The organism is Thermocatellispora tengchongensis, from assembly GCF_014202315.1.
GTDB classification, from domain to species: domain Bacteria; phylum Actinomycetota; class Actinomycetes; order Streptosporangiales; family Streptosporangiaceae; genus Thermocatellispora; species Thermocatellispora tengchongensis.
This window is the reverse complement of the sequence record NZ_JACHGN010000009.1, coordinates 376,255-432,142: the sequence shown is the minus strand read 5'-3', so window position 1 is coordinate 432,142 and position 55,888 is coordinate 376,255. Positions and strand designations below refer to the sequence as shown.

General features: G+C 73.4%; 54 protein-coding genes, 1 tRNA gene and 1 pseudogene (2 of these 56 running past the window's edge). 26 read left to right on the top strand and 30 right to left on the bottom strand.

The window, feature by feature from the left end; all coding sequences use genetic code 11:
• Nucleotides 1-239: the 3' portion of a TRM11 family SAM-dependent methyltransferase gene (locus tag HNP84_RS23190; RefSeq protein WP_221336576.1), read on the top strand. Its footprint begins 895 nt before the window's first position; 239 of the gene's 1,134 nt are visible here — the last part of the coding sequence; the start codon falls outside the window, past its left edge; its stop codon occupies nucleotides 237-239.
• A gap of 43 nt (nucleotides 240-282) precedes the next feature.
• Here the strand turns inward: HNP84_RS23190 and HNP84_RS23185 are convergent, their stop codons facing one another.
• From HNP84_RS23185 to HNP84_RS23175, 3 genes are all read right to left on the bottom strand, one after another.
• The gene (locus tag HNP84_RS23185) at nucleotides 283-834 is read right to left on the bottom strand and encodes a hypothetical protein (protein ID WP_185051868.1); all 552 of its coding nucleotides are present in this window, start codon (nucleotides 832-834) and stop codon (nucleotides 283-285) included.
• A 148-nt stretch (nucleotides 835-982) separates the two neighbouring features.
• Nucleotides 983-2,398, bottom strand: coding sequence for an alpha/beta hydrolase family protein (locus HNP84_RS23180; protein WP_185051867.1), 1,416 nt, complete (start codon nucleotides 2,396-2,398; stop codon nucleotides 983-985).
• A gap of 111 nt (nucleotides 2,399-2,509) precedes the next feature.
• On the bottom strand, nucleotides 2,510-3,145 hold the full coding sequence (locus tag HNP84_RS23175) for a LysE family translocator (RefSeq protein ID WP_185051866.1): 636 nt from the start codon (nucleotides 3,143-3,145) through the stop codon (nucleotides 2,510-2,512).
• 125 nt (nucleotides 3,146-3,270) lie between these two features.
• Between HNP84_RS23175 and HNP84_RS23170 the strand changes: the two genes are divergently transcribed.
• On the top strand, nucleotides 3,271-6,069 hold the full coding sequence (locus HNP84_RS23170) for a helix-turn-helix transcriptional regulator (RefSeq protein ID WP_312925524.1): 2,799 nt from the start codon (nucleotides 3,271-3,273) through the stop codon (nucleotides 6,067-6,069).
• Between the two features lie 157 nt (nucleotides 6,070-6,226).
• Here HNP84_RS23170 and HNP84_RS23165 read toward each other — a convergent pair whose 3' ends face one another.
• Nucleotides 6,227-6,622, bottom strand: a complete 396-nt coding sequence (locus tag HNP84_RS23165; RefSeq protein WP_312925523.1) for a response regulator transcription factor — start codon at nucleotides 6,620-6,622, stop codon at nucleotides 6,227-6,229.
• Between the two features lie 117 nt (nucleotides 6,623-6,739).
• Between HNP84_RS23165 and HNP84_RS23160 the strand changes: the two genes are divergently transcribed.
• Together HNP84_RS23160 and HNP84_RS23155 are read left to right on the top strand one after the other, a co-directional pair.
• Nucleotides 6,740-6,814 (top strand) — tRNA-Arg (locus HNP84_RS23160).
• Between the two features lie 77 nt (nucleotides 6,815-6,891).
• Nucleotides 6,892-7,047, top strand: a pseudogene (locus HNP84_RS23155) (hypothetical protein); the annotation flags it as partial.
• Between the two features lie 93 nt (nucleotides 7,048-7,140).
• Here the strand turns inward: HNP84_RS23155 and HNP84_RS23150 are convergent.
• On the bottom strand, nucleotides 7,141-7,578 hold the full coding sequence (locus HNP84_RS23150) for a bacteriocin fulvocin C-related protein (protein WP_185051864.1): 438 nt from the start codon (nucleotides 7,576-7,578) through the stop codon (nucleotides 7,141-7,143).
• An 84-nt stretch (nucleotides 7,579-7,662) separates the two neighbouring features.
• A complete protein-coding gene (locus HNP84_RS23145; protein ID WP_185051863.1) occupies nucleotides 7,663-8,448 on the bottom strand; it encodes an SDR family NAD(P)-dependent oxidoreductase in 786 nt (261 codons plus the stop codon).
• A 561-nt stretch (nucleotides 8,449-9,009) separates the two neighbouring features.
• On the opposite strand from HNP84_RS23145, the gene HNP84_RS56155 reads away from it, so the two are divergent.
• The 5 genes from HNP84_RS56155 (at nucleotide 9,010) to HNP84_RS23120 (ending at nucleotide 12,425) form a co-directional block, all read left to right on the top strand.
• Nucleotides 9,010-9,447, top strand: a complete 438-nt coding sequence (locus tag HNP84_RS56155; protein WP_312925521.1) for a hypothetical protein — start codon at nucleotides 9,010-9,012, stop codon at nucleotides 9,445-9,447.
• A 25-nt stretch (nucleotides 9,448-9,472) separates the two neighbouring features.
• Entirely contained in the window at nucleotides 9,473-9,850 is a 378-nt protein-coding gene (locus tag HNP84_RS56150; protein ID WP_185051862.1) for a hypothetical protein, read from the top strand.
• Between the two features lie 119 nt (nucleotides 9,851-9,969).
• Nucleotides 9,970-10,725 carry a GntR family transcriptional regulator gene (locus HNP84_RS56145; protein WP_185051861.1) on the top strand — a complete coding sequence of 252 codons (756 nt, stop codon included), beginning with the start codon at nucleotides 9,970-9,972 and terminating at the stop codon, nucleotides 10,723-10,725.
• A 196-nt stretch (nucleotides 10,726-10,921) separates the two neighbouring features.
• The gene (locus HNP84_RS23125; protein WP_185051860.1) at nucleotides 10,922-11,383 is read left to right on the top strand and encodes a hypothetical protein; all 462 of its coding nucleotides are present in this window, start codon (nucleotides 10,922-10,924) and stop codon (nucleotides 11,381-11,383) included.
• Nucleotides 11,384-11,777: 394 nt separating this feature from the next.
• Entirely contained in the window at nucleotides 11,778-12,425 is a 648-nt protein-coding gene (locus HNP84_RS23120) for a 3'-5' exonuclease (RefSeq protein WP_185051859.1), read from the top strand.
• A 161-nt stretch (nucleotides 12,426-12,586) separates the two neighbouring features.
• Here the strand turns inward: HNP84_RS23120 and HNP84_RS23115 are convergent, their stop codons facing one another.
• Genes HNP84_RS23115 through HNP84_RS23105 form a run of 3 tightly spaced genes read right to left on the bottom strand, consistent with a single transcriptional unit; the run spans nucleotide 12,587 to nucleotide 15,286 of the window.
• Nucleotides 12,587-13,069 (bottom strand): GerMN domain-containing protein, encoded by a 483-nt coding sequence (locus HNP84_RS23115; RefSeq protein WP_185051858.1) that lies wholly within the window; start codon nucleotides 13,067-13,069, stop codon nucleotides 12,587-12,589.
• Nucleotides 13,066-14,604: an ATP-binding protein gene (locus HNP84_RS55150; protein WP_185051857.1), complete on the bottom strand. Its 1,539-nt coding sequence runs from the start codon at nucleotides 14,602-14,604 to the stop codon at nucleotides 13,066-13,068. Before HNP84_RS55150 ends, HNP84_RS23115 begins: the two co-directional genes overlap by 4 nt.
• 7 nt (nucleotides 14,605-14,611) lie before the next feature.
• On the bottom strand, nucleotides 14,612-15,286 hold the full coding sequence (locus tag HNP84_RS23105; protein ID WP_185051856.1) for a response regulator: 675 nt from the start codon (nucleotides 15,284-15,286) through the stop codon (nucleotides 14,612-14,614).
• A gap of 192 nt (nucleotides 15,287-15,478) precedes the next feature.
• Between HNP84_RS23105 and vanY-N the strand changes: the two genes are divergently transcribed.
• Nucleotides 15,479-16,051 carry a D,D-peptidase/D,D-carboxypeptidase VanY-N gene (gene vanY-N, locus HNP84_RS23100; protein ID WP_185051855.1) on the top strand — a complete coding sequence of 191 codons (573 nt, stop codon included), beginning with the start codon at nucleotides 15,479-15,481 and terminating at the stop codon, nucleotides 16,049-16,051.
• Between the two features lie 121 nt (nucleotides 16,052-16,172).
• Here vanY-N and HNP84_RS23095 read toward each other — a convergent pair whose 3' ends face one another.
• From HNP84_RS23095 to HNP84_RS23080, 4 genes are all read right to left on the bottom strand, one after another.
• Entirely contained in the window at nucleotides 16,173-16,865 is a 693-nt protein-coding gene (locus HNP84_RS23095) for an aspartate/glutamate racemase family protein (RefSeq protein ID WP_185051854.1), read from the bottom strand.
• Nucleotides 16,866-16,997: 132 nt separating this feature from the next.
• On the bottom strand, nucleotides 16,998-18,377 hold the full coding sequence (locus tag HNP84_RS23090; RefSeq protein ID WP_185051853.1) for a UDP-N-acetylmuramoyl-tripeptide--D-alanyl-D-alanine ligase: 1,380 nt from the start codon (nucleotides 18,375-18,377) through the stop codon (nucleotides 16,998-17,000).
• On the bottom strand, nucleotides 18,374-19,330 hold the full coding sequence (locus tag HNP84_RS23085) for a D-alanine--D-alanine ligase family protein (RefSeq protein ID WP_185051852.1): 957 nt from the start codon (nucleotides 19,328-19,330) through the stop codon (nucleotides 18,374-18,376). Before HNP84_RS23085 ends, HNP84_RS23090 begins: the two co-directional genes overlap by 4 nt.
• A gap of 144 nt (nucleotides 19,331-19,474) precedes the next feature.
• Nucleotides 19,475-20,353, bottom strand: coding sequence for an aldo/keto reductase family oxidoreductase (locus tag HNP84_RS23080; RefSeq protein ID WP_185051851.1), 879 nt, complete (start codon nucleotides 20,351-20,353; stop codon nucleotides 19,475-19,477).
• A 163-nt stretch (nucleotides 20,354-20,516) separates the two neighbouring features.
• On the opposite strand from HNP84_RS23080, the gene HNP84_RS23075 reads away from it, so the two are divergent.
• Nucleotides 20,517-21,419, top strand: a complete 903-nt coding sequence (locus tag HNP84_RS23075) for a LysR family transcriptional regulator (RefSeq protein WP_185051850.1) — start codon at nucleotides 20,517-20,519, stop codon at nucleotides 21,417-21,419.
• A gap of 159 nt (nucleotides 21,420-21,578) precedes the next feature.
• Here the strand turns inward: HNP84_RS23075 and HNP84_RS23070 are convergent, their stop codons facing one another.
• The 3 genes from HNP84_RS23070 to HNP84_RS23060 are packed head-to-tail and all read right to left on the bottom strand — an operon-like array spanning nucleotide 21,579 to nucleotide 24,847.
• The gene (locus HNP84_RS23070; RefSeq protein ID WP_221336573.1) at nucleotides 21,579-22,958 is read right to left on the bottom strand and encodes an ABC transporter substrate-binding protein; all 1,380 of its coding nucleotides are present in this window, start codon (nucleotides 22,956-22,958) and stop codon (nucleotides 21,579-21,581) included.
• Nucleotides 22,959-23,018: 60 nt separating this feature from the next.
• The gene (locus HNP84_RS53340; protein WP_312925516.1) at nucleotides 23,019-23,939 is read right to left on the bottom strand and encodes a carbohydrate ABC transporter permease; all 921 of its coding nucleotides are present in this window, start codon (nucleotides 23,937-23,939) and stop codon (nucleotides 23,019-23,021) included.
• Nucleotides 23,936-24,847: a carbohydrate ABC transporter permease gene (locus HNP84_RS23060; RefSeq protein WP_185051849.1), complete on the bottom strand. Its 912-nt coding sequence runs from the start codon at nucleotides 24,845-24,847 to the stop codon at nucleotides 23,936-23,938. The genes HNP84_RS53340 and HNP84_RS23060 overlap by 4 nt, the downstream gene beginning before the upstream one ends.
• A 408-nt stretch (nucleotides 24,848-25,255) precedes the next feature.
• On the opposite strand from HNP84_RS23060, the gene HNP84_RS23055 reads away from it, so the two are divergent.
• The 4 genes from HNP84_RS23055 to HNP84_RS53330 all read left to right on the top strand — a co-directional run bounded on the left by HNP84_RS23055 (nucleotide 25,256) and on the right by HNP84_RS53330 (nucleotide 30,289).
• A complete protein-coding gene (locus tag HNP84_RS23055; protein ID WP_185051848.1) occupies nucleotides 25,256-26,239 on the top strand; it encodes a LacI family DNA-binding transcriptional regulator in 984 nt (327 codons plus the stop codon).
• Nucleotides 26,240-26,373: 134 nt separating this feature from the next.
• Nucleotides 26,374-28,458, top strand: coding sequence for a beta-galactosidase (locus tag HNP84_RS23050; RefSeq protein ID WP_185051847.1), 2,085 nt, complete (start codon nucleotides 26,374-26,376; stop codon nucleotides 28,456-28,458).
• A gap of 98 nt (nucleotides 28,459-28,556) precedes the next feature.
• Nucleotides 28,557-29,201, top strand: coding sequence for a ThuA domain-containing protein (locus HNP84_RS53335; protein ID WP_312925514.1), 645 nt, complete (start codon nucleotides 28,557-28,559; stop codon nucleotides 29,199-29,201).
• Nucleotides 29,186-30,289, top strand: coding sequence for a Gfo/Idh/MocA family protein (locus HNP84_RS53330; protein WP_185051845.1), 1,104 nt, complete (start codon nucleotides 29,186-29,188; stop codon nucleotides 30,287-30,289). Before HNP84_RS53335 ends, HNP84_RS53330 begins: the two co-directional genes overlap by 16 nt.
• On the opposite strand, the gene HNP84_RS23035 is transcribed toward HNP84_RS53330, so the two are convergent.
• The 6 genes from HNP84_RS23035 to HNP84_RS23010 form a co-directional block, all read right to left on the bottom strand.
• Nucleotides 30,286-30,603 carry an EthD domain-containing protein gene (locus HNP84_RS23035; RefSeq protein ID WP_246518491.1) on the bottom strand — a complete coding sequence of 106 codons (318 nt, stop codon included), beginning with the start codon at nucleotides 30,601-30,603 and terminating at the stop codon, nucleotides 30,286-30,288. The genes HNP84_RS53330 and HNP84_RS23035 overlap by 4 nt on opposite strands.
• Nucleotides 30,604-30,898: 295 nt before the next feature.
• Nucleotides 30,899-31,921 (bottom strand): MerR family transcriptional regulator, encoded by a 1,023-nt coding sequence (locus tag HNP84_RS23030; RefSeq protein WP_185051843.1) that lies wholly within the window; start codon nucleotides 31,919-31,921, stop codon nucleotides 30,899-30,901.
• A 7-nt stretch (nucleotides 31,922-31,928) separates the two neighbouring features.
• Nucleotides 31,929-33,158, bottom strand: a complete 1,230-nt coding sequence (locus HNP84_RS23025; RefSeq protein WP_312925513.1) for an FAD-dependent oxidoreductase — start codon at nucleotides 33,156-33,158, stop codon at nucleotides 31,929-31,931.
• 142 nt (nucleotides 33,159-33,300) lie between these two features.
• The gene (locus HNP84_RS23020; protein WP_312925511.1) at nucleotides 33,301-33,504 is read right to left on the bottom strand and encodes a YciI family protein; all 204 of its coding nucleotides are present in this window, start codon (nucleotides 33,502-33,504) and stop codon (nucleotides 33,301-33,303) included.
• Nucleotides 33,505-33,529: 25 nt separating this feature from the next.
• On the bottom strand, nucleotides 33,530-34,030 hold the full coding sequence (locus tag HNP84_RS23015; RefSeq protein ID WP_185051842.1) for a hypothetical protein: 501 nt from the start codon (nucleotides 34,028-34,030) through the stop codon (nucleotides 33,530-33,532).
• A gap of 45 nt (nucleotides 34,031-34,075) precedes the next feature.
• A complete protein-coding gene (locus HNP84_RS23010; RefSeq protein WP_185051841.1) occupies nucleotides 34,076-34,213 on the bottom strand; it encodes a hypothetical protein in 138 nt (45 codons plus the stop codon).
• 130 nt (nucleotides 34,214-34,343) lie between these two features.
• Here HNP84_RS23010 and HNP84_RS23005 point away from each other — a divergent pair, with 130 nt between their 5' ends.
• Nucleotides 34,344-34,925, top strand: a complete 582-nt coding sequence (locus HNP84_RS23005; RefSeq protein WP_221336570.1) for a TetR/AcrR family transcriptional regulator — start codon at nucleotides 34,344-34,346, stop codon at nucleotides 34,923-34,925.
• 13 nt (nucleotides 34,926-34,938) lie between these two features.
• Nucleotides 34,939-35,904: a threo-3-hydroxy-L-aspartate ammonia-lyase gene (locus tag HNP84_RS23000; RefSeq protein ID WP_185051839.1), complete on the top strand. Its 966-nt coding sequence runs from the start codon at nucleotides 34,939-34,941 to the stop codon at nucleotides 35,902-35,904.
• 14 nt (nucleotides 35,905-35,918) lie between these two features.
• Here HNP84_RS23000 and HNP84_RS22995 read toward each other — a convergent pair whose 3' ends face one another.
• The 8 genes from HNP84_RS22995 to HNP84_RS22960 form a co-directional block, all read right to left on the bottom strand.
• Nucleotides 35,919-37,058, bottom strand: a complete 1,140-nt coding sequence (locus HNP84_RS22995; RefSeq protein WP_185051838.1) for a serine hydrolase domain-containing protein — start codon at nucleotides 37,056-37,058, stop codon at nucleotides 35,919-35,921.
• 104 nt (nucleotides 37,059-37,162) lie between these two features.
• Nucleotides 37,163-38,104: a fumarylacetoacetate hydrolase family protein gene (locus HNP84_RS22990; RefSeq protein WP_185051837.1), complete on the bottom strand. Its 942-nt coding sequence runs from the start codon at nucleotides 38,102-38,104 to the stop codon at nucleotides 37,163-37,165.
• Entirely contained in the window at nucleotides 38,104-39,036 is a 933-nt protein-coding gene (locus tag HNP84_RS22985) for a VOC family protein (protein WP_185051836.1), read from the bottom strand. The genes HNP84_RS22990 and HNP84_RS22985 overlap by 1 nt, the downstream gene beginning before the upstream one ends.
• Nucleotides 39,033-40,040, bottom strand: a complete 1,008-nt coding sequence (locus HNP84_RS22980; RefSeq protein ID WP_185051835.1) for an amidohydrolase family protein — start codon at nucleotides 40,038-40,040, stop codon at nucleotides 39,033-39,035. Before HNP84_RS22980 ends, HNP84_RS22985 begins: the two co-directional genes overlap by 4 nt.
• Nucleotides 40,037-41,164 carry an FAD-dependent monooxygenase gene (locus tag HNP84_RS22975; protein ID WP_185051834.1) on the bottom strand — a complete coding sequence of 376 codons (1,128 nt, stop codon included), beginning with the start codon at nucleotides 41,162-41,164 and terminating at the stop codon, nucleotides 40,037-40,039. Before HNP84_RS22975 ends, HNP84_RS22980 begins: the two co-directional genes overlap by 4 nt.
• 19 nt (nucleotides 41,165-41,183) lie before the next feature.
• The gene (locus HNP84_RS22970) at nucleotides 41,184-42,140 is read right to left on the bottom strand and encodes a cyclase family protein (protein WP_221336569.1); all 957 of its coding nucleotides are present in this window, start codon (nucleotides 42,138-42,140) and stop codon (nucleotides 41,184-41,186) included.
• Nucleotides 42,140-43,135: a fumarylacetoacetate hydrolase family protein gene (locus HNP84_RS22965; protein WP_185051832.1), complete on the bottom strand. Its 996-nt coding sequence runs from the start codon at nucleotides 43,133-43,135 to the stop codon at nucleotides 42,140-42,142. Before HNP84_RS22965 ends, HNP84_RS22970 begins: the two co-directional genes overlap by 1 nt.
• 82 nt (nucleotides 43,136-43,217) lie before the next feature.
• Nucleotides 43,218-44,456, bottom strand: a complete 1,239-nt coding sequence (locus HNP84_RS22960) for an MFS transporter (protein WP_185051831.1) — start codon at nucleotides 44,454-44,456, stop codon at nucleotides 43,218-43,220.
• Between the two features lie 127 nt (nucleotides 44,457-44,583).
• Between HNP84_RS22960 and HNP84_RS22955 the strand changes: the two genes are divergently transcribed.
• From HNP84_RS22955 to HNP84_RS22915, 9 genes are all read left to right on the top strand, one after another.
• Nucleotides 44,584-46,377, top strand: a complete 1,794-nt coding sequence (locus HNP84_RS22955) for an ABC transporter ATP-binding protein/permease (RefSeq protein WP_185051964.1) — start codon at nucleotides 44,584-44,586, stop codon at nucleotides 46,375-46,377.
• Entirely contained in the window at nucleotides 46,374-48,221 is a 1,848-nt protein-coding gene (locus HNP84_RS22950; RefSeq protein WP_185051830.1) for an ABC transporter ATP-binding protein, read from the top strand. Before HNP84_RS22955 ends, HNP84_RS22950 begins: the two co-directional genes overlap by 4 nt.
• Nucleotides 48,222-48,409: 188 nt before the next feature.
• Nucleotides 48,410-49,222: a hypothetical protein gene (locus tag HNP84_RS22945; protein WP_185051829.1), complete on the top strand. Its 813-nt coding sequence runs from the start codon at nucleotides 48,410-48,412 to the stop codon at nucleotides 49,220-49,222.
• Nucleotides 49,219-50,649, top strand: coding sequence for a CocE/NonD family hydrolase (locus HNP84_RS22940; protein ID WP_185051828.1), 1,431 nt, complete (start codon nucleotides 49,219-49,221; stop codon nucleotides 50,647-50,649). The genes HNP84_RS22945 and HNP84_RS22940 overlap by 4 nt, the downstream gene beginning before the upstream one ends.
• Nucleotides 50,646-52,004 carry a SagD/YcaO family ATP-dependent cyclodehydratase gene (locus tag HNP84_RS22935; RefSeq protein WP_221336567.1) on the top strand — a complete coding sequence of 453 codons (1,359 nt, stop codon included), beginning with the start codon at nucleotides 50,646-50,648 and terminating at the stop codon, nucleotides 52,002-52,004. Before HNP84_RS22940 ends, HNP84_RS22935 begins: the two co-directional genes overlap by 4 nt.
• Nucleotides 52,001-53,233: a YcaO-like family protein gene (locus tag HNP84_RS22930; protein ID WP_185051827.1), complete on the top strand. Its 1,233-nt coding sequence runs from the start codon at nucleotides 52,001-52,003 to the stop codon at nucleotides 53,231-53,233. Before HNP84_RS22935 ends, HNP84_RS22930 begins: the two co-directional genes overlap by 4 nt.
• Nucleotides 53,226-54,566, top strand: a complete 1,341-nt coding sequence (locus tag HNP84_RS22925; RefSeq protein WP_185051826.1) for a YcaO-like family protein — start codon at nucleotides 53,226-53,228, stop codon at nucleotides 54,564-54,566. The genes HNP84_RS22930 and HNP84_RS22925 overlap by 8 nt, the downstream gene beginning before the upstream one ends.
• Complete coding sequence (locus tag HNP84_RS22920) at nucleotides 54,559-55,614, top strand: TfuA domain-containing protein (protein ID WP_185051825.1); 1,056 nt, start codon at nucleotides 54,559-54,561, stop codon at nucleotides 55,612-55,614. The genes HNP84_RS22925 and HNP84_RS22920 overlap by 8 nt, the downstream gene beginning before the upstream one ends.
• Nucleotides 55,611-55,888 carry the start of an ABC transporter substrate-binding protein gene (locus HNP84_RS22915; protein ID WP_221336566.1) on the top strand. It continues 703 nt past the right edge of the window, so 278 of the gene's 981 nt are visible here — the first part of the coding sequence; it begins with the start codon at nucleotides 55,611-55,613; its stop codon lies beyond the right edge, outside the window. The genes HNP84_RS22920 and HNP84_RS22915 overlap by 4 nt, the downstream gene beginning before the upstream one ends.

Sequence of the window (55,888 nt, the reverse complement as noted above, 5' to 3'; positions counted from 1 at the left end):
CGCGCGGCCGGGTCGCGGCACGGCCCGGCGCCTGGTGGGCCGAGCTGCGCCGGGTGCTGCGCGGCCGGGCCGTGGTGCTGCTGCCCGACCCGGCCGAGCTGCGTACGGCGATCGGGCACGGGCTAGTGCCGGTCCACCTGCGGCACGTCAGCCTGTCCGGCATCCACCCGCACATCGCGGTCCTCGGCCCCGGCCGCCCCGCCCTGCGCCCCCGCCACCGCGCGGGCCGAGGGGCGTGAAACGGCGGCGCCCACCCCCGGGGCGGGGGTGGGCGCCGGCTGGTCACTTCAGGACCGGGAAGTCCCGGACCAGGGCGGTGTTGCCCCACCACCTGCCGATCCCGAGCGTGTCGCCCGCGCCGGCCAGCGCCAGGCCGATCAGGACGATCGCGTAGACGATGTGGTCGTCCAGGAACGGGTTGGTCTCCAGGGGCAGCTCCGCCGCCCACATGAGCAGCAGCATCGCCGTGCCGGCGCCCGCGGCGACCCGCACGCCCGCGCCCAGAATCAGCGCGGCGCCGACGCCGAGCAGGCCGAGCATGAACAGCCAGTCCACCCAGACCTGCCCGGCCAGGGCGGAGAAGAACCCCCCGAGCGCGTGCTCGGAGGTGCCCTTCAGGAAGCCGGTCGTGGGGCTGCCGCCCGCGAGCCAGGCGCGCTCCGGCGGGGTCGCGAAGCCCCAGCCGAAGGTCTTGTCCAGGAACGCCCACAGGAAGATCCAGCCGATGGCGATCCGGGCCAGGCCCCAGGCGTAGCCGGCCGCGCGGGCGGGAGCCTGGGGGGAAGCGGGGAGGGGGAGGGCGGACGTCTCGTGCCGCCCGTGCGTGGTGGCCATTGCCGGCCCCTTTCGTGGTCCGCGTGCCGTTCTGGCGCACTCCCAGTGCACCGCGACGCCGCCGGGGGCGGCAGGGCCGTACCGCTCCCCTCCGCGGATCACAGGTCCCCGGAGATCGGGGACCTTCGCCCCTGTCCCGGCGCGCCGCCTAGTGGACGGTCAGCTCGCCGTACTGGGACAGGGCCGCGGTCAGGTCGTCCCGCCGGCCGTGGAGCACGGTGTCCAGGAAGGCCACGGTGGCCGCCGCGGTGACCCGGAGCCCGTCGGTGCGGCCGGAGGAGCCGGCGAGCGCCGGCAGCGGCGGCAGGTACAGCGGGGCGTCGGTGAACGTCAGGTGCGCCGACCCGGGCACGGTGAGCAGGTAGTCCGTCGCCGTGCCGAGCCGGAGCACCTCGGTGAGGCGGGGGATGTAGTCCGGGTTCTCCCCCCGCCGGACGTCCTGGGTGAGCGCGAGCACGGGCCGGTGGAACGCCCGGGGGGCGGGGTCGCGCGGGAAGCCGTCGATGTCGATGGCCGCCGCGAACCGGTCGTCCTGCCGGAGCGCCTGCAAGGCGGCGGCCCCGCCGATGGAGTGACCGGTCACGGCGGCCCTGCCGGTGTCGAGCCGGCCGGTCAGGGGGCCCGGGATCTCGCCGCGGTCGAGGCGGGCGAGCTGGGTGAGCACGAAGCCGAGGTCGGCGGCCCGGACCGCGGTCCACCCCGCCGCCAGCCGCTCGTCCCGCTCCGGGTCGCCGGTGGCCGCGACCCGGGTGCGGATCTCGCGGCCGTCGGCGAGGGTGACGACGGCCGAGTCGTACGGATGGTCCAGGCCCGCCACGACGTAGCCGCGGCTGGCCAGCTCCTCCGCCCAGGCGGTGTTCTGGGTGCGCACGCCCCCCAGCCCGGGAGAGAACAGCACCACCGGGAACCGGCCGCCGCCCTCGGCCACCGGGGCGCCGGGCACCGCGTGGGTGCGGACCATCGGCAGGTGGTCCAGCACGAAGCCGGGCACACCGAGGTACGCGGCGGCGCCGCGGGCGACGGCCCGCGCCTCCCCCGGCGTACGGCCGAGGTAGTGCGCCCGTGGGGCGTCCGGGCTCTCACGGGCGGGGTACCAGAGCTGGACCACGACCGTACGCCGGTCATCGCGTGCGGCGGTGGCCGTCTCGGCGCGGCCGGCGTCGGTCCACTGCACGACGGTGGTGCCGACCGCGTACGGGCCCGACGGCTCGGGGAACACGGGCACCGGCAGCGCCCACGCCACCGCCCCGCCCGCCAGGATCAGGGCCAGGCACGCCGCCGATCCCGCCACCGCCGGCCACCGGCCGGCCGGCCACGCACGCCGTCCGAGCAGCGTGGGAACGGCGAGCGCCAGCGCGACGGCCCCGCCCGCCAGGACGGGGGCGAGCTGCCAGCGGACCCCGAGCACGGCCGCCACCACCGCGGACACCGCGAAGACCGCCGCGGCGGCCGACGCGACCGGCCGGCGCGCGCGGGGCGGGAACAGGCGGACCGCCACCAGGGCCACGGCGGCCGGCACGACCGCGAACTCCGCGGGGCTCAGGCCGAGGATCGTCACAGGCATGTGAGCATTCTTGGCGCACATGGAGGCGGGGGCATCGGTCCGGAGGCCGGGGAGCGTGTGCCCCGCGGGTATGACCCGGCGCGGCGGTCTGCGACCGTGGTCCCACGGCGGCTACGCCGAACGCGCACCCGTCAGGGCGGTGGCGACGCCGAGCCCCAGGTAGACGACGCCGCTGAGGGTGCGCAGCGCGCCGGCCCGAGCCCTGGCCCGCAGGCGGGCGCCCAGGGCGCCGGCGCCGACGGCGTACACGATGTCGGAGACCAGGCCGAGCAGCAGCAGCGTCGTGCCCAGCACCACCACCTGGAGCGCGGGCGCGCCCGCCTCCGGGCGTACGAACTGCGGCAGGAAGGCCAGGAAGAACAGGATCACCTTCGGATTGAGCACGTTGACGACCAGGCCCTCCAGGAAGATCCGGCGCAGCGGGCGCTCCTCCCCCGCCCCCGGCGCGTCCTGCTCGCCGCCCCGGCGGCGCAGCGTACGGACGCCGAGATGGATCAGGTACGCCGCGCCCGCCAGCTTCACCACCGTGAACAGCACCTCCGAGCGCGCGATCAGGTACGACAGACCGGCCGAGGCCGCCGCGATGTGCACCATCGTGCCCACCTCCACCCCCAGCGCCGAGGCGATCCCGGCAGCCCGGCCCTGCGCCATGCCCCGCGCGATGATGTAGAGGTGGTTGGGGCCGGGGATGGCCACGAGCGCGAGCGACGCGACGACGAACACCACGAGCGTGGACGAGGACACCATGCCCGCGAGGCTAGATGCCGCATGGCCTCCCCAGACAGGCCAATCCGGCATTCGTTCCGTGGGCCATTCGCGCCCGGCGGTCCTGGCGGCGAACACGGTCGGTGGGGCGTGCGATACTCGGCGGCGTGGCGGCACTGCGTACGACGGCGGAGAACGAGCTGGTCGGGCGTGCCGCCGAGCTGGACCGCCTCCTGGGCGTGGCACGGGCCGCGGCGGCCGGTTCCGCCGGGGTGGCGCTGGTCGGGGGCGACGCCGGGATCGGCAAGACCCGGCTGGTGACCGAGCTGGCCCGGCGCGCCGCCGACGAGGGCTTCACCGTGCTCGTCGGCCAGTGCGCCGAGCTGGGCGACGCCGTGCCCTACCTCCCGCTCGCCGACGCGCTGCGCGGCGCCGACCCCGAGCTGATCGCCCGCTGGCCGATCCTGCGCCGGCTCCTGCCCGGCACCCCGCCCCCGCTCCCCAAGGACGATCACGGCGGCCTGACCCAGCAGCGCCTGTTCGGCTCCACGCTCGCCATGCTGGCCGAGCTGTCGGCGCGGCAGCCGGTGCTGCTGGTGTTCGAGGACCTGCACTGGGCCGACCGGTCCAGCCGCGACCTGCTGGTGTTCCTCACCCGCATGCTGCAGACCGAGCGGGTCTGCCTGGTCGGCACCTACCGCACCGACGACCTGCACCGCCGCCACCCCCTGCGCCCGCTGCTCGCCGAGCTGCGCCGACTGCCCGCGGTGACCCCGGTCGAGCTGCGCCCGCTCACCTCCGACGAGCTGGCGGGCCACCTGGCCGCGCTGGGCACCGACGCCGACGCCATCGGCACCATCGTGCGCCGCGCCGAGGGCAACCCGTTCTACGCCGAGGAGCTGCTGGCCACGTACGGCGAAGGGCTGCCCGAGAGCCTGGCCGAGCTGCTGCTCGCACGCGCCGAGCGGCTGTCGGAGCCCGCCCAGGCCGTGCTGCGCGCCGCCTCGGTGGCGGGCCGGCACGCCGGGCACGAGATCCTGGCCCGGGTCTGCGAGCTGGACGAGCGCGACTTCGACGACGCGATGCGCGAGATCGTCTCCCAGGGCCTGATGCTCCGCGCCGGGCAGGGCTACGCCTTCCGGCACGCCCTGCTCCAGGAGGCCGTCTACACCGACCTGCTGCCGGGCGAGCGCACCCGGCTGCACACCCGCTTCGCCGCCCTGCTCGCCGACGCGGCCGCGGCCGGGCTCCGCGAGGACGACGGCACGTACGCCGAGCTGGCGCACCACGCGCTGGCCAGCCACGACCTGCCCCGGGCGCTCGCGGCCTCGGCCGAGGCCGGGCGCCGGGCGATCCGGCTGGGCGCGCCCGCCGAGGCCCGCCGCCACTTCGAGGCCGCGCTGTCGCTGTGGGACCGGGTGCCCGATCCGGAACGCCTGGCGGGCGACGACCACGCCGGGCTCGCGCTGCGCAGCGCGGTCGCCGCCGCCGACAGCGGCGACAACCACCGGGCCATCGCCCAGCTCCGCCGCCTGCCGCCGACCCCCGAGGTCAACGAGCGCCTCGCGTACTACCTGTACGAGACCGACGCCGTGGCCGACTCCGCGCGGGCGGGCGCCGCCGCCGTCGCGGCCGCGCCGGAGGGGCCGCAGCTCGCCCGCGCCCTCGCCACGTACGCGCGTACGCTGATGTGGACTCCCGAGCAGCGCGAGGCCCGGGGCATCGCGGCGCGCGCCCTGGCCGTGGCCGAGGCGCACGGCGCCCTCGACGCCGAGGTCAGTGCGCTGGTCGTGCTCGCGGCGGCGGCCGAGGCCGAGGGCGACTTCGACGGCGCCGAACGCCTTCTGGAGCGCGCCTGCGCCCGCCGCTCCCCCGACCTGTCGGTGAACCTGCGCGCGATCTTCAGCCTGGCCCGGCTGCGCTACGAGCGCGGCGAGCTGGCCGCCGCCGCCGAGACCACCGACGAGGGCATCCGCCTGTCCCACGAGACCGGCCTGCGCTGGAGCACCTACGGCACCGACCTGCGGTTCCTCCGCTTCCTGATCCACTACGTGGCGGGCGAGTGGGACCTGGCCCAGCAGGTCGCCGCGGGCTTCAACATCCGCGTCGGCACCCCGGCCGAGGCCACACTGTCGTCCTTCGCCCTGTTCGTGGAGGTCGCCCGCGGCCTGCCCGTCGTCGAGGAACGGCTCACCTGGCTGCGCAGGTTCTTCGACACCCCGCTCGTGTCGTACATCGCCCGGGGCCTGGAGGCCGAGCACGCCCTCTGGCAGGGCGACCCCCAGGCCGCCCTGGCCCACGTCCGAGCGGTGGTCGAGATCCTGGAGCCCTTCGACCCCGCCCTCATCCGCATCTGCGCCACCGGCCTGGCCGCCCTGCCCCCGCACGGCGACCCGGCCCTGGCCGACGACCTCCTCGCCCGCGCCCGCTACGCCGCCACCACCGGCCCCGACTCCGGCACACGGCGCCCGCTCCTCCTGGAGGGCATGGCCTGGCTGCGACGCGCCGAGGCCGAGTGGCACCGCGTACACGGCACGGCCACCTCCGCGATGTGGCGCGAGGTCCTGGCCGCCTTCGACTACGGCTTCGCCTACGAGGTCGCCCGCACCCGCTGGCGCCTGGTCGACGCCCTCCTCACCGAAGGCGACCGCAAGTCCGCCGAACGCGAGTGGCGCCAGGCGATGGCCACCGCCGAGGCCCTCCAGGCCGCCCCCCTGCGCCGCGCCCTCACCACCCAGGCCCAGCACTCCCGCCTGACCGCGCCCCCCGCCCAGACGCCCCTGACCCAACGCGAACGCGAGGTCCTGTCCCTGGTGGCCGAGGGCCTGACCAACCGCGAGATCGCCGCCCGCCTGACCATCGCCCAGAAGACGGTCAGCGTCCACGTCAGCAACATCCTGGCCAAACTAGGCGTGAGCACCCGCACCCAGGCAGCCGCCCACGCCCCCCGCCACACCCGGAACTGACCCGCCGAGCCCCAACAGCCCGCGCCAGACCCAACAGCCAGAGCAACAGCCCGCCAGACCCAACAGCCCACCAGACCCAACAGCCAGGCCAATAGCCCGCCAGACCCGATAGCCGCCGGACCCTATAGCCCCGCCGGCCCCAGTAGCCCGCCAGACCCTATAGCCCGCCGGCCCGAGCCGACACCGCCAGATCCCGCACCACCTGGATCAGCTCCGCCGGGTCGAACGGCTTGGTCAGATAGGCGTCCACCCCGATCCCCAGCCCTCGCCGCCGATCGTCCTCCTGCGCCCGAGCCGTGATCAGCACCACCTTGATATGCCGGGTCTCCTCATCGTTCCGCAGCCGCTCCGCGGTCACCCACCCGTCGAGCCTGGGCATCATCACATCGAGCGTCACGACGTCAGGCATGACGCCCACCACCCGATCGAGACAGTCCTGCCCATCGAACGCGGTCTCGACCTCGAACCCCTCCAACGTCAGGTTCACCGCAATGAGCTGCCGGATGACCTCGTCATCATCGACTACGAGTACACGCCCCAGAACCTCACCCACGGCCGCGAGGCTAACCCCTACACCCCCTTCCCCGCGCAGCTTTCCAGCGATGTGTGCCCTCAGAGATATCAAGGTGACGAGCCACGGTCAGATGCTGGTAGCCTTATCACTCGTCGAGCCCCCTTAGCTCAGGGGATAGAGCACCGGCCTCCGGAGCCGGGTGCGCAGGTTCGAATCCTGCAGGGGGCACCACGAACAAGGGAACGCGGCATGTCCGCGTTCCCTTCGTGTGACAAGCCCTCATCCAAGCCGGCCAGGCTCCCCGCCACATGCGGCAACTCACCCGGCAGGCTGTGATCTTCAACCGCACGCGGCGCGGGACCTGGCCGGCACCGGGCGTGCTGCCAGTGGCCGTGCTCCTCGGGGCCCTGCTGGTGAGCCAGGCCGACCCCCTCGGCCGCGCCGTCATCGCTCCCGCCCGGGTGCCGGCCGGGCTGGTGACCGCGCTGCTCGGCGCCCCGTACTTCGCCTGGCTGCTGTGGCGGCTCGCGGGTGCGCGCCCGACCCGGGCGCAGCCGTCAGCGGGGCGGGGGGCCGCCCTCCGGGGGGCCGAGGGTGGCGAACAGGTCTCGGGCCCGGTCGCGGCCGAACGCCGCGATCCCCCGGGCCTCCAGGCGGCGCAGTTCCTCGTGCAGGAGCGGGAGCCCCGCGGCGTCGTGCCGGTGGGCGCGCTCGTCGCGCAGCAGCGCCATGGCATCGGTGAGCACCTGCCGCTGCTCGGCCGGCAGGCCGGGGTTGGCGTCCAGGTAGCGGGTGAGCTGCTCGACCCACAGAGCGGACCTCGCCGATGGCCCGAGCGCGTTGTAGATCGCCCGCCGGTGGGCGATCGGGAAGCGGCTGAACTCCGCGTACGTCCGCGGCAGGCGGTGCCGGTTGGCCTCGACCCAGGCGGCGGGGGTCGCGGCCTCGCCGCCGGACTCCGCCGGCGTGCCGCCGGGCTCGGTGTCCTCGCTCATGAGCCCACCCTCCCCCGGGTCGCGGGAGGACGGCAACCCGATTACGTCAGCGTTGACGCCGAGGTCCTCGGCGACCACCGTACGTCAGGTGTCGTGGCCCGACGCCGCGGTGAACAGGCGGCCGGCGTTGAGCAGGGCGCCGCCGTCCACGGGGAGGGTCACGCCGGTGATCCACTCGGCGTCGTCGGAGGCGAGGAAGGCGACGGCGGCGGCGATGTCACCGGGGCGGCCGACGCGGCCCAGCGGGACCGTGCGGCCGATCGCCTCCAGCCGGCCGGGCTTGTCCTCCCAGACCCGGGTGCCGACCGTGCCCGGCGCGACCAGGTTGAACCGCACCCCGCGATCGGCGTACCGCGCGGCCAGGTTCTGGGTGAGGCTGATCAGGCCCGCCTTGTACGCCGAGTACGGCACACTGCCGAACGGCGCCAGCGCGTTGATCGACCCCACCGTCACCACGCGCCCGCCGTGGCGGGATGCGATCAGATGGGGCAGCGCGGCCCGCACGCAGTGCACGGCCCCGAGCAGGGTGAGGTCGCCCTGCCGGTGCCAGTCCTCGGTGTCGAGGTCCTCGAACTCGGGCAGCGACCTGCCGCCGCCGGCGTTGTTGACCAGCACGTCCAGGCCGCCGAACCGGTCCACCACGGAGCCGACGGCCCGCTCGACGTCCTCGCGCGAGGTCACGTCGCAGGCCACCGCGACGGCCCGCGCGCCCTGCGCGGCGAGCCCCTGCGCGACCCGCTCCCCCGCCTCGCCGTCGATGTCGGCGACGGCCACGGCCGCGCCCTCGGCGGCGAGCCGTTCCGCGATGCCCCGCCCGATCCCGTGCGCGGCGCCCGTGACGACCGCGACCCTCTCCTCCAAACGCCGCATGCGGCCACCTCCCCTGTCGGTGATCACCACCGTAGTCCCCCCGGCGAATACGCCCGCCCAGGGCCGTGACCTGCGAGTTACAGAACGGCCATCCGCCCGTACCCGTCGGCGGCCCCGGTGGCGCCCCCCGAACGGGCACAGCACGCCCCGTATGCCGGGCACGTGGCGCCCCGCGGCCGTGCTGCTGCACCTGGAGCCGGGGCTGGGCAACGGGCCGGCGAACCTGCACAACGCCAGGCGCGCGCACACCCCGGTGCCGGCCGTCGTGGGCGACCACGCGACCTACCACCGCCGCTTCGACGCCCCGCTGGACTCCGACGTCGAGGCACTGGCGGGCTCGGTGTCCGGCTGGGTACGCCGCAGCTCGCGCGCCGCCGACGTGGCGGCCGACGCGCCGAGGCGGTCGCCCGGGGCTGCGCCGGACGGCGACGCCGCCGCGGCAGCGGCGGCCCGCCATGGCCCCGCCCGGGACGCACGGCCACCCTCATCCTGCCCGCCGATGTCTCCTGGTCGGAGGGCGCGAGCCCCGCGCCGCCGGTCGCCGTACGCCGCCCTGCGGTCGTGCCGGAGGCCGCGGTGGAGGAGGCGGCGGGCGCACTCGCCTCGGGCGGGCGATGCGTCCTGCTGCTGGGCGGGGACGCCCTGCGCCGCGGCCCGCATCCGCCATGCCACCCGGCCCGCGTGCACGCCGAGATGTTCCCGGCCCGCCAGGAGCGCGGCTCCGGCGTCCCGGCCGTGGAGCGGCCGGCCTACCGCGCCGACGCGGTCGCCGCCCAGCTCGACGGGGCCGAGTACCTGGTGCCGGCGGGGGCGCGCCCGCCGGTGGCGTTCTTCGCCTACCCCGGCGAGCCGGGCGACCTGCGCCCGCCGGGATGCGCCACGGTCGTGCCGACCGAGGACGGCGACGACGTGGCCGACGCCCTCGAACGGCCGGCCGAGCGGGTGGGCGCGGCGCGGGAACCGGCGCCCGGCCCCAGCGCCATGCTTACTTCTCGTTGACCGGGCCGCGCGCCTTCGTGGTCCGGTGCAGGGCTACGTTGCCGGCGTCTTCGAGCGCATGGCCGAGCGGGAGCGCGACCGGGGCAACCTGACTCACGCGCTCGACTCCCACGAGCTGGACTATCTCACCCGGCCCCGACCTGGTCCTGGGGATACCGATGCGCTGGGGGATCGGCTACGCCCTGCCCGAGCCGCAGGGGTGCCCTTCGTGCCCGCCGGCGAAATCTGCTTCTGGGATGGATGGGGCGGTTCCCTGATCATCATGGATCTCGATCGGCGGATGACCATCTGCTACGTGATGAACCAGATGCAGCCAGGGATGATCGGCTCGGAGGGCTCGGCCGCGTACTGCGAGGTGATCGGCCGATGCGCGTCCGCCGCGCTCGGCACCGCCGCCCGCTGACGACCGTCGTGGACCTCGCCTCCCGCGCCGGCGCACTGATCACTGTGTGCGATACCGGGCTAGATTGGCCGGGCGACACGGGTCACCTGGGCGGGTGACGAGCGGGAAGGGGCGAGAGCGTGCCGGTGTCCTATCGCGACATATGCGATGACCTGCTGGAAGAGATCGAATCCGGTGAACGTGCGCCGGGCGCCCTGCTTCCGTCCGTTGAGGACCTCCAGCGGCGATACGGCGTGGCCCGCGGCACCGTACAGAAGGCCATCGACGCCCTCCAGCGGGAAGGCGTCATCCAGTTCGTCCCCAGCCCCGGCTTCGTCGTCCGCGGCCGGGCGCGGTCAGCTCGCTACGGTGTCGAACGCCACGTACGCGGTCAGGGGCCGGAGCCTGAGGCGCGGGCCACCCTGCTTGCCGGACCCGGCACGCACAGCCACGCCGCCCGGCAGGCCGTTCGCGAGCCGGCCGAGGTCCCCGCTCCCGAACCCGTCGCGGAACGCCTGAATGTGCCGCCTGGCACGCCCGTCTGGCTGCGTAGCGGGACCGGCTACGTCGGCAACCGCCCCACGCGGCTCGCCGACTCCTACCACCCCCTCGACCTGGTCGCCGGTACCGCGATCCAGCAGGAGGACACCGGCCCCGGCGGGAGCTTCGCCGTCCTGGAATCCGCCGGACTGCGTCTCGCCGAGGTCCGTGAGGAGGTGTGCGCCCGCATGCCGTGCCGACGCGAGAGCATCGCGCTGGCCCTGCCGACGGGCACGCCGGTCATGGAACTCGTCAGGACGGTCTTCGACGACACCGGTCGCGCGGTCGAAGTCATGATCGCCGTCCTCGCGGGGGACACGACCGTCTTCGACTACCGTTTTCCGATTCCCGACTGAGACGGTACGGGTGGGCAGGCCGGCGGCGTTTGGTGGGCTCTGAATGCGTATGACTGCACACAAGGGTGGTTGTGTGGATTCGTGCGCAGATGGGCGCGGCCGATCTTCCTAACGTATGCGGTGCCGGGCAAGGGAGGGACCGCCGGGAACAGGCGGCTCGGTCCGGCGAAACCGTAACGATCACCGGGAGAACACCGTGACCAAGATTCGCACCATCGTCGCCGGCGCTGCTGTGGCCGCCGCCCTGTCCATCGGCCTGGCCGCCGCGCCCGCGCAGGCCGCCACGCCGGCCGCCGCGCCGGTGAAGGCCGCCACGTCCGCCAAGGTCACCGCTCAGGACGGGGCCGCTACCACGTTCGGGCGGACGTTCAAGTACTGGGCCGACAGCCACGACGGCTACTTCAAGGGCTACTGGTACAAGAAGCACGGCTTCTACTACTTCGGCGGGGACCTGGTGGACGTGGACCGCGGCGACCGCGAGTACACCTACGTCTGGTTCAAGTGGTACGACAAGTTCGGCCGGTTCCACCAGAACTACTACAAGACCTTCGGCAAGATCCACTTCAAGGACTTCATCTTCAAGAAGGACTTCGACGTCCGAGTGTGCGAGGGCGACCACAAGCTCGACAACTGCGGTGGCTGGCACGACGTCTTCTAGCCCGCCGCCCCGAAGGACCCGCCCGCGCGAGCCGGCGGGTCCTTTCGCCGTCATCGGACGGCCGCTTGGCCGCCGTCGCCGTTCGTGCACGGGCATCCGCAGGCGTGGCCGGGAGGCGCCCGAGCGGAACTTCGGCGAGCTGTTCGACTTCTTATGGCCGGTGTTCGGGGACGTGCGCCTCGCCCCGGCGGCCGGGTCGCCGGCCCAGGCCCCGGGAAGTACAGGCGGCGGTCGATGTAGGCGTGCCCGGCTGGGGAGACGTAGGCGAGTATGGGCGACACTGGCTGCGAGCCCACGAACGCGTCAACCACCACCTCGCCGTGGTGCTCACCGAGCAGGATGGCCCACAACGCATCCGTCACATGGTCACCACCATCGCCGGGGAGGCTCGCGCATGGAGCTGAACGACATCACCTTCGTCGTCATCGACTTCGAAACCGTCACCCCCGCCGGGCGGCGCCCCGAGCCAACCGAGGTGGCGGCGATCGCCGCCAGGCACCGGGATGGCGCACTGACCGAGACGGCGCGATTCACCTCCCTGATCCGCCCGCCCGAGGACGTGACGCTCACCCCGTACGACATCGCCCAGACCGGCATCACACCTGCGATGCTCGCCGACGCGCCCGCGGCGAGTGAGGTGATGTCCGCCCTTGACGGGCGGCTCACCCGCCCGCCGTACCTGCTCGTGGCGCACAACGCCCCCTACGAAGCCGGACTGATCTTCGACCAGCGCGACCACTGCCCGGCACTCGCCCGCATCCCCCTGCTCGACACCGTACGGCTCGCCCGTACCGCCTACCCCGACCTGGCCCGGCACCGCCTGGACGACCTGCTGCGCCACCTGGCCATTCCGGCGCCCCCAGACCGGCATCGTGCCCTGGCCGACGTCGTCGTCACCCTGGCCGTCTTCGGCCGCCTGCTCGACGACGGGCCCTGGAACAGTCTGTCCCACCTGCGCAGGATCGCCGAGATCACCCCCAAGCTCCTGGAGCTGGAGCAGGAGGCTGCCAAGGGACAGCAGGAGTCCTTGTTCGGCCTGTGAGGAGGCATCGATGACCACTCCGCCAGGGGCTTCCCGATGGCTGCAGCCTGTCGCGTGCGAGGTGGCTGCGAGACTGGATCGCGTGAGAGTTGAGCGGCTACGTGGACGCTCGCATTCAGAAAACTCGGCGGTGGTCTGTCCGAAAGGGGAGGGCGCTGCCGTCATCTCGGGCAGTTTCGGGGGCCGATGTTCTGGCCGGCGGCGATGACGGTGACCTGGGCGGGGCTTTCCGGCACCGTGGCGGCGGCCGTGCAGACGATCTGCTGGACGGCCAGGGGGGACAGGTCGTCGGCCGGGGTGGACAGGGTGACCACCATGTGGCCGGTCGGCTTGGCGGTCACCGAGAACGGGCCGGCGTCGGGGGGGACGTCGGTGGTCAGTCCGTGCGCCTGTTCCCTCTCGGTGGGGCCGGCTGCGAGCAGCGTGAGGATGTCCGCTTGGGACAGGCGACGGCCTGGCCGCGTCACCGGGCTGAGCCGGCCGTTCTTCACCAGGTAGATGGTCATCGTCGTGGCCAGTTCGACGGGTCCGCTCGGCGGGTCGCCGGCGGGGACGACGCCGGTGGGGCGCACGCCGCAGCCGGCTACGGCGATGAGCGATACGAGGCCCGCGGCGAGTACGCGGCGGGCGAGCCCGGTCCTCACTCGGGGTCTCCGTCAGGATCGTGTGCCCGGCGGGGCAGGCGCAATGTGAAGACGGCGCCGCCGTCCGGGGCGTTGGCGACGGTGAGGTCGCCTCGGTGCAGGCGCGCGTTCTCGCGGGCGATGGCGAGGCCGAGGCCGCTGCCCTCGGATCTGGCCCTGGCCGCGTTGGCCTTGTAGAAGCGGTCGAACACGTGCGGCAGCACGGTTTCGTCCAGCCCCGGTCCGTGGTCGCGGACATCGATGGTGATCCAGTGCGCGTCGGCGGAGAGGCGTACCGACACCGGTGGCTCACCGTGCCCCAGGGCGTTGCCGACCAGGTTGGCGAGGATGACGTCCACCCGGCGCGGGTCCAGCCGTGCCGTCACCGCGGGTGGCAGCTCGGTGTGCACCAGCTCCGACCAGCCCCGGGCGCGCAGGGTCGCGCCCACCAGCTCGGCCATGTCGACCTCGTTCAGCGCGAGGGCCGCGACGCCGGAGTCGAACCTGCTGATCTCGATGAGGTCGTTCACCAGCCCGGTGAGGTTGAGCGTCTCCTGGCTGACCAGCCTGGCGGCCCTGCCGGCGGGTTCGGGCAGCCGGGCCGCCTCCTCGTCGAGGACGTCGGCGACCGCGGCGAGCGCGGCCAGCGGGGTGCGCAGCTCGTGGGACACGTCGGCCACGAACCGGCGGGCGTCGGCCTCCATCGCGCGGAGCTGCTCGACGTGCCGTTCCAGCTCCGCGGCGGTGTTGTTGAACGTGCGCGCCACGTCTGCCAGCTCATCGGAGCCGCGGACCGCGATCCTGGTGCGCAGCTCGCCCTCGCCCAGCAGGCGTGCCGCCCGGCCGAGCTCGCGCACCGGGCGCAGCACGCCGCGGGTGGCCAGCAACGCCAGGACGACCGCGAACCCCATGGCCGCCGCGCCGGTGCCCCAGGCGGATACGGCGAGCCCGTCGATGCTGCGCTGTTCGGCGAGCAGGCTGCGCGCGGCGTAGACCTCGATGCCGGACAGCCGCGTCGGCCGGTCCCCCTCGACGATCAGCAACGGCATGCCGATGATGAGCCAGGGCCCGCCCTGCCACTCCACACGTTGCCATGCGGTACGGCCGCCGGCCACCACCTGCCGCAACTCCGGTGAGATCACCCCGAGATCCATGGCCCGGGGCCTCCCGCCCGGTTCATGGGCCCTCCCGCCTGGTTCATGGGGCCTCCCGCCTGGTCCACGAGGTGGCTCGCCGGGGCCGGCGGGTGGTCCCGGCGGCGGGGCGACCGGGGAGTGCACATCGCCGTAGAAGGCGACCGCGAAGCTGTTCTGGTCGGTCGCGGCAGCGGCGATCTCACCGAGCTCGTCCGGGCCCGGCGCCGGAGTCCGCAACGGGTAGATCGCCTCCAGGCGGCTGGTCATCGCCCGCACCGCGGCGTCCTGGGTCCGCTGCAGGATGGCGTTGCGTGCCTGGACGTAGAGCCCGCCGGCCACCGCCGCCGCGGTGACCACACACAGCAGTGCGAACGCGAGCAACAGGCGGGCACGCAGCCCCAGGCTCGGCCGAGGTGCCACCGGCGGCTCACACCGGCCCGAACCGGTACCCGAACCCACGCACCGTCTGCACGTAGACGGGCGCCGCCGAATCGTCCTCGATCTTCGCGCGCAACCGCTGCACGCACGCGTCCACCAGCCGCGAGTCGCCGAAGTACCCGTGCTCCCACACCGACTCCAGCAGGTGCTGGCGGCTGTGCACCCGGCCCGGCGTGCCGGAGAGTTCGAGCAACAGGCGCAGCTCGGTCGGGGCGAGGCTGACCGGCACGCCGCGTTTGGCGACCACCAGCCCTGCGCGATCGATGGTCAGGTCGCCGTGCCGCTCCAGCTCGGCCTGGTCCCGGCCGATCCGCCGGAGCACCGCGCGTATGCGTGCTTCCAGCACCCTGGGCTGCACCGGTTTGACCACGTAGTCGTCGGCGCCCGCCTCCAACCCGGCCACCACGTCCATGTCGTCGCCGCGCGCGGTCAGCATGATGATCGGCACGTCGCCGGCGGCCCGGATGCAGCGGCAGACCTCGAACCCGTCCATGCCGGGCAACATCAGATCGAGCACGACGACGTCGGGAAGGTCCGCACGCAGCCGGTCCAGCCCCTGCTCGCCGGACTCCACCGCGCGCACCCGGTGCCCATGCCGGGTCAGGGCCAGCTCAAGGCCCTCCCGCACGGCCGGGTCATCCTCGATCAACAACACTCGCGACACGCCCCCGGGTTTCACCGCACGCTCCGTAATTCGCCCGACGGTTGACTCCATCCACTGTCGGCCGGCCGTGTGCCCTCCTCGTCCGCGCCGTGTCATGGTTGTGTCACGGTCGCGCCGATGGGTGGCCGCCGTCGATGAACGGTGACATACGGCTGACAGCGCGCGCACATTCCGTGCCAATCGTAGTTCGTCATGAACGAGCCACGCACGATCCCACCTCGGCCCAGAGACCGCCTGTACGCCGCGGTCACGCTGGTGCTCGCCGCGCTGCTGCTGCCCGTGGCGTTCGTCCGCCATCCCGGCCGCGCCCGCGAAGTGGCCTGCCGCTGGGCGCTGGGGATGCGATTCCCCGCCGAGGACCTCACCGGGCTCACCGACGGCGCCAGGGCGGCGTTCACCGCGGCGCGCACCGAGGCGCTCTGGCGTCACGGCCAGCTCATCGGCCTCACCTCGGGATACCGCGATCCCGTTGTCCAGCAACGGATGTTCGAGGAGGAGGTGCGCCGCTCCGGCTCCCCGGCCTCGGCGCGGATGCTGGTGCTGCCACCGGCGGAGTCCGGCCACGTCAAGGGCATCGCGCTGGACGTGCGCCCCCACGAGGGCGCGCGCTGGCTGGAGGAACACGGCGCCCGCTACGACCTGTACCGCATGTACGACAACGAGTGGTGGCATTTCGAGTACCGCCCGGAATGCGGCGGCACGCCACCACGGCGGCGCCCCCACCCCGGTGTGGGCTACGTCGTCGGGAACGGGGACCAGATGTAGCTGCTGTCGCAGGCGGAGTCGCCGGCCGGTCCTGCCCGGACCGTCCGGCGATCGGCCTGGTCCCCGCCGGCGGGGAAGCGGACGCAGGACCGGGTGAGCTGTTGCGCCAGGCGATCGTGCGTCAGCCGGCCAGCGCGAAGCCGGCCGCCGCCTCCGCGTGCAGGCGAGCGCTCGGCAGCAGCGGGATGGAGGTGTCCTTCTCGGTGATCAGGAGCTCGATCTCCGTGCAGCCGAGGATGACGCCTTCGGCTCCGTCGGCCGCGAGGTCGGCGATGATCCGGGCGTACGCGTCCCTGGACGATTCCCGGAGCACCCCGCGCACCAGCTCGTCGAAGATCACGCGATGGACCAGTTCCCGCTGCTCGCGCCGTGGGACGACCACGTCGAAGCCGTGGGCGGCCAGCCGGTCCCGGTAGAAGGGCTGCTCCATGGTGAAGCGCGTGCCCAGCAGGCCGACCTTGCGCATCCCCCTGGCCCGGACCTCCGCGCCCACGGCGTCGGCGATGTGCAGCACGGGCACGCTCGCGGCCCGTGCCACGTCGTCGCTGACCCGGCTGAAGGTGTTGCTGCACACGAGCAGGACCTCGGCGCCGATGTCCTGCAGTTTCCTGCCGGCATCGGCCAGCAGCGTGCTCACCTCGTCCCAGCGGTCGGCGAAGATGAGGTCTTCGACGGTGGTGTAGTCGATCGACCAGATGAGACTGTTGGCGGAATGGCTGCCGCCGAGCCGCTCGCGTACCCGCTGGTTGATGATCTGGTAGTAGATCGCCGTCGATTCCCAGCTCAACCCGCCGATGAGACCGATAGCGCGCATGGAACTCCGTTTCGCTGGCTTGTGCCGGCGGGCTGGTCGGCGCCGGCCACGGTGAGGGTGCCGGCACCGGCCTGGCCAGTGCACCGGCATGGACTCGCCGATCCGTTCGGCGACTCCGCGATACGCGAAGGGTCAGGCGCCGGCCAGCGCACGGGCGCAGGCGCCGAGCCCGATCTCGCTGGAGGCCTTGACGAACACCACGTCTCCCGGCCGGACAAGCGCGGTGGCCAGCCTGAGGGCCCCGGGCACGTCCTCGACGACATGGACGGCCACGCCCTGGTCCGCCGACTCCGCCGCCTCCGCCATCGCGAGCGGGTCCCCTGCTCCGACCGCGATCAGCACGTCGAAGCGGAGGTCGGCGACGAGCCGGCCCACCTCGGCGTGCCGGGCGCGGGAGGCGTCCGCCTGCTGCCCCATCGCGCCGAGCACGGCGACGGTACGACGGGTGCCGGCCAGGGCCTTCACCGCCCGCAGCCCGGCCCGCATGGATTCGGGGCTGGCGTTGTACGCGTCGTTGACGACGGTGACGCCGTCAGGTCGTGCCACGATCTCCAGCCGGCCCGACGAACGCCGCCGTGCGGCGGTCAGCCCGTCGGCGATCTCGGCGGCGTCCAGGCCGAGCGCGGTGGCGACGGCGGCCGCGGCCAGGGCGTTGCTCACCTGGTGCTCGCCGATGAGGTCGAGCCGGACCGGGGCGCGGCCGGAGGGCGTCACCAGCTCGAACGCCGTTCGCGCCCGGTCGTCCATCCGCACGTCTTCGGCTCGCACCAGTGCCTCCGGCGACCTGCCGTACAACAGGGTCCGGGCCTTGGTGCGGCCGGCCATGCCCAGGACGTACGGGTCGTCGGCGTTGAGCAGGGCGAACCCGTCCGCCGGAAGCGCCTCGACCAGCTCGCCCTTGGCCTCGGCCACGTCGGCCGGCCCGCTCCCCATGCGCTCCACATGTGCGGTGCCGACATTGAGCACCAGCCCGATCCGGGGCGGTGCGAGCCCGGTCAGATACGTCAGGTCGCCCTTCCGGCCCGCGCCCATCTCCAGCACCAGGTATCGGGTGGTGGCATCGGCGCGCAGCACGGTGAGCGGCAGCCCGAGCTCGTTGTTGAACGACCTGTCGGTGGCGACCGTCGGCGCGTGCCGTTCGAGCACCTGGGCCAGCAGGTCCTTGGTCGTGGTCTTGCCCACGGAGCCGGTCAGGCCGATCACGGTCGGGCCGATGTGTTCGAGCAGGTGCCTGGCCAGCAGGCCGAGCGCGAGCTGGACGTCTTCGACCACGAGGGCGGGCACGCCGACGGGCCGTGAGGCCAGCACGGCGACGGCGCCGCTCGCGACGGCGCCGGCCGCGTAGTCGTGACCGTCAACGCGGGCGCCGGCCGTCGCGGCGAACAGGCCGCCGGGCACCACCTCGCGCGAATCGACCGCCGAGGGCGCCGTCACCAGCGCCTCCGGATCGCGCACGTCATACAGCCTTGCGCCGACGACCTGCGCGATCGTGTTCAGCGTCATGGGGATCACGCGCCGCTCCTGGCGAACGCGAGGTCGATGAGGCGGCGCAGCAGGTCCGGGTACGGGACACCGCTCGCGGCCCAGGCCCTGGCGTAGACGGAACGGGGCGTGAAACCGGGCATGGTGTTGATCTCCAGGAGGTACAGGCGGCCCGTGTCCTCCTCATAGAGGAAGTCGGCACGGGCCAGCCCGTAGCCTCCGATCGCCCGGAAGGCGCGCAGGGTCAGCTCGCGTACGTCCTCGGCCACCCGTTCCGGCAGCACGGCGGGGATGGTGGCGATCTCGGCCGGGCTGAGGTACTTGGCCTCGTAGTCGAGCCAGTCGCCGGGCACGATGAGCTCGCCGGGCACCGAGACCTCCGGCGTGTCATGGCCGCCGAGCACGCCGCAGACGATCTCGCGCGCGGTCACGCCCTGCTCGACGATGACCATCCGGTCGTACGCCAGCGCCAGTTCCACGCCCGCGCGCAGCTCCTCCATCGAGGTGACACGGGAGATGCCGATGGAGGAGCCCATGCCGGCCGGTTTGACGTACATCGGCCAGTCGAGCGACTTCACCAGATCCCAGTGGTCGGTGGTGGTGCGCCATTCGTGCTCGGTGAACCACACATGGGGGGTGACCGGAATGTCCTCCGCCAGGAACGCGCGCCGCATCGCGACCTTGTTCATGCCCACGGCCGATGCCAGGACGCCGCAGCCCACGTACGGGATGCCCAGCGTCTCCAGGTGCCCCTGGACGACGCCGTCCTCGCCGAACGGCCCGTGCATCACGGGGAAGACCACGTCCGCCAGGTCGCGTCGCAGCTCCACCGGCCACCTGCCCTGCCGATCGATGATGACGGCGACGGGCTCGTACAGATCTCTCGGCAGGGCATCGAGCACGGCCTGCGCCGACTGCAGCGACACCTCATGCTCGGCGGACGGCCCACCCGCCAGCACAGCCACGCGTACGCGTTCGGTCACGATCGATCAGCCTTCCTCGGTGGCACGGAGACAGCCGGACCCGCTGAGGAGCAGGCGCCGGTGAACCCCATCCACTGTCGGCCGACCGTATCCCCGCCTTGTCAGCGCCGTGTCATCGTTGTGTCACGGCCGCGCGACCGCCCGCTAGGCTTGGCCGCTGATCTTCTCCAGTTCGGCGACGTCCTCGTCACTGAGCGAGAGACCGGCGCCGGCGACGTTCTCCCGCAGGTGTCTCACGGACGAGGTTCCCGGAATGAGCAGGATGTTCGGCGAGCGCCGCAGCAGCCACGCCAGCGCGACGGAGATCGGCGTGGCGTTCAGTCGTGCCGCCACCGCCGAAAGCGCCTCGGACTGAAGCGGGCTGAAGCCGCCGAGCGGGAAGAAGGGGACGTACGCGATGTTCTCGGCCGCGAGTCGGTCGATGAGCTCGTCGTCGTCGCGGTAGGCGAGGTTGTACATGTTCTGCACGCTCACGATCGGCGCGATCGCGTGGGCTTCCCAGACCTGCTCCGCCGTCGCGTTGCTCACGCCGAGGTGCCGGATCAGGCCCTGCTGCCGCAGCTCGGCGAGCGTTTCGAAGGCCCGGGAAAGCGAGCCCGGCCGGCGCCCCGCGGCGTCGCCGAGGCGCAGGTAGACCAGGTCCAGCGTGTCGAGCCCGAGGCTTTCCAGGTTCTCGTCGATCGCGCGGCGCAGTTGGTCGGGCTCACGAGCCGGCGGCCATCCGCCCTGCTCGTCACGGGTGGCGCCGACCTTCGTGACCACGTGCAGCGAGCCGGGGTACGGGTGCAGCGCCTCGCGGATGAGTTCGTTGGTGATGCGGGGGCCGTAGGCGTACGCGGTGTCGATGTGCGTGATTCCGAGGTCGATGGCCTCGCGGAGGACGGCGAGGGCCGCGTCACGATCCGCGGGCGGACCCATCACCCCGGGCCCGGCGAGCTGCATGGCGCCGTAGCCGAATCGCGTGACCGTCATGTCGCCCAGGGCCCAGGTGCCGCCGGGAAGAGAAGAAGAGGTCGTGCTCACGTTTGTGGCCTTTCATAAGAGCGAGGGAAAGACGTTGACGGCTCCTTGTGCGATTGCCGTCTGGGGCCCCGGTAGGAAATGGTGCGGGTGAGAAGGCGGCACTGTCCAAGACCGGTTCGATCAGCGCCTGATACCCCACGGGTATCAGGGGTATCCTGCAACGGTGGACGGACTGGAGACCCGCGAGCTGAGGTACTTCGTAGCGGTGGCCGAAGAGCTGCACTTCGGCCGTGCCGCCGAACGTCTGAACATGGCCCAGCCGCCGCTGTCCCGCGCCATCCAGCAACTGGAGCGCCGCCTCGGGGTACTACTCCTGAACCGAGATCGCCGGGGAGTCTCGCTCACCACCGCGGGTGAGATCATGCTGGTGGAAGCCCGGCGCGCACTCGACGCCGTTGACGCAGCCGCCCGCCGCACCCGCCGCGCCGCGTCGGCGCCGTCCGGCCTGGTGCTCACCACGAAGGCAGGCGCCTCCCATGAGCTGCTGAAACAACTTCTCGACGCCTATGCCGCACGCCCCGGAGCCGTCGAGATCGACGTGTTGCTGTGTGAGATCGGCGAGCAGGGGCAGATCCTGCGCGACGGCCGCGCCGACGTGGCGATCATGCACACCCCGTTCGACGTGATGACCGGCCTTGACAGCGCCGAGATCCTGACCGAAGGCCAGGTCGCCATCGTGCCGGCGTCGCATCCGCTCGCCCGGCGCTCCAGCCTGACGATGGCCGAGGTGAGCGATGTCCCCGGCTTGCCGATCGCCCGGTGGCCACGCCATGACGGCACCTACCCGCCCGGCCCCGGACCCGAGGTCCACAGTCAGTCCCAGTTGGCGCAACTCGTCGCGCTCGGGCGAACGCTACTGGTCATTCCGGCTTCCAGCCGCGCCTGGCAATGGCCGGAACACGTCGCGGTTCCCGTCCTCGACGCCCCTTTGGTCACCACCCTCCTCGCCTGGCCCGCCGGCGTCCGATCCCCGGCACTGGCCGAACTCGTGGAAACGGCCCGGCAATTGAAAGAGCGCGGCATCGGCGACCTGGTTTCCGTCAAGAATCACAAAATCGCCGGCTAGGCCCCGAACTTCGCCGCGTTGAAGGCGGCAACGGGTGCGGGTCCGGTTGCGGCGCGGAATTTCAATGCGGGGTGCCGAGACCGGATTCCGCGGTGAGCACGGCACACGGCCACGGCCCGGCGGGAAGCGCATCCGCCGGGCCGCCGGTTTCCGGTGAGGTCAACTGTTGCTCAGCGTGAAGCCTTGCTCGGCGCCGAAGGCGGTGATGCGGTCCTGCCAGGACTTCAGCGCCGCGGTCAGGTCCCCGCCGCCGTCGATCGCCTGGCCCACGGTGTCCTTGAAGATGCTGTTGGCGTACACCTGGAACGGCAGGTACTGCCAGCCCGGCCGGACGGCGGCCGAAGCGTCGCCCAGGACCTGGTTGATCTTCTGCCCGCCGAAGAACTCCCACGGCACGTCGCGGAACGCCGGGTCGTCGAGCAGCACCTTGGTGGCGGGGAACAGCCCGGCCTCCTCGTTCAGCGACTTGACGGCCTCAGGGTCGGAGTTCAGCCACTCGGCGAACGCCACCGCGGCCGGGATGTTCTTGCTCTGCGGGATGACGGCCACCGAGGAGCCGCCGTTCTCGGCGTTCATCGGCGTGGCCGCGTCGTACTGCGGCATCGGGGCGACGGCCCACTTGCCCTTCGTCTTGGGGATGGAGTTCATGATGGCGCCCGGGGCCCAGGCGCCGGTCAGCCAGGTCGCGTACTTGCCGGAGCCCATGCCCTTCCACCACTCGTCCGTCCAACCGGGCTGCGGCTCGACGAGCTTGTCCTTGAGCAGGGTGCCGAAGTTGGTCACCCACTGCTTGACGCCGGGGTCGGAGTCGAGCGTGACGCTGACGTTGCTCTCGCCTGAGGTCTTGAACGGCTGCCCGCCCGCCTGCCAGATCAGGCTGTCCACACCGCCGGCGTCACCGGGGTCGATGGAGGTGATGAAGTTGTCCGGGTTGTCAGCCTTGATCTTCTTGGCCGCCTCGGCGAACTCCGCCCAGGTCTTGGGCGGCTCCAGCTTCAGCCTGTCGAAGATGTCCTTGCGGTAGAACATCGCCATCGGACCCGTGTCCTGGGGGATGCCGTAGACGCCGCCGTTGATCACGACCTGGTTCCACGCCGAGGCGGCGAACTTGTCCTTCAGCGCGTCCGCGCCGTACTCGGACAGGTTGACGACCTGCTTGGACAGCGCGAACTGCGGCAGGGCGAAGTACTCGATCTGCGCCACGTCGGGCGCGCCGGAGCCGGCCTTGATCGCGGTCTGCAGCTTGGTGTACTGGTCGGCGGACTGGCCCGCGTTCACCACATTGACCTTGATGTTCGGATATTTCGCCTCGAAGCGGGCGACGGTCTTCTCGATCCCCGTGACCCACGTCCAGAACGTCAGCTCGGCCGGCTTGGACAGCGCGTCCTGCACGGCCGCCGACTTGCTCGGGACGGCGGCCGGGCCGGTGGCGTCCCCGCCGGAGACACCGGAGCCGCCGCCGCAGGCGGCGAGCGCCAGGGACAGGGCCGCGGCGACCCCGGCGGTCATGGCACCGCGCCGCGATGGAAGTGTTTTCATGGCGTGTCCTCATTCACGGGGGGATTCACAGGGGAAATTCACAGGGGGAAATTCACGGGGTTACTGCTTGACGCTTCCGGTGGCGAGGCCCGACTGCCAGAACCGCTGGAGCACCAGGAAGGCGATGATCAACGGCACGATCGACAGCAGGCTGCCGGTCAGGATGAGCGAGTAGGTGGCGTCACCGGCGCCGGAGGTGCCGCTGTTGGCCTGGGCGTTCCACTGGTTCAGCCCGACGGTGAGCGGGAACCAGTCCGGCGTGTTCAGCACGATCAGCGGAAGGAAGTAGTTGTTCCACGTCGCGACCAGCGAGAAGAGCAGGACCGTGACGAAGCCCGGGGCGAGCAGTCGCAGCGCGATGGTGCGGAAGATCCGCAGCTCGCCCGCCCCGTCGATGCGGGCCGACTCCAGGATCGAGTCGGGCACCGCGTCGGCCGCGTAGACCCGCATCAGGTAGAGGCCGAACGGGCTGCACAGTGCCGGGATGAGCACCGCCCACGGGGTGTCCACGATCCCGACCTGGCTGAACAGCAGGTACGTCGGCACCGCGAGGGCCGTGCCCGGGATGGAGATCCCGCCGAGCACCATCGCGAACAGCAGTTTGCGGCCGGGGAAGTCGTACTTCGCCAGGGCGTAGCCGCCGACGGTGGCCAGCAGGGCGGCCCCGCCCGCGCCGACCACGGAGTAGAGCACGGTGTTGCCGAACCAGCGCAGGAAGATGCCGTTGTTGTAGCTCAGGGTCTGGTCGATGTTGGCGAACAGGTTGAACTCGCCGCCGAACCAGAGCCCGAAGGTCGAGAACAGGTCCCCGCTGGTCTTGCTGGCGTTGGCCAGCAGCCAGAACAGCGGCAGGACCGCGTACGCGAACATCACCAGCATGATCACGGTGAGGCTGAGGCTCTTGCCCCGGCGGGTGCGCTTGAGGGATCGGTGCGCGGCCCGCCCGCGGGTGGAGCGGCCCGCCTGGGCGACGGCCGTCACAGCGCGTTCTCCCTTCTCGCCGTGATGATCTGCACGACGTACGCCACGACGACGGTGACCAGGCCGAGCACCACGGCCACGGCGGCCGAGTAGTTGATCTGCTGGCCGTTGAACGCCAGGTTGTAGGCGTACATGTTGGGCGTGTAGCTGGTCGTGATCACCGCGGGCGCGAGCGTCTGGAGGATGTTCGGCTCGTTGAAGAGCTGGAAGCTGCCGATGATGGAGAAGATCGTCGCCACGAGCAGGGCGGGGCGCAGGGCGGGCAGCTTGATGCTCCAGGCGATGCGAATGGCGCCGGCCCCGTCCATCTCGGCGGCCTCGTAGAGCTCCTCCGGGACGGCCCGCAGCGCGGCGTACAGGATGATCATGTTGTAGCCGACGTACTCCCAGGTCACCATGTTGCCGATGGAGGTGAGCATCCAGGAGCGCGACAGCAGGTCCGGCGCGGTGACACCGAGGGCGTCGCTGAGCTGCCCGACCAGGCCGAACTGGTCGCCGTACATGTAGCCCCACATGAGAGCGGCCACCACGGCCGGCACCGCGTACGGCATGAAGATCGAGATGCGGAACAGCGACGGCCAGCGCAGCCTGCCGCTGTCGATGGCGAGCGCGCAGCCCAGGGCGATGAGCAACATGATCGGCACCTGCACGGCCAGGAAGAGCGCGACGCGCAGCAGCCCGGCGCCGAACAACGCGTCGCCGATGACCCGGGTGTAGTTGGCCAGGCCGGCGAAGACCGTGCCGCCGATCATGCGTGTCTGGAAGAAGCTGAGGTAGATCGCGTACGCCAGCGGAGCGACGACCACGACCAGGAAGACCACGAAGAACGGCAGGAAGAAGGCGTAGCCGGCGAGGCGGAGGCGGAGGAACGGCCGGGCGAGGCCCCCGCGCGCGGCGGGCGCGGTCATCCCGTGCTCTTTCCGCGCGATGTTCGCGCTGCCACGAAGACTGGCACTGCACTCTCCTTGTCGGGGCATCGGCGGCCGACGAACCGTGCTGCTACCTGCGTCACCGTGTCAGGGCCCGGCACGGCCGTCGCATGGATCATGTGTTTGCGTAAACATGTGGAGAATGTCTCGTAGTCTTGAGTCGCCGCCAGGTCATGTCAATAGGTAACCGAAAGTTAACAGAAATGCCTGATTTGTGGACTTTTGCGGTGCTAGGCCGACTTCGGCCCGGGCGGTTGACGGATGGGTCGTGTTCGCGCAAACATCATGCGAGAGTTTGATACTGACCACATCGGACGACCAGAGGTGACAGTGGACGGGGCGACCCAGCAAACCGCCGCGGGGCGGCGCTCGCGCAGGCGGCCGTCCATGGCCGACGTCGCCGCGATGGCGGGGGTCTCCAGCCAGACGGTCTCCCGGGTGGCCAACAACCGCAGCAACGTGGAGGAGGAGACCCGCCAGCGCGTCCTGTCGGCCATGCGCGTGCTGGGATACCGGCCCAACGCCGCCGCCCGCGCCCTGGTCACCGACCAGTTCCGCACCCTCGGCCTGATCAGCTTCGGCCTCGGCAACTTCGGCAACGCCCGCACCGTGGACTCCATCACGAGGGCGGCGCAGCGGGCCGGCTACACCGTGAACATGCTCGCCATCGAGTCGCAGACCGAGCAGGCCGTGCACGAGGCGTTCGGCCAGCTCACGATGCAAGCGGTGGACGGCATCGTGCTCATCGAGGCGCAGATCCTGGACACCCCGGCGCTTCGCCTGCCGTCGGGAGTGCCGGTCGTGCTGGCCGACGGCGACGTCAGCCACCGTCATCCCATGGTCGACACCGACCAGGCGCTCGGCGCCCGGCTCGTCACCCGCCACCTGCTCGACCTCGGCCACGAGACGGTCTGGCACGTCGCCGGGCCCGAGGACTCCTACGCCGCGCGGCGCAGGGCCGAGTCCTGGCACGCGACGCTCAAGGAAGCGGGCGCCCCGATCCCGCGGATGCTGTTCGGCGACTGGAGCGCGGCCAGCGGTTACGCGGCCGGCCGCGTGCTGGCCGAGCAGCCCGGCGTGACAGCCGTCTTCGCCGCCAACGACCAGATGGCCCTCGGCGTGATGCGCGCGTTCATCCAGGCGGGACGCCGCATCCCCGAGGACGTCAGCATCGCCGGCTTCGACGACCTCGACGAGTCGGCCTATTTCTCCCCGCCGCTCACCACCGTCCGCCAGGACTTCGACGTGCTGGCCGAGCGGATCGTGTCACTCATGCTCGACCAGATCAGGGGCGGCACGGCCCCTTCCGCCACCGCGCCCATCGCCCCCCATCTGATCATCCGCGAGAGCACCGCCGCGCCGCCGGACTGACCCGCTCCACCACGCCCGCAACGCCGGAAAAGCGTCAGCAATGCCGGAGAACCTTGCAACACCGAAGGGAGGAGCGGCCGCCCTCGCCTGCCGAGGCCGCCGCGCCGACGATGAACGCCGTACCTCGCGATGTCATGCCGGTCTCCGGGACTGCCGGCGCCCCGTCCCCGGGCGACCGGTTCTGGCGCCGGCTCGGCGGCGTGGCCTTCGGCGGCGACTACAACCCCGAGCAGTGGCCGGCCGAGACCAGGGCGGAGGATCTGCGGCTCATGGCCGACGCCCGGGTGAACCTCGTCACCGTCGGGGTGTTCGCCTGGGCCCGCGTGGAGCCCACGCGCGGCGCGTACGACTTCTCCTTCTTCGACCAGGTCCTGGATGACCTGCACGCGCACGGGATCACCGCCGACCTCGCCACCATGACGGCCTCACCGCCGCCGTGGCTGGTCCACGAGCACCCGGAGATCCTGCCGGTCACCTCGGACGGGACCGTGCTGGGCCCCGGCGGGCGGCAGCACTTCTGCCCGTCCAGCCCGGTCTACCGGGAACGCGCCGCGCTGCTGGTGGAACGGCTGGCCACGCACTACCGCGGCCACCCGGCCCTCGGACTGTGGCACGTCGGCAACGAGTACGGCTGCCACATCGGCGCCTGCTACTGCGAGGTGTCGGCGGACGACTTCCGCCGCTGGCTGCGCGAGCGGTACGCAGGCGACATCGAGGCGCTGAACGACGCCTGGTCCACGGACTTCTGGTCGCAGCGCTACGCGTCCTTCGACCACATCCGGCCGCCCCGCGTGGCGCCGACGTACCCCAACCCGGCCCAGCGGCTGGACTACATGCGCTTCAGCAACGAGGCGCTGCGCGGCTGCCTGGAGCTGGAGGCGGGCATCCTCCGGCGGATCACCCCCGAGGTGCCGATCACCACGAACTTCCTCATGGGCCTCAAGGCCGTGGACGTCTTCGACTGGGCGCCGAAGGTGGACGTGGTGTCGGTCGACTCCTACCCCGACCCCCACGATGAGCGGCCGCATCTCCTTCCCGGCCTGCTGTACGACACGATGCGCGGCGCCGGGGGCGGGGCCCCGTGGATCCTGATGGAACAGGCGCCGAGCGCGGTGAACTGGCGGGCCAGGAACGCGATCAAGCAGCCCGGCCGGATGCGGCTGTGGAGCTGGCAGGCGGTCGCGCACGGCGCCGACGCGATCCTGTACTTCCAGTGGCGGCAGTCACGCGGCGGAGCCGAGAAGTTCCACTCGGGCATGGTGCCGCACGCCGGAACCGACAGCCGGGTCTACCGCGAGATCGCGGCGCTCGGACGCGAGCTGGCCCGCGTGCCCGACCTGCCCGGCACGCGGGTCCGCAACCAGGTGGCGATCCTGCTCGACTGGAACAACTGGTGGGCGCTCGAACTCGACTCCCACCCCTCGGACGGCGTACGTCACGAGGAACGTCTGCTCGACCACTACGCTCCCCTGTTCGAACTCGGCGTCGGCGTGGACGTGGTGCCTCCGTCGGCCGATCTGACCGGCTACGCGCTCGTGGTCGTGCCGAACCTGTACCTGCTGTCGGACGAGAACGCGCGGAACCTCTCGGCGTACGTCTCCGGTGGCGGCGCGCTGGTCGTGTCCTTCTTCAGCGGGATCGTGGACGAGCACGACCGGGTGCACCTGGGCGGCTACCCGGCGCCGCTGCGCGAGGTGCTCGGGGTGCGGGTCGAGGAGTTCTGCCCGGCGGCCGAGCGCGAGACGTTCCCCGTACGGGGGTGCGGGGCGCTCGCGGACGTCGAAGGGGTCGCCGACCTGTGGCGCGAGGACCTGCGGCTGACCGGCGCGGAGCCGGAACTGGTCTTCGAGTCGCCCGACTGGGCCGGCCGGCCGGCCGTGACGAGGCACCGGTTCGGCGAGGGGGTGTCTCGCTATCTCTCGACCCGCCTCGACGAGGCCACCATGCGGGCGGTCCTCGGCCGGGCGCTCACCGAAGCCGGAGTGACCCCCGTTGTCGAAGGGCTGCCGTCCGGGGTCCAGGCGAGCGTCCGCACCGGGGCCGGACGCCGTTTCCTGATCCTGCTCAACCACACCGGCGACAAGCACGACATCGCCGTCGGGGGCGAGTGGGCGGACGCCCTCGCCCCGTCGGAAGCGGTCGCCGGCATCGTCACCCTGCCGCCTTGGGGCGTCGCGGTTCTGCGCGGCACCGAGTCGGTGGATCAGGCGTCGAATTGATCGAGCGCTCCGAGAATCGAGTGATTGGCGAACGCATGGCGGGTGAGCACAGGCGCAAGGTCCTCGTGGTTCGAGGTGGATGGGAAGGGCACGCCCCGGTGGCGGCCACCGACCTCTTCGTGCCCTTCCTGGAGAAGAACGGGTTCGAGGTGCGGCTGGCCGACAGCCCCGCGCCGTACGCGGACTCCGCGTACATGGCCGAGATCGACCTCATCGTGCAGTGCTACACCATGGGCACGATCGAGCCGGACCAGCTCCGGGGCCTGCGGGCCGCGATCGAGGCCGGCACCGGGATGGCGGGCTGGCACGGCGGCATCGCCGACTCCTTCCGCAACTCCTCCGACTACCTGCACCTCATCGGCGGGCAGTTCGCCTGCCATCCGGGCAAGCACCCGGACGACCCGGACGCCGGCACCGAGCGGCACAACTTCGTGCCGTACACGGTGAACATGCTGCCCGAGGCGGCCCGGCACCCCATCACGGCGGGGATCGGCGATTTCGACCTGGTCACCGAGCAGTACTGGGTGCTGACGGACGACTACATCGACGTGCTGGCGACCACGACCCAGAAGGTACGCCCGTGGGACCCCTGGCACCGGGAGGTGACCTCGCCGGCGATCTGGACGCGCCGGTGGGGCAAGGGGCGGATCTTCGTCACGACCCCCGGGCACAGCCTGGACGTCCTGGAGCACGACAGCGTGCGCACGATCATCGAGAGAGGGATGCTGTGGGCCAGCCGCTGACCGTGGGGATCGTGGGCTGCGGGGCCATCGCGGCCCAGTACCTGCGGACCATCGGACGCCTGCCCCAGGTACGGCTGGTGGCGGTGGCCGACCTCGACCCGGAGCGGGCCCGCGCGACCGCGCGGCCCTACCCCGGTGTCGAGGCGCTCGGGGTGGCGGAGCTGATAGCGGACCCGCGCATCCAGGTCGTGCTCAACCTGACCGTCCCGGCCGCGCACGCGGAGATCGCCCTGCGGGCCATCGCGGCGGGCAAGGACGTCTACTGCGAGAAGCCGCTGGCCGCGACCAGCCAGGACGCGCGGCGCGTGCTGGAGGCCGCCCGCGAGGCCGGGGTACGGGTCGGCTGCGCCCCCGACACCGTGCTCGGCACCGGTACGCAGACCGCCCGCGCCGCCATCGACGACGGCCTGATCGGCCGGCCCGTCGCGGCCACGGCGACCATGATGACGCCCGGCCACGAACGCTGGCACCCCAACCCCGACTTCTACTACGCGCCCGGGGGCGGGCCGCTCCTGGACATGGGCCCGTACTACGTCAGCAGCCTGGTGACCATGCTCGGGCCGGTGAGCACGGTCATCGGGGCGGCCGGCCGGACACGGGCCAAGCGCACGATCGGCTCCGGCCCCCGCCAGGGCGAGGAGATCCCGGTCACCGTGGACACCCACGTCACCGGCGTGCTCGTGCACGAGTCCGGCGCGCTGTCCACGCTGGTGATGAGCTTCGACGCGGTGGCCACCCAGGCGCCCAACATCGAGGTGCACGGGGAGCAGGGCTCGCTCGTCGTCCCCGACCCCAACCACTTCGACGGGCCGGTCCTGCTGACCCGGCTGGGCGAGGATGCCGCGAGGGAACTGCCGGTGTCGGCCGGGTACACCGAGGCGGGGCGCGGCGTGGGCCTGATCGACTTCCTGTCCGATCGCGAGCCGAGGGCGGGCGGCACACTGGCGTTCCACGTGCTCGACGTCATGGAGTCGCTGCTCGCCTCGGCGCACGCAGGCCGCTCGGTGGACGTGGAGAGCACCTGCGAGCGGCCCGCGACGGTGACGCTGAGCAACCCGGCGACCAGAGGCCAGGGGGGCGTCGCCTAGATCACAACCCTTTCTTCGGTCACCATCACCGCCACCGAACTCATGTCGATGAACTTGCCCTCATCCGGGTTCACCAGCTCCTTGTAATTCTGGGACGCGAAGAAGGCGTCGTGATCCTCCCAGCTTTCGAACCAGATCTCGGTGAGGCCGTCGTAAGCGGGACTCGGATACCCTTCCGCGGGCACCGGGTGGGAGACGGTGTACTTCTTCACGTACTTTCGCGCTTCGGGAATGGAGGCGAACAGCGGGGCGTGGTGATTGCGGTGATGCTCGACGAACTCCTCGAAGGTCATTCCATCGATACGGTTGATCATGTAAGCGAACTTGATCAAGGTTTTCCTCTTTCGAGCCGCACGGATGCGAGAGGCCGGCGACCGGATGCCCTGGCACGCGGTCGTGAGCCCTGGGCCACGCTAAACGCTCACATCGATGTCATGGGCAAGTCCGTGTGACCCAATGCACATGAGGGGTGAGATGCGGATCGGTGAGCTGTCCCTGACCGCCGCCAGAGAGGCGCTCGATCGGCCGATCGACGACAACCTCGCGTTGGTGAGCCGGATCACGGGATGATCAGCACGACCGCGCCGGCTACCGACCTCGCCCGTCTCCTCATTCCGGCGTACCTGGTTCACCTCCGCGCCGGGCCGAAGCACGAAGAGCCGCCGCGATCCACCCGAAGACCGCAGGGTCCTCCGCGTCCGTGCTGTGCGGGGTCCCGTTGATCACGGCCACCAGGGACAGGTACCTGCCATGAGTGGCGTCGTACCGGTCCTGCTCCTGGGAGTCCTCGCGTCGCATCTCCTCCGCCAGGAGGTAGGCCCTGGCCATCCGGTCACGTGACCCGGCCGTGACCTGCCCGCCGAAGACCTCGGCGGTCGCCTCCGCCATGCGGACGACCAGCTCCTGCGCCCGTGGAGAGTCCGCCGGCAGCCCGGAACGGTACGCCTCCACGATCTCCTCCCCGATCTTCGCCCCCTCCTTGTGGATGAAGTCCCACACCGATGGGGTGGCCAGGCTCCGTCCCGGGAATGTGGCGTACATGTCCTGGAGATAGGAGCGGACCGCGCCGCGGAACTCCTCGTCCTGTACCAGCTCGGCCAGCTCGATCCAGGCTTCGAGCTGGGTGGCGGTGGGGTCCTCGGGCAGGCGCGGACGCATCGCCCGCAACCGCTCGACGAAGCCGGAGGGTACGTCCAGGTTCTCGCCGACCTCGTGCCAGAAGTCGTCGATGAGCCGCTCGCGCTCCTCATCGGGCATCGAGACGAGTTTGTGCATCAGTGCCGCCTGCGCGGCCGTGCCTCCCTGCTTCACAAGGGTCCTCAACACGGCCCGTCTGGCCCGCAGGTCGCGCTCCTGACGCTCGATGAGCTCCAGATGCGCCGCGAGGAGATCATGCAGCGACGTCTCGCCTTCCAGGACGCGGCGGATGTCGTCCAGACCGGCGTCCAGGTCACGAAGGGTACGGATGAGTTCCAGCCGGGCGATCGCCCGGATGTCGTACAGGCGGTAGCCCGCCTCGGTCACGCGCGTGGGCGCGATGATCCCGGCGTCGGAGTAGTACCGGATGGCGCTGACGCTCAGACCGGTCCGGCGTGCCACGTCCCCGATCGGATACAGCTCGTTGTCGTCCATGCCGCCACTATGGGATCTCAAGCGGCTTGAGACTCAAGCCCCGCCCACGGGCGCCGGGCGCGTTCGCGCCGAGGCTTGTCGTGGAGCCCTCAGAGCCGGTCGCTGACTCCTCGGAGGAGCATGGCGAACGACCAGGTCGCCATGCGGGCGGGTATGGCGGAGGCGGCGCGTAGGGCGGGTTCGCTCTGGAAGGCGGTTCGGGGGCCGGTGGTCGCGATGCCCCGGGTGGCCGCGGCGGAGGCCAGGGTCGCCTGGGGCGGCGGGTCTTCTCGTAGGTGCGCAGTGCTCCGGGGACGTCGGGGGCTGTCAGGGCGCGCAGTAGGGTCGCCACGTCTTCCAGGGCTTGGCCGGCGCCCTGGGCGAGGATGGGGGGCATCGTGTGCGCCGCGTCGCCGATCAGGGCGGAGCGGCCGCGGTGCCAGCGGAGCGGGGGGCGGTGGCGGCGGTGGGGGAAGAGTTCGAGGTCCTTCTCCGACAGCGACGCCAGGAGGTCGGTGACGGGTGAGGCCCATGCCGCGTACCGTGCCCGGAGGGCGGGGAGGGCGCGGTGCGGGTGGTCGAGGTCGGTGCCGGGGCGCCGGCGGAGGTCGATGAGCCACTGGAGGAGGCCGTCGCCCGCGGGGCTCAGGCCGACGCCGCCCTGCCGGCCGAGGAAGAGCAGGGCGCGGGAGCCCAGGTCGAAGGGGGCCGGGATCAGGCCCTGCCAGGTGGCCGCGCCGGTCGGGCGTGCGACCGTGGCCGGGGCGGAGCCGAACAGCGCCGTACGCACCTGGGAGTTGACGCCGTCGGCGCCGATGAGCAGGTCGGCCTGGTACGTCGTGCCGTCCTCGGTCTGCACCCGGACGGAACGGCCGTCGTCGTGGAGGCGGGTGACGCGGGCGGCGAAGCGTACGGTCTCCTCCGGCAGGCCCTCGGCGAGCCGGGCGAGTAGCGAGCGGCGCGGGATGACCACCACCGGAGCGCCGAACCGGGCCTCCAGGCTTCCGGTGTCCACGACCATCACCGGGCGGCCCCGGGCGCTGCGGACGTCCAGGGCCTCGATGCGCTGCCCGGCGCCCTCGATCCGTACGCCGAGGTCGCGCAGGACGGCGGTGCCGTTGCTCCAGAGCGTCAGCGCGCAGCCGGTGTCGCGAGGGGCGGGCGCCCGTTCGAGCACGGTCACCGCGTGGCCTGCGGCGAGCAACCCTCTGGCCGCCGCCAGCCCGGCGATCCCGGCCCCTACGATGAGAACACGCATGACCACCCTCTACAACTCGTAGTACTACTAGTCGTAGAGGTTAGAGGTGAGGTGTGCCGGGCGGAGATCCGGCTCCGGATGATCGAGGGTCAGGTCCAGCGCAGCCGCTCGTCCAGCAGGGCCTGCTGGGCCGGGTCGGCGGTCAGCGCCAGGGCCCGTTCGTCTCCACGATCGGGCAGGCCGGCCAGGTGCGGGCCAGGCGCATCGCCTCGTCCAGGTCGGCCACCTCGACCTCGGCGAACCCGCTGATCACCTCCTTGCCCTCCAGGAACGGCCCGTCGGTGACGACCGGCTCCCCCTGGTCCAGGCGCATGGTGGTGGCGGTGTGCACCGGGTGCAGGTGCACCTGGTGGGTGATCTTGTCCGCGTTGTCACGGATAGACCAGTTGCCAGAACCTGGCCGGGGGCTTGCCGGGGACGCCGAGGGCGCCGTGCAGCGTCCCGATGTGGTCGAGGCTCGTCCGGATCTCGATCTCGGCCCGGTCGCCCGTGGCCGGGAAGGAGAGCACGACGCCGTCGTCCACCGCGGTCCAGGAGTCGGGGGCGGGCACGACCTGCCGTGCCTCCGCCTCGATCAGGTAGTCGCGGGAGATCCACAGCCGGGCCGTCCCGGGGTGCGCCGGGTCGGACCACACCGTCACCCTCAGGCTGCTGTCGCCGAGCCTGCGCGCGAAGCGCTCGTAGTCGACCTGGATCAGCGGCGCCGAGGCGCCGGCCCAGCTCAGCGGGCCCGGCCCGATCAGGCCGGCGAGGGCGGCCAGCAACAGCAGCGCGAGCGACCCCCAGCCCACCCGCTGCCACCGGGCCGCACGCCGCCGCAGGAGCGGCTCCTGCTGGCGCCGTTCCTGGTCGCCCAGTTGCAGCTCGCCCATGGGCCGCCGTTGCGCCTCGTACGCGATCCGGGATCGTGGCGGCGGTCAGGCGTCCTCGCGCCGCGGGTTCTCCAGCCGGAAGAAGCCGCCGGTCCTGCGCCCATGGCAGATGAAATGCAGGCCGCGCTCGCCGAAGGCGCCGAACCGCTCCTTGTGCCGCGCCGGACCGTCTCGTCGTGCCATCGCCGTCCACCTCCATCGGGTCCCTACCCGCCGCCCTCACCCCAAACGACGATCGGACGCTGGGCGGTGAGGGCCGGGAATCGGTGGACCCGCTGGATCGGGCGTTAATGACCGGATGTACACTTGCGGGGTGAGCACCCAGGCGGCCCCCAGGAAGCGGACTCGGAATCCCGAGGCGAGCCGGGCGGCGATTTTGGAGGCGGCGCGGGCGGCGTTCGCCGAGCGGGGGTATGCGCGGGCCACCATCCGGGAGATCGCGCAGCGGGCCGGGGTCACGCACGGGCTGGTGATGCGGCACTTCGCGTCGAAGGAGCGGCTGTTCGTCGCGGCGATGCCGGGTTCACGGGATCTGGAGAACCTGATGCCGGGCACGCCGGAGACGCTGCCCGAGCGGATCGCGCAGGCGTACGTCGAGCGGATGGAGAACGGCGACGGCAACGACCCGTTCATCGCGCTGCTCCGCAGTGCCGCCTCCGACGAGCGGGCCGCCACCGAGCTGTACGCCGCGATGCGCGAGCGCAGCACCGCGGCCTACCGGACGCTGCTGGACGGGCCGGAGGCGGAGGAGCGGGTGGACCTGCTGGGTGCGCACCTCATCGGGGTGACGTTCAGCCGATACGTGATCAAGAACGGCCCGCTGGCCGAGATGGCGCCCGAGACCCTGGTCCGCCATCTGGCCCGTTCGCTGCGCGGCATTCTGGCCGGCGGCTGAGGAGGATCGAAGAATGACCAACCCGCTCCCGGTCACGCTGGACGACGTCCAGGACGCGGCGGCCCGGCTCAAGGGCGTCGCGCACCGCACGCCCGTCCTGCGCTCGCGCACCCTGGACGCGATGACCGGCACGCGCGCCTTCCTGAAGTGCGAGAACTTCCAGCGCATCGGCGCGTTCAAGTTCCGCGGCGCCTACAACGCCATCTCGCGGCTGTCGCCGGACCAGCTCGCCAAGGGCATCGCGGCGTACTCGTCGGGGAACCACGCCCAGGCCGTCGCCCTGGCCGCGCGCGAGCTGGGCGGCACGGCGGTGATCCTCATGCCGGAGGACACCCCGGCGTCCAAGGTGGCCGCGACCAGGGGGTACGGCGCCGAGATCGTCACCTACGACCGCTACACCGGCGACCGCGACGCCATCGGCCGGGCGCTGGCCGCCGAGCGGGGGCTGGCCCTGATCCCGCCGTACGATCATCCGCACGTCATCGCGGGGCAGGGCACGGCCGCGCTGGAGCTGATCGAGGAGGCCGGGGAGCTGGACGCGCTGCTGGTGCCGGTCGGCGGCGGCGGGCTCATCGCGGGCAGCGCCACAGCGGCCAAGGGCCTGCTCGCGAACGTGCGGGTGATCGGGGTGGAGCCCGAGGCGGGCGACGACACCAAGCGGTCGCTGGAGGCGGGCGAGCGGGTGGCGATCCCCGTCCCGCGTACGATCGCCGACGGCCAGGCCGCCGACATCCCCGGCGAGCTGACGTTCTCCGTCAACAGGCGGCTGGTGGACGAGATCGTGCTGGTCGGCGATGACGAGATCCGGGCGGCGATGCGGCTGGCGTTCGAGCGGCTGAAGATCGTCATCGAGCCGAGCGGCGCCAGCGCGCTGGCCGCGCTGCTGGCCGGGCGGATCACCCCGGTGCCGCAGCGCGTCGGCGTGATCATCTCCGGTGGCAACATCGACGCCCGGCGGTTCGCCGAGATCTGCGCCTGACCCGGCGCGCGGGGTCAGGACCGGCACAGGGCGGTGTCGAGTGCCTGGTTCACCTTCACCGCGCCGGCCTCGGTGCTGGGCAGGGCGTTGACCATGACGGTGGCGGCGCGGCCGTCGTCGGTGGCGGCGTCGCGCGTCTCGTAGCCGTCGATGTCGCCGCCGTGGCCCCAGGCGTGGCCGCCGCAGCTCAGCTTGATCTTGACCAGGCCGAGGCCGAACTGCCAGCCGAACGGGATGCTCTCGTCCTTGACCGTGCGCCGCATCTCGGCGAGCTGCGCCGGCTTGAGCAGCTTGCCGTCCAGCAGCGCCCGGTAGAACCGGTTCACGTCGCTCGGGGTGGCGATCATCTGGCCGGCGGCCCAGCCCCAGGAGGGGTCCATCTCGGTGAACTCCACCAGCGGGGCGCCCGGCTTGCGGTAGGCGTACCCCTCGGGGTGGGGGCTGCGGATGCCCTGCTCGCCGATGCCGGGCCAGTAGGTGTCCTTCAGGCCGAGCGGCTTGATGATCCGGTCGGTGACCTGCTCCCCGATCGGGCGTCCGGTGACCTTCTGCACCAGCAGGCCGAGCAGGATGTAGTTGGTGTTGCTGTACTCCCACTTGGTGCCGGGGGCGAACGACGCCTTGTGCGACAGGGCCAGGTCGAGCACCTGGCGGGGGTCCATGTAGGTGTGCCGGATCTCGAAGTAGTCGGTGATGAACCCGGTGTAGTTGGGCAGGCCGCTGGTGTGCTGGAGGAGCTGACGGACGGTGATCTTCCGGCCGTCGATCCCCTTGCCGCGCACCAGTTTCGGCAGGTAGTCCTCGATCGGCGCGTCGAGGTCCACCTTGCCCTCGCCGACGAGCTGGAGGACCACGGTGGCGACGTACGTCTTGGTGGCGCTGCCGATCCGGCCGTAGCCGTTCACGGGGGGCTCCGCGCCGGTCTTCCTGTCCCCGACGCCGGCGACGTAGTCGCGCGACTCGCCGTCGGCGTCGAGGACGGAGGCCCACGCACCCGGCAACTCCTTGCCGACCAGGGCGTCCAGGCTCTCCTGGACGGGGTCGGCGGTCTCGGCGGGCTCGGCGGCCGCGGCCGGCGCCGCGGCCCCGAGGGCGATCACGGCCGCGACCGCGGTCCCGAGGAGTGCGCGGCGGCGGGTGCGGGTGGTTGACATCAAGATCTCCTTGCCGGTCGGCTCGGTTGCGGACGGGTCAAGGATGTCCCGGGAGGGATGTCAAGATCGATCCCTCCTGCTGGAAACCGGTGGTAGCGCTGGCACTACTCCCCGGGCCGGGTACGGGGGCGGGGGCGGGCGCGCGGGATCGGGCGCGGCGCGGCGCCCGGGACGACGGTGTTGGAGACCGTGCCGATGCCCTCGACGGTGAGCGTGACGGTGTCGCCGGGCCTGAGGGGAGGCGGGTCCTGCCTGCCGCGCAGGCCCCACAGCTCGGCCAGGCAGCCGCCGTTGCCGCAGGTGCCCGAGCCGAGCACGTCGCCGGGGCGTACGCGGGCGCCGCGAGAGGCGTAGGCGACCAGGTCCTCGAACCGCCAGCCCATGTTGGACAGCAGGTCGCGGCCGACGACCTCGCCGTTCACCTCGGCGGTCAGGGCCAGGCGCAGGAAGCCGTCGCCGTCGCGGTACGGCTCCAGCTCGTCGGCGGTGACCAGCCAGGGCCCCAGGGTGGTGGCCGAGTCCTTGCCCTTGCACGGGCCGAGGCCGACCCGCATCTCCCGCGACTGGAGGTCGCGGGCCGACCAGTCGTTGAAGACGGTGTAGCCGTAGATGTGGTCGCGGGCCTGCTCGGGGGTGAGGTCGGCGCCCTCCCGGCCGATGACGGCGGCGACCTCCAGCTCGAAGTCCAGCGCCTGGCAGCCGGGCGGCATGGGCACGTCGTCGTGCGCGCCGATCATGGCGTACGGGTTGCCGAAGTAGAAGGTCGGCGCGTCGTACCAGGCGTCGGGCACGCCCGCGGTGTTGTCCACGCTGCGGCGCACGCCCTCGACGTGCTCCTCGAAGGCGACGAAGTCGCGGACGGTGGGCGGCTCGACGGGCGGCAGCAGCCGCACCTCGGCCAGCGGCACGGCCGGGCCGGTCTCCGGGACGGAGCCGGCGCGGATGACGTCCAGGACCGTGGCGCCCGGCGGGAACGGCAGCAGGACGTCGCCGTCCACGACCCCGCTGCGGATGACGCCCCCGTGGGCGAAGGCGGCCAGGCGCATCAGACCGGCGGCGCGACGAACACGCCGCGATCGACGTCGTTGAAGGACTCCTTGGCCACCAGCTCGTTCATCGGGTTGGCGGTGCCCCACTGGTCGGTGACCTCGGGCTGGGAGAAGTCGTAGACGTGCGGGTGCCAGGCGTCCTCGTCCAGCTCCTCCAGCTCGGTGGTGTACTCGACGGTGTTGCCGTGCGGGTCCATGAAGTAGGAGAAGGTGTTGTCGCCGGCCAGGTGGCGGCCCGGCCCCCAGATCATCCGCACCCCGGCGCGCAGCAGGCGGCCGGTGCCGTACATGTACTCGTCCAGGCCGCGCAGCTCGAAGCTGATGTGGTGCAGCGAGGCGTGCGGGCCGCGGGCGATGGCCATGCTGTGGTGCTGCGGGTTGCACCGCATGAAGTGCATGACCTGGCCCATGCGCGGGTGGGCGAGCGTGTCGGACAGCGCGAAGCCGAGGTGCGTCTCGTACCAGACGCGGGTGGCGTCGATGTCGGGCGCGTTCAGCACGACGTGCGACAGGCGCACCGGGACCGACTCCTTGGGCTCCAGCTTGCGGTGCCTGCGCACGGCGACGTCGGCGGAGACCTCGACGGTGCGGCCGTCGATGTCGAAGAAGCGGAAGCCGTAGCCGCCGCCGGGGGTGTCGAGCTTGCCCGGCTCGGAGATGAGCCGGACCTCGGCGGCGCGCAGCCGCTCGGCCAGGGCGTCCACGTCCGCGGGGGTGGCCGCGCCGAAGGAGACCAGGTCGAGCCGCTTCTCCTCCGCCTTGCGCAGGCGGACGATGTACTGCTCCGGGGAGCCCTCGGCGGCCAGGAAGCTGATGCCGGTGTCGCTGGCGACCTCGGTCAGCCCCCAGACTCCGGTGTAGAAGTCGCGCTGCTTGTCGTAGTCGGGCACGGCCAGATCGACGTGCCGCAGATGGGTGATCAGTCTCATCGATGGTCCTTCAGGTCGAACAGGCGGACGGCGGTGCCGCCGCGGATGGCGTCGTAGGTGTCGGGGTCCAGGCCCGCGGCGCGCAGCCGCTCCAGCGGATCGTCCACGCCCATGTCGAAGGGGTGGTCGGAGCCCAGCACCACCTGGCCGGGCCCGGCGGCCTCCACCAGGGCGCGCAGCGCCGGGGCCTGGTAGACCAGGGAGTCGAACCAGATGCGCCGCAGGTAGGCGCTCGGCGGCTCGGCGCATTCGCGCGCCTCGGGCCGCACCTTCCAGCCGTGGTCGGCGCGGCCCAGGTAGGTGGGCAGGTAGCCGCCGCCGTGCGCGGCCAGGATCTTCAGGCCCGGATGCCGGTCCAGCACCCCGGAGAAGATCAGGTGCGACAGGGCGACGGCGTTCTCCACCGGCTGGCCGACGATGTTGGACAGGTAGAAGCGGTCCAGCCGCTCGTCCAGCGTGCAGCCGAACGGGTGCAGGAAGATCACCGCGCCGGTCTCCTCGGCCCGCGCCCACAACGGCTCGTACGCGGGGTCGGACAGCTCGCGGCCGGGGGCGTGCGAGGAGATCTCGACGCCCTTGAGCCCGAGCGACAGGGCGTGGTCCAGCGCCTCGACGGCCAGGTCCGGGTGCTGGAGCGGGACCAGGCCCAGGCCGTGCAGCCGCCCGGGGGCCTGCGCGACGTGCTCGGCGGTGCCCTCGCCGGCCAGCCGGCACACGGTGCGCGCCAGTTCCGGATCGGCCCAGTAGTGGTAGTGGGACGGGGAGGGGCTGACGATCTGGACGTCCACGCCGGCGGCGTCCATGTCGGCCAGCCGGGCCTCGACCCGGGTGAGACGGGCCAGCCGCTCCTTGATCATCTGGCCGCTCGCCGCCAGCGAGGCGGGGCCGTTGCGCCGGGCGTCCAGCTCCCGGTGCTCGGCGAGGCCGGGACGCCCGGCGACCGCCTGCTCGATCGCGGGCAGCAGCACGTGCGCGTGCGCGTCGATGGTGGGGATCGCGCTCACGGCCGCTTCGCCACCATCGCGGTGACGCGGCCCATCAGGCCGGGCACGTCGGCGTCGGGCACCGGGTTGAGCTGCCAGTCCGCGAGCTGCAGCGACGCCTCGACCACGGCCTTGACGCGGGCGTGGCGGCGGTCCATGAACTCCTCGAACAGGCGGGTGTCCAGCTCGTCCGCGGCCAGCAGCAGCTCGGCCAGCACGGCGGCGTCCTCCAGGCACTGGGCGGCGCCCTGGGCCAGGGTGGGCGGGCAGGCGTGCGCGGCGTCGCCGATCAGCACGGTGCGCCCGCGGTTCCAGGGGCGGTCCACGAGCAGCGACTCGAACCAGGTGTAGTTGATCCGGTCCGGGTCGGTGATGTCCTGCCTGATCTCGTCCCAGGCGCCGCCGTAGCCCTCGGCCAGGGCGCGCATGTGCGCGGGCTTGTCGGCCTCGGCCACCGAGGCGCGGGGCCGGGCCTTCTCCACCAGGTAGGCGTACATCGTGTCCGGGCCGGTCGGGCAGTAGCCCGCGATGTAGCACGGGCCGCCGTAGATGAGGTCGGTGCGCTCGACCTGCTTGGGGCGGCGGGTGTGGATGCGCCAGATGCCCATGCCGGTCGGCTCGGGGGCGACCTCGATGCCCAGCAGCCCGCGCACCTTGGACCGGATGCCGTCGGCGCCCACCACCAGGTCGTACGCGGCGGCGGTGCCGTCGGACAGGTGCGCCCGCACCGCGTCGCCGGCGTCCTCCAGCGCGTTCACGGTGGTCCCGAGCATGATCCGCGCACCGGCCGCGCGCACCTCGTCGGCGAGGATCGCGGCCAGCTCGGGGCGGTTCATGCCCACGGTGGCCGGCAGGTCGGGGCCGCCGGTACGGGCGTCGGGGATCTCGGCGAGCAGGCTGCCGTCGGGGGCGCGCAGCCCCAGGGAGTCGAAGGCGAAGCCCGAGGCGCTCACCTTCTCCCACACGCCCAGGTCGCGCAGCACCCGCAGCGCGTTGCCCTGGAGGGTGATGCCGGAGCCGAGCGTGGTCAGCTCCGGCTTGATCTCGGCGATGTCCACCGCGACGCCGCCGCGGGCGAGCAGGATCGCCAGGGCCGACCCGGCGGTGCCGCAGCCGACGACGAGGACGTTCCCAACAGCAGGCATGCGTGCCTCACTCGATGTCTCATTTGATCGCGAGGGGATTGACAGGGGAGCCGACCGCGCCGGTGACCGGCAGCGGCGCGGCGGCGAGGAAGAACTCGTACACGCCGTCGCCGGCGCAGTGCGCGGCCAGGGCGTCCAGGTCCCACATCTCGCCGATGAGCAGGCCGATGTGCGGGATGGCGACCTGGTGCAGGGGCTGGAAGGCCCGGTCGAACTCGTTGGGGCGCACCTCGAAGCCCCAGGTGTCGGTGGCGATGGCGGCGATCTCGGTACGGTGCAGCCAGCCGGCGGTGGTGAACGACAGGCCGGGGGCGGGTCCCCCCGCGTACTCGCCCCAGCCCTCGCGCCGGGCCCGCGTCAGGTGGCCGGTGCGCACGCACACGATGTCGCCGCGCCCCACCCGTACGCCGTGCGCCTCGGCGGTCGCGTTCAGGTGCTCCTCGGTGATGGCGAAGCCGTCGGGCAGCTCGCCGCCGCCGATCACCAGGCCCACGTCCAGCAGCACCCCGCGGCCGGCGACCGGGGCGGCCAGGTGCTCGATGCCGGTCACCCGGTCGCCCTCGCTGGTGACCACCTTGTCGGCGGGGCGGCCGTTCCAGGCCCGGCCGTGGTCGAAGATGTGGCCCAGGCCGTCCCACTGGGTGGAGCACTGCAGCGGCATGGCGATCACGTCGTCCGCGCCGCCGATCCCGTGCGGGAACCCCTGGTCGCCGTGGACGGCGTCCAGGCCGGTGTCCAGCATCGTGTGCACCGGATTGGTGCGCCGCCGCCAGCCCCGCTGAGGGCCGTCGGCGTCGAAGCGCTGCGAGAGGGAGAACGTCACGCCCTGCCGGACCAGCGCCGCGCCCTCGCGCCGCTTGGCCTCGTCGATGAAGTTGACCGTGCCCAGCACGTCGTCCGGGCCCCAGCGGCCCCAGTTGGAGCAGCGGGCGGCGGCCTCGGCGATGGCGCCCTCGGGGTCGGTGCGGTCGAGCATCACGCCTCCCCGGCCGCGGGCTCGGCCACGCACCGGTTGCGCTGGACGCCCAGGCCGGTGATGGAGCCCTCCATCACGTCGCCCGGCCGCAGCAGCCGGCCCCAGTGCATGCCGTTGCCGGCCGGGCTGCCGGTCAGCACCAGGTCACCGGGCAGCAGCCGCACGGTCTGGGAGACGTAGGACACCAGCCGCGCGACGCCGAAGATCATGTCCTTGGTGGACTCGTCCTGCATGACCTGCCCGTTCAGCCGCAGCGTCACCTGGAGATCACCCGGGTCGCCCGCGAACGCGGCCGGCACCAGGTACGGGCCGAGCGGGGTGAAGGTCGGGGCGTTCTTGGCGCGCAGCCAGTCGGTGCCGATCTCGGGCATGTCGCGGCGGAAGACCACCTCGCGGGCGGTGACGTCGTTGGCGATGGTGTACGCCGCGACGTGGGCCAGGGCCTGGTCCGGGCCGACCCGGTACGCCGGGCGGCCGATCACCGCGGCCAGCTCCAGCTCCCAGTCCGGCTTGGCGCACCAGGAGGGGATGACCACGTCGTCGTACGGGCCGGTGATCGAGGACGGCAGCCCGAGGAACACGTACGGCTGGTCCTCGGCGGCGCGGCGGTCCATCATCGCCGCGACCTCGGCCCGCACCTGCTCGGCCGGGCGCCCGCCCTCGGGCTCGTGCGCCACGGCCAGGTCGATGACGTGGGTGCGGTAGTTGGCGCCCGACTGGAAGATCTGCCGGGGCTCGACCGGGGCGTGCACCCGCAGCGACGCCAGCGGCAGCCAGTCGCGCCGGTCGCCGGCCGCGGCCTCGTCCAGGCGCGGCAGCGCGCTGTCCCAGGATTCGAGCAGCGTGCGCGTGGTCAGCTCCGGCCCGCCGAGCGCGGGCACGGTGCGCAGGTCCAGGACGAGATCGCCGCTGATCAGGCCGGGAAAGGCGGGGCCGCCCGAGTGGGAGAAGGTGCCGAGCGCGTACGGCCCGGCCAGGGGTGATTGTGTTTCCACGAGGTTTCCTCCGGGGTGTGCCCTTTACCTTGAGGCATCACGGAGGATCTGGGAAATCGATTCCTCGGATAAGGGCCATCCATCACGTGGATGACATGGCCGGTTGCGCCGCCGAGGGCCTGACGGCCACCAGCCAGACGACGCCGCCGGCGGCCATGAGCAGGCCGAGGACCGCGAACGTCGGGGCGACCCCGGCGCGGTCGAGCAGCGCGCCGGTGGCGGCGGCGGAGACGCCCAGGCTCAGGGTCGCGGTGGCGCTCCACAGGGACGTGATCCGCCCGCGGGTCTCGTTGCCGGACGCGCCGAGCAGGGTGGTCATGGCGGCCGGGCCGTACACGACCTCGGCGGCGGAGACCAGGCCCCACAGCGCCAGCGCCCCGGCCACGCCGGCGGGCAGGCCGAGCAGCATGGTGAGCACGCCCTCGGCCAGGCAGGACAGGCCGATGACGAGGCGGCGCCCGCGCGGCCCCATGGCGCGGATGCGCGCGGCGGCGGGGATCAGGGTGGCGACGCCGACGACGCCCTGAACCGCGTAGAACCACCCGGTGCCGCCCTCGCCGAGGTCGTGCACCCGCAGCGCCAGGTAGGTCATCGCGGTGATCGTGCCGCCCAGGCCCAGGCAGAAGATCGCCTCAAGCAGCAGCAGGGCCGCGAGCACCCGGGTGCGGGCGGCGATGGCGATCCCCTCGCGCAGCGAACGCCACCACCCCTGCCGCGAGGAGCCCGCGAACCGGTCGCCCGCCCGGACCCGCCAGGTGAGCCAGGCGGAGGCGAGGAACGAGACGGCGTTGACCACGAAGGCCCAGCGCCAGCCCACGACGGTGACCACCACACCCCCGGCGGCGCCGCCCAGCGCCTGGAACACCAGCCCGTTGACCTGTACGGCCGCGGAGTACAGCGGGTACTCCTCGGGCCGGGCCAGGCTGGGCATCCACGCGTTGCGCGCGGACTGGAAGACGAACCCGGCGGCGGCGGAGGCGAAGGTCAGCGGGTAGACCAGCCACAGCCGCCCGGGATCGTCGGCGAGCAGGAACGCCGCCGCGAGCGCCGCCATGACCACGTCGGCGGCCAGCATCACGGCGCGGCGGTCGGCCCGGTCGGCGAGCACGCCGCCCCAGAGCCCGGCCAGCACGCCGGGCAGGTAGCGCACCGCGAGGGTCAGCCCGGCCGCCAGCCCGGCGCCGCTGTGCGCGTAGACCATGGCGAACACCGCGACCGAGGAGAACCAGCCCCCGCAGACGCTGATCAGGTTGCCCAGCCACAGCAGGCGCAGGTCGCGGTTGCGGACGAGCAGCTCGCGCAGCGTGCGCGCAGGTTCCACCGGCGGCCCCCTCGAACGGATGGCAACGATTTTCATGGTCGAAGCGTCGTAATACAAGGGTTGACTTTGGTTTTCATTTTCATTACTACTTCTTGAGGACATCGCCGACAAACCGGGTGAGGTGACGATGCTGCTCCGCCGGCGCCTTGTCGGCCTGGTGCGTGAGACGCCCGTGCCGGTCCTGTCCACCGTGCTGCTCGCCCTGGGCGGCACGGCCTGCGCCGTGGGCCAGGGCTTCGCCACCGCCGAGGCGCTGCGGCGGGCCTTCGCCGGGCGGCCCCTGCCCGAGCTGATGGCCCCCGTCGCGGCCGTCGCGGCGCTGGTCCTGGCCCGCACGGCGCTGCTGTGGGCCCGCGACCTCGCCGCCACCTGGACCGCGCACGCGGTCAAGGAGCGGCTGCGCGACCGGCTCACCGGCCGTCTGCTGGAGCTCGGCCCCGGATACACGCTGACCCGTCCCGCCGGCCGGGCCCAGGCCACGATCGGCGACGGCGTGGAGGCGATCCAGGCGTACGTCGGGTTCTACCTGCCGCAGGTGGCCGTCAGCCTGGCCGGCCCGGTCGCCATCGTGGCCGCGCTGTTCTGGCTCGACCCGGTGGTGGGCGCGACCGTCGGCGCGTGCGTGGCGCTGGTGCCGCTCTCGCGCCCGATGTGGCGGCGGCTGCTCGGCGACCGGGCCACCGCCCACTGGGAGGCGTACGAGCGGTTCGCCGCGCGCATCCTCGACGCGCTGAGCGGGATGACCACGCTGAAGACCCTCGGCGCCGGCGAGCGCTACGGCATGCGGCTGCGCGCCGACGCCGAGCGGCTGTACCGCGCCACCATGGGCAACCTCGCGGCCTCCACCGGGGTCTACTGCGTCACCGCGTTCGTGATGACCGCGGGCACGGCGCTGTCGGTCGCCGTCGCCGCGCTCAGGCTGGCCGAGGGCCACCTCGACGCCGCTGCGCTGTTCACGGTGCTGTTCCTGGCCGCCGAGTGCTTCCGGCCGCTGCTTGAGCTGCAGAACTACTGGCACGAGGGCTTCTACGGCCTGGCCGCCGCCGGGGGCCTGTTCTCCCTGCTCGACGCCGAGCCCCAGGTGCGCGAGCCCGCCACGCCCGTACGCCTCGCGCCGTCCGGCCCGCCCGAGGTCCGCTTCGAGGGCGTGACCTTCGCCTACCCCGGCGCCACGGGCCCCGCGCTCGACGGGGTGGACTTACGGATCGCCCCGGGCACGACGCTGGCCGTGGTCGGCCGCTCGGGCGCGGGCAAGTCCACCCTGGTCGCGCTGCTGCTGCGGTTCTTCGACCCCGGCGAGGGGCGGGTGCTGATCGACGGCGTCGACCTACGCGAGGCGCCGATCGAGCGCGTACGCGCCATGACCGCGCTGGTCAGCCAGGACGTGCACCTCTTCTACGGCACCGTGGCCGACAACCTGCGCATCGCCGCGCCCGGCGCGAGCACGGCCCGGCTGCAGGAGGCCGCCCGGCGCGCCCGGATCCACGACGTGATCGCGGCGCTGCCCGACGGCTACGACACCGTGATCGGCGAGCGCGGCGCCACCCTGTCGGGCGGCGAGCGGCAGCGCCTGGCCATCGCCCGCGCGCTGCTGAAGGACGCGCCGATCCTGGTGCTGGACGAGGCCACGTCGAGCGTGGACGGCCAGACCGAGCGCGACCTGCGCGAGGCCCTGGCCGAGATCAGCGCCGAGCGCACCACGCTGGTGATCGCGCACCGGCTGTCCACGGTGCTGGGCGCCGACCGGATCGCGGTGCTCGAAGCCGGGCGGGTCGCCGAGCAGGGGGCGCCCGCGGAGCTGTTCGCCGCGGGCGGCGCGTGGGCCGAGCTGGCCGGAGCATACGCGGGGACAGGGGCGCAGGCGGGGACAGGGACGCAGGCGGGGGCGCACGCGGGGACAGGGACGGGGGCGGCCCGGTGACCGTGCTGGAGCACGAGACGGCGACGGCCGAGCGCTGGCGGGCCGGGCGGCTGCCCGACGGCGCCCGGCGCGGCCTGCCCGGGATGCTGACCGTGCTGGCCGGGCACCGCACGACGTTCGGGCTGTCGGTGCTGGCGGGCGCGCTCAACCAGGGCTGCGGCATCGCCGCCAACACCCTCGGCGCGTACGTCGTGGTGCGCGCCCTGGGCGGGGCGGACACCGGCGATCTGTGGCGGCTGACCGGGCTGCTGCTGGCGCTGGTCGTGGTGCGGGCCGTGGCCACCTGGGTGGAGGCGTGGCTGTCCCACGAGCTGTCCTTCCGCATCCTGGCCCGGGTGCGGCAGTGGATCTACTGGGCGTTCCACCGGATCGCCCCCGGCGGGCTGCTGCGCCGCCGCGCCGGCGACCTCGTCTCGACCGCGTTGCAGGACAGCGAGAGCCTGGAGATCTTCTACGCGCACACGTCCATCTACATCGCCGTGGCGGCGATCGTCCCGCCGGCCGCGCTGGCGGTGCTCGCCTCCTGGAGCGGCTGGCTCGCGCTGGCCCTGCTGCCCTGGCTGGCGGCGGCGTACACGGTGCCGTTCTGGCTGCGCACCCGGGCGGCGGCGCACGGCCGGGCGGTGCGCGAGCGCACGGCCGCGGTGAACGTCGAGGTCGTGGACCTGATCCACGGGCTGCGCGAGATCGCGGTCTTCGGCCGCGGCGCCGACCGGCGCGACCGGATCGCGCGGGCCACCCGCGACCTCGCCGCCGCGCAGCGCGCCCAGGCCGCGCGCGGCGGGCTGGAGACCGCGCTGACCGGGCTGCTGGTGAGCGCCGGGACGCTGAGCGTGCTCGCCCTGGGCGTGGCCCTGACCTCGGCGGGCCGGCTCGACCTCGCGGCGCTCGCCCCCGCCGTCGTGCTCGGCGCGGGGACGTTCGGCCCGGTGCTCACCCTGCTGAACGTGACCCGGGTCTGGGGCATCACCTCGGCCGCCGCCGACCGGGTGTTCGACCTGCTGGAGGAGCCCGCGCCGGTCCCCGACGACGGCACCGCGCCCCCGCCCGCCGAGCCCGTCGAGGTGGCCTTCCGCGGCGTGTCCTTCCGCTACCCCGGCGCGGCGGGCTGGGCGGTCGAGGAGATCGATCTCGTCGTCCCGGCCGGGCGCACCCTGGCGCTCGCCGGGCACACCGGGGCGGGCAAGTCCACCCTGGGCCACCTGCTGCTGCGCTGGTTCGACCCGCAGCGGGGCCGGATCACGCTGAACGGCGCCGACGTGCGCGACCTGCCGCACGCCGAGCTGACCCGCCTGGTCGGGCACGTGCCGCAGGACGTGTTCCTGCTGCACGACACGATCCGGTCGAACCTGGAGCTGGCCGCGCCCGGCGCCACCCCGGAGCGGATCGCCGCCGCGTGCGACGCCGCCCTGGTCACCCCGTTCCTGGACCGGCTGCCCGACGGGCTCGACACCGTGGTGGGCGACCGGGGGGCGCGGTTGTCGGGCGGCGAGCGGCAGCGGGTGGCCATCGCCCGCGCCCTGGTGCGCGACACGCCGGTGCTGGTGCTGGACGAGTCCTCCAGCCAGCTCGACGTGCTGTCGGAGCGCGAGGTCCAGGCCGCGCTGGACCGGGCCCGCGCCGGGCGCACGACCCTCGTGATCGCGCACCGGCCGGCCACCCTGCGCGCGGCCGACGCCATCGCGGTCCTGGAACGCGGCCGGGTCGTCGATGTGGGCACCCACGAGGAGCTGCTCGCCCGCTGCCCGGCCTACGAACGTCTCGTGCGCTCCCAGGCCGACACCACGGTGTCGCTGACCGGAGCGGACGAGGCCCCGAGTCCGCGAGAAGAGGGGAGGAGGTGACCCGGCATGACCGTCAAGAAGCTGAAGGTGAAGGCGCGCAACGCGTCCGTTCACTCGTCCAACCACGCCACGGTGGCGCTCGCCAAGGTGGCCTGGCGCTAGTCGGCTGAACCCCGGGCGCGGGCCTGAGCCAACCACGCCCGCGCCCGGGTCTCCCGGATGGTACTGACAAGGAAGGTGCGGTCGCGATGACCACCGGCGACTCTCGCCCCGGCCCCCGCCCCGACCCGCCCGTGCGCTGGGCCGCGGGCACGACGTTCGTGCCCACGCCCGACGGCTGGCTGGTCCACGGCCCCGACGAGGACTTCATGGTGCTGGAGGTCCCGGCGCGCGACCGCGAGGCGGTGGCCGACCTGATCGCGGGCAGGATCGGGGCGGACGCCGCGCTGGCCCGGGTGCCCGACGCCGCCGACCTGATCGCCGAGCTGGCGGTGCCGCGCCAGGAGGCGGTGGAGGTGCTGCTGGTGGGCGACGGCCCGCTGCTCGCCCCGCTGTCGCGCTGCCTGGACCGGGCCGGCCTGATCGTGCGGCACGGCGCCGCGCCCGACGCCGCCACCCGCGTCATGGTCGCCTGCGCCGAGCACCTGCCCGACGCCGCGTGGCGCGAGCTCGACTCCCGCTGCCGCGAGCTGGGCGTTGCCTGGCACCGGGGGCACGCCGAGGGCCGCCGCTGGTACGCGGGCCCGTTCACCCCGCCGTCGGGCGAGCCCGGCTACGAGGACGTGCGGCTGCGCCGCCTGGCGGCCTGCCCGTGGCCCGACGAGCTGGCGGCGTACTGGGCGTTCCTCGACGCCGGCGGGCGCCCGGCCACGCCGCCCGACCCGGCCGGGGCCGAGGTCGCCGCCGCGCTCATCGCCGCCGACGTGCGCGCCTGGGCCGACGGCGCCGAGCCGCCCTCGGGGGCGGGCAACCAGGTCGGCATCGACCTGGTCGCGGGCGAGATCCGGCGCCACCCCGTGCTCCCCGTGCCACGGGGGCTGATGCGCGAGGTCCCGGTGTGACCGGGGTACGCGCGGAGGTGGCGATCGTCGCCGGCGACGGGGTGCGGCTGCTCGGCGACCTGGTGCTGCCGGACCGGCTGCCCGCGCCCGCGGTCGTGATCCGCACCCCGTACGGCACGGCGGGCTGCCGGGCCGAGGCGCTGACGCTGGCCGAGGCCGGGTTCGCCTGCCTGGTGCAGGACCTGCGCGGGCGTTACCTGTCCGAGGGCGTGTTCGCCGCGGGGGCCGACGAGAGCGCCGACGGGCGCGCCACCCTCGACTGGACCGCCGCCCAGCCCTGGTGCGACGGCCGGATCTTCCTGTACGGCGTGGCCTACGAGGCGTACGCGGCCTGGTGCGCCGCCGCCCACCCGGCCGTGCACGGGATCGTCAGCCGCCAGCCCTGGCCCCCGATCGGCTCCCCCGCCCTGGACGAGGAGCTGTGGTGGCGCACCGACCTGTGCGGCGGGCGGCTGGCCCGCGAGGGCCTGTACGACATGACGCTCGCCCGCTCGCCCGAGCTGACCGCGCTGATCCCCACCGCCGCGCTCGCCGGCCGCTGGCCGGTGGACGTGGGCCCGTGGCCCGCCACCCCCAGCACGTACCGGACCGCCGCCCGGCTGATCGCCCGCGCCGCCCGCGCCGCCACCGCGCCCAGCCTGCACCTGGGGAGCTGGTACTGCCGCTCGGCCGCCACCACGCTGCGCCAGGCCATGCTGTCGCCCCGCGCCGACGCCGTGGTCGGGGGCTGGGCGAGCGCGCTGACCCACCGGCTCCAGCCGGAGTGCGCGCTCGACGTCCCGGCCGACCCGCACCCGTTCGCACTGGCCCTGGAGTGGCTGGGCCCGCATGCCGCACCGGCCGGTTCTGCGCCGGCGGCGACGGTGGCGGGCCTGTCACCCACCGCCCACCTGAGCGGGTGCCTGCTGATCGGCAGCGGGCGCTGGACCGAGGCCGACCCGATCCCGCCGCGCCGCCCGCAGTGGTCGGCGCTCCCGCTCGCGCCCGGCCCCGCCCGGCTGCGGCACGACCCCGACGACCCCGTCACGTCCGCGCCCCACTCGGCCGACCTCGCGCCGCTGACCGGCCACGACGGCCTGGTACGGCTGACCGTGCCCGGCCCGGTGGCCTGGCACGGCGCGCCCCGGCTCGTCGCCGAGGTCACCGCCGGCGGCGCGGCCGAGCTGGTGGCCACGCTGGTGCACGAGCGCCCCGACGGCGTGGCCACCCGGCTGGCCGACGGCACCGCGCCGATCGGGCCGGGCGGCTCGCGCTGCGAAATCCGGATCGTGCCGGCCGCCGCCGAGCTGCCGTACGGGCACCGGCTGCACGTCGAGGTCACCGCCGGGCGTCCCCCGCGGCACCGCGCCCCCGCCCGCCCGGTGGAGATCGTGCTGCGCGACGCGGAGCTGCACCTGCCCCACCCGAGAAAGGGAGCCTTCGATTGACCCCTCTCGCCCGCCTGGTGGACGAGCGCACCGGGCTGATCCGCAGGCTGGACCGCCTCGATCCGGAGCCGTGGTGGCCGGAGGGGCTGACCGTGTGCACGGCCGAGGTGGCCTCGCCGTACCGGCTGCTGCCCTGGCCGGCCGACCGGGTGTCCACCGGCACCGCCTTCGGCGACCCGCTGCGGGCCGAGCTGAGCGCGGCCGGTGAGGCGGTGGAGCGCTACTGCGGCAACTTCGTCCCCGCCGGCCTGCGCCGCGCCGGCCACCGCGACCTGCGCGAGCCGGCGCTCGACCCGGCCGCGCTCGCCCTGTACTCCCCCGAGCAGCACGCCGAGCCGGGTTTCCCGTTCGTCCCGTTCACCGCGGATCTTCAGGTGCTGTGGACGCCCGGGACCGACCTGATGACCGGCGGTCCCGCCTGGCTGCCCGCCTCGCTGGTGTACGTCAACTACCTCACCCCGCCGCGCGAGGACGAGCCGCCGGTCAACTACGCGATGCTGGCCGGCATCGCGGCCGGGCCGTCGCCGCGGGCCGCCCGCACGGCCGCGCTGGAGGAGGTGATCGAGCGCGACGCCACCGTCATCTGGTGGGCCAACGCGCTGCCCGCCCGGCCGGTAACCGGCGCCGGGCATCCGCTGGTGCCGGAGGACGAGCCGGGCTGGTACCGGGCCGCGGGCGCGGCGGGCCGGTGCCGCTACCGGGTGGTGGCGATCCCCACCGTGTTCGAGGTGGCGGTCCTGGGGGTGCTGCTCGACGACCCCGAGACCGGTGTGGCGGCGCTCGGCGTCGCCGCCCGGCCCGACCCGGCCGAGGCGGTGGCCAAGGCGCTGGCGGAGGCGGTCACGCTGCGCCGCTACGCGCTGGGCCTGCTCGATCCCGACGGGGAGATCTGGGCCGCCGCCGAGGCGGGCGTGATCGACGTGCGGGTGTTCAAGCCGTACCGGGCCGACCGCGCGTACGCCGCGGCGTACCGGCCGGACTTCCGCGACGTGATCGACCTGGGCTGCCACAGCCAGCTCTGGCTCGACCCGAGCATGCGCGCGCACCTGGGCCCGATCACCGGCCCCGCCCCGGCCGTGGCGCTCGCCGACCTGCCCCGCGTCGATGGCGACCCGCTCGACGGGTACCTCAAGCGGGTCGCGGCGCAGGGCCTGGGCGCGTACGCCGCCGACCTGACCACCCCGGACGTCGCCGCGGCGGGCCTGTCGGTCGCCCGGGTGATCGTGCCGGGGGCGTACTCGAACGCCCCGGCGGCCTTCCCGTTCCTCGGCGGGCGGCGGCTGCGCGAGGACCCGGCCAGGCTGGGGCTCGCGGCGGCCGGATCGGTCAACCTCGTCCCCCTGCCGCACACATGATCCCGGTCGACTCCCGGTACGGCCCGGTCACCGCCGTACGCGCGGCGGTGCTGCGCGGACGCCTGCACGCCGCCTTCGCCGACCTGGCCGCGACCACCGGATACGCCTGGCCGCTCGGCAACCCGACCGTCTCCGGCGCCTCGTGGCGCGACCCGGGCGAGGCCCGCCGCCGGGCGCTGGGCGAGGCGGCCGAGCGCTACTGCGGCCATCTCGTCCCGGCGGACCGGCTGGTGGAGGCGTCCTGGCACGAGCTGGGCCCCGGCGCCGCCGATCCCGACGAGCTGGCGCTGTACTCCAAGGAGCAGCTCGGCCGCGAGGGGTTCCCCTTCTCCGGGCTCACCCGCTCCGACCGCACCGCGTGGGTGCGCGGCACCGGCCCGGACGGCGAGCCCGCCTGGGTGCCCGCCGCCCTGGCCTGGCTGGTGCCGTTCCCCTCGGCCACGGGGGCGCCGATCGTGCTGCCGGTCTCGGCCGGGATCGCGGCCGGCCCGAGCCTGGCCGCCGCACGGGCCGCGGCGCTCGCCGAGGTCGTGGAGCGGCACGCGCTGGCCACGGCGTGGGCCTCCGGCCGCCCGTTCCCCCTGCTGGCCGGCCTGCGGCTGCCCGCGGTGCCGGGGGCGCGGCTGCGCGCGTACGCGGTGCCGAACCTGCTGGACGCGCCCGTGGTGCTGTGCCTGGCCGAGGACTCCGGCGGCATGGCCGGGGCCGGGTGCGCGCTGGCCCCGCAGGCGAACGACCCGGTGGCGGTGGCCTCCTGGAAGGCCGCGGCCGAGGCGGTGCAGTCGCTCGACACCACAGCGCAGCTCGCGGCGGGCGACCTGCCCGAGTGGGAGCGCCCGTCGGGGCCGCTCGCGCCGCACCGGGCCGACCGCGCGTACGCGGCGGCGTACAGGGCCGACTTCGCCGACGTGACCGACGTGACCTGTCACCTCCAGCTCCTGGCCGATCCCGCGTTCACCGCCCGGGTGCTGGCCCGCTTCGCCGGCGGCGGCACCGCCCCGCCCTCCCGGCCGGCCCGGTTCGACCTGGACGCGGCGCTGGCCGCGCGGGGCCTGCGCCCGATCACCGTGGACCTGACCACCCCCGACGTCGCGGCGTGCGGCCTGGCGGTGGCCCGGGTCGTCGTGCCCGGCCTGCGCGCCACGGCCCCCGCCGCCTTCCCGATGCTGGGCGACGGCGCGGAGCCGCTGCCGCCCAGCCCCGACCCGCTGCCGGTGCCCCATGCGTGACGCCATGCCGGACACCATGCCGGGCGTCGTGCCGGACGCCATGCCGGACGCCATGCCGGGCGTCATACCGGGACAGGGCGTCGTGCCGGATATCGCCCGCCCCGTCCCTCCGGAGGAGACCTGGCGCAGGATACGGCCGCTCCTGCCCCGGCTCGGCGTCACCCGGGTCGCCGACATCACCGGCCTGGACACCATCGGCATCCCGGTCGCGATCGCGTACCGGCCCAACTCGCGCAGCCTCGCGGTCAGCCAGGGCAAGGGCCCGTCCACGGCCGCCGCGATGGTCTCGGCCGCCATGGAGGCGATCGAGCACGCCCACGCCGAGCGGATCGACGCGCCGCTGCGGCTGGCCCGCGCCGCCGAGCTGGACTCCGCCGTGGCCCCGTGGCTGCTCCCCCGCACCGAGCAGGGCTCGGTGGACGAGCACACGCCGGTGCTGTGGCTGACCGGGTGGCGGGTCGGCGACGGGGCGCCGGTGGCGGTGCCGTACGAGGCGGTGAGCCTGGACTTCACCCTGCCGCGCGGCATGGTGCCGCTCGGGCTGTGCCGCGACAGCAACGGCCTGGCCGGCGGCAACACTCCGGACGAGGCCGTGGTGCACGGCCTGTGCGAGCTGATCGAACGCGACGCCGCCGCGCTGTGGGACCTGCTCCCGGCCGAGGATCAGGCGGCCACCCGGATCGACGCCGCGACCGTGGACCACCCGGGCGCCCTGGAGCTGCTGGAGCGCTACTCCGCCGCGGGCGTGGAGGCCGCGCTGTTCGACATCACCTCCGACGTGGGCGTGCCGGCCGTGCTGTGCCAGATCGTGGAGGCCGAGCCCGACCCGTTCCGGCCGCTGCCGCCCGCCGGCGGGCTCGGCTGCCATCCCGACCCTGGGCACGCGCTGGTCCGGGCGCTGGCGGAGGCGGCGCAGAGCCGGCTGATCGGCATCTCCGGCAGCCGCGACGACGTGACCCGGGACGAGTACGACCGGGTCGCGGACGTGGAGGCGGCCGTGGAACTGCGCGACGCGCTGCGCGCCACGCAGGCGTACGCGCGGCCGTGGCGGTCCGGCCGAGCCTGCCCGCCCGGCCCGGAGACCCTCGGCGACGTGCTCGCCTGGCTGCTGGACCGGCTGGCCGCGGCCGGGCTGCCCGAGGTCGCCGCGGTGGACCTCACCCGGCCCGGCCTCGGGATTCCCGTGGTCAAGGTGCTGGTCCCCGGGCTGGAGGGCGCGGGCGCGCTGACCGGGGCCCCGGTGCTGCCCGGCCCCCGCGCCGCCCGCCTGCTGGCCGAAGCGGACGGCGCCGACGAGGGAGACGGCGCAGACAAGGGAGACGGCGATGGCTGAGATCGTGGCGTTCGTCGGGCCGACGCTCCCCCGCGCCGAGATCCCCGACGGCGTGCGGGCGCTCCCGCCGGTGGCGCAGGGCGACGTGGCCCGGCTGGTGGCGCTGCCCCCGTCCCGGCGCCCGGGGTGGATCGCGATCGTGGACGGCGTGTACGAGCGGGTCCCGGCCGTCTGGCACAAGGAGATCCTGTGGGCGCTGTCGGAGGGGATCTGGGTGGGCGGGGCGGCCAGCATGGGCGCGCTGCGCGCCGCCGAGCTGGTGCCGTACGGGATGGCCGGGGTGGGCGCGGTGTACGCCGCCGCCGTGTCCGGCGAGCTGGTGGACGACGACGAGGTCGCGGTCGCGCACCTGGGGCCCGAGGACGGCTACCGTCCCGTGTCGGCGGCCATGGTGGACATCCGCGCCGCGCTCGCCGCCGCCGCGGCCGAAGGGCTGATCTCGCAGGAGCAGCGCGCCGCGCTGACCGCCGCGGCCAAGCGGCTGCACTACCCCGACCGGCGCTGGCCGGCGCTCGTCCGCGAGGCGCCCGCCCTGGAGGGGCGCGGTCCCGGGCAGGGACGCGGGGTCAAGGCCGACGACGCCAGGGAGCTGCTGCGGCTGGCCCTGACCCGGCCGGAGCCGCCCCCGGTCACCTGGCACCTGGAGCAGACCGAGCAGTGGCGGGCCGCCCGCCCGGCGCCGGGCGCCCCGGACCTGCCGCCCGGCCGGCTGGCCGCCCTGTTCGACGGGCTGCGCCGCGACGGCTCCTACCCCGACCTGGAGCGGGCGGCGACGCTGCGCCTGCTCGCCGCCAGGCACTACCCGCGCCCGTCGGGCCCCGCGCTCGCGGAGTGGGTGGCCCGGGTGCGGTCCCATGTGCCCGCCGCCGACCTGGCGGACCTGGACGACCTGCGCCTCGGCGAACTGGCCGCCGACCAGGCCGCGCTGGTGGCGGCGTGCGCCGAGGCCGAGCCCGGCCTGCCCGGCGCGATCCTCGACGTCCTGCGCATCCGCGGCCAGTACGCCGAGCACCTTGAGCAGTACCCAGGAGAAGGAGCAGATCCGTGACCATTTCCGCCGCCCCGCGCCGCGCCGTGCCCCTGCTGCTCGGCGCCGTGGCGCTGCTCGCCGCCACCGCGTGCGGCCAGGGCACCGGCGGTTCCGCCGTCGCCGCGCAGGCCCCGGCGTCCAGCGCGCCGGTCGAGGTGACCAACTGCGGCGCGACGTACCGCTTCGACACGCCGCCGCAGCGCATCGTGACCTCCAGCACCATCGCCACCGAGATCGTGCTCGCGCTCGGCGCCCGCGACCGGCTGGTGGGCACCGTCGCGCCCGGCGAGCT

Excerpts from the sequence above, each read along its gene's own strand:
- HNP84_RS23030 (WP_185051843.1), bottom strand. The coding sequence starts at position 31,921 with ATGGACGACAACGAGCTGTATCCGATCGGGGACGTGGCACGCCGGACC.
- HNP84_RS22995 (WP_185051838.1), bottom strand. The coding sequence starts at position 37,058 with ATGTCAACCACCCGCACCCGCCGCCGCGCACTCCTCGGGACCGCGGTC.
- HNP84_RS22970 (WP_221336569.1), bottom strand. The coding sequence starts at position 42,140 with ATGCTCGACCGCACCGACCCCGAGGGCGCCATCGCCGAGGCCGCCGCC.
- HNP84_RS22975 (WP_185051834.1), bottom strand. The coding sequence starts at position 41,164 with ATGCCTGCTGTTGGGAACGTCCTCGTCGTCGGCTGCGGCACCGCCGGG.
- HNP84_RS23095 (WP_185051854.1), bottom strand. The coding sequence starts at position 16,865 with ATGCGCGCTATCGGTCTCATCGGCGGGTTGAGCTGGGAATCGACGGCG.
- HNP84_RS22945 (WP_185051829.1), top strand. The coding sequence starts at position 48,410 with ATGACCACCGGCGACTCTCGCCCCGGCCCCCGCCCCGACCCGCCCGTG.
- HNP84_RS23175 (WP_185051866.1), bottom strand. The coding sequence starts at position 3,145 with ATGGTGTCCTCGTCCACGCTCGTGGTGTTCGTCGTCGCGTCGCTCGCG.
- vanY-N (WP_185051855.1), top strand. The coding sequence starts at position 15,479 with ATGAACGAGCCACGCACGATCCCACCTCGGCCCAGAGACCGCCTGTAC.
- HNP84_RS23060 (WP_185051849.1), bottom strand. The coding sequence starts at position 24,847 with ATGACCGCGCCCGCCGCGCGCGGGGGCCTCGCCCGGCCGTTCCTCCGC.
- HNP84_RS22990 (WP_185051837.1), bottom strand. The coding sequence starts at position 38,104 with ATGCGCCTGGCCGCCTTCGCCCACGGGGGCGTCATCCGCAGCGGGGTC.
- HNP84_RS22920 (WP_185051825.1), top strand. The coding sequence starts at position 54,559 with ATGGCTGAGATCGTGGCGTTCGTCGGGCCGACGCTCCCCCGCGCCGAG.
- HNP84_RS23120 (WP_185051859.1), top strand. The coding sequence starts at position 11,778 with ATGGAGCTGAACGACATCACCTTCGTCGTCATCGACTTCGAAACCGTC.
- HNP84_RS23070 (WP_221336573.1), bottom strand. The coding sequence starts at position 22,958 with ATGAAAACACTTCCATCGCGGCGCGGTGCCATGACCGCCGGGGTCGCC.
- HNP84_RS23000 (WP_185051839.1), top strand. The coding sequence starts at position 34,939 with ATGACCAACCCGCTCCCGGTCACGCTGGACGACGTCCAGGACGCGGCG.
- HNP84_RS22985 (WP_185051836.1), bottom strand. The coding sequence starts at position 39,036 with ATGAGACTGATCACCCATCTGCGGCACGTCGATCTGGCCGTGCCCGAC.
- HNP84_RS23150 (WP_185051864.1), bottom strand. The coding sequence starts at position 7,578 with ATGAGCGAGGACACCGAGCCCGGCGGCACGCCGGCGGAGTCCGGCGGC.
- HNP84_RS23025 (WP_312925513.1), bottom strand. The coding sequence starts at position 33,158 with ATGCGTGTTCTCATCGTAGGGGCCGGGATCGCCGGGCTGGCGGCGGCC.
- HNP84_RS23145 (WP_185051863.1), bottom strand. The coding sequence starts at position 8,448 with ATGCGGCGTTTGGAGGAGAGGGTCGCGGTCGTCACGGGCGCCGCGCAC.
- HNP84_RS23050 (WP_185051847.1), top strand. The coding sequence starts at position 26,374 with ATGCCGGTCTCCGGGACTGCCGGCGCCCCGTCCCCGGGCGACCGGTTC.
- HNP84_RS23185 (WP_185051868.1), bottom strand. The coding sequence starts at position 834 with ATGGCCACCACGCACGGGCGGCACGAGACGTCCGCCCTCCCCCTCCCC.
- HNP84_RS23010 (WP_185051841.1), bottom strand. The coding sequence starts at position 34,213 with ATGGCACGACGAGACGGTCCGGCGCGGCACAAGGAGCGGTTCGGCGCC.
- HNP84_RS23055 (WP_185051848.1), top strand. The coding sequence starts at position 25,256 with ATGGCCGACGTCGCCGCGATGGCGGGGGTCTCCAGCCAGACGGTCTCC.
- HNP84_RS23035 (WP_246518491.1), bottom strand. The coding sequence starts at position 30,603 with ATGATCAACCGTATCGATGGAATGACCTTCGAGGAGTTCGTCGAGCAT.
- HNP84_RS23015 (WP_185051842.1), bottom strand. The coding sequence starts at position 34,030 with ATGGGCGAGCTGCAACTGGGCGACCAGGAACGGCGCCAGCAGGAGCCG.
- HNP84_RS23180 (WP_185051867.1), bottom strand. The coding sequence starts at position 2,398 with ATGCCTGTGACGATCCTCGGCCTGAGCCCCGCGGAGTTCGCGGTCGTG.
- HNP84_RS22930 (WP_185051827.1), top strand. The coding sequence starts at position 52,001 with ATGATCCCGGTCGACTCCCGGTACGGCCCGGTCACCGCCGTACGCGCG.
- HNP84_RS22955 (WP_185051964.1), top strand. The coding sequence starts at position 44,584 with ATGCTGCTCCGCCGGCGCCTTGTCGGCCTGGTGCGTGAGACGCCCGTG.
- HNP84_RS22925 (WP_185051826.1), top strand. The coding sequence starts at position 53,226 with ATGCGTGACGCCATGCCGGACACCATGCCGGGCGTCGTGCCGGACGCC.